At 37.0% G+C, this 57,671-nt stretch carries 65 protein-coding genes (1 of these 65 running past the window's edge); 12 read left to right on the top strand and 53 right to left on the bottom strand.

Annotated features, from left to right (window positions below; all coding sequences use genetic code 11):
- Positions 1-223 precede the first annotated feature (223 nt).
- Positions 224-1,021 (bottom strand): glutamate racemase, encoded by a 798-nt coding sequence (murI, locus tag Q1J40_RS03940; protein WP_301098752.1) that lies wholly within the window; start codon positions 1,019-1,021, stop codon positions 224-226.
- 44 nt (positions 1,022-1,065) lie between these two features.
- Entirely contained in the window at positions 1,066-1,575 is a 510-nt protein-coding gene (locus Q1J40_RS03945; RefSeq protein WP_301098753.1) for a chorismate--pyruvate lyase family protein, read from the bottom strand.
- A gap of 309 nt (positions 1,576-1,884) precedes the next feature.
- Here Q1J40_RS03945 and Q1J40_RS03950 point away from each other — a divergent pair, with 309 nt between their 5' ends.
- Positions 1,885-3,408 (top strand): sodium:solute symporter family protein, encoded by a 1,524-nt coding sequence (locus tag Q1J40_RS03950; protein ID WP_301098754.1) that lies wholly within the window; start codon positions 1,885-1,887, stop codon positions 3,406-3,408.
- Between the two features lie 31 nt (positions 3,409-3,439).
- Positions 3,440-5,083, top strand: a complete 1,644-nt coding sequence (locus Q1J40_RS03955) for an FAD-binding protein (RefSeq protein ID WP_301098755.1) — start codon at positions 3,440-3,442, stop codon at positions 5,081-5,083.
- Between the two features lie 54 nt (positions 5,084-5,137).
- Here Q1J40_RS03955 and recG read toward each other — a convergent pair whose 3' ends face one another.
- The 3 genes from recG to rpoZ all read right to left on the bottom strand — a co-directional run bounded on the left by recG (position 5,138) and on the right by rpoZ (position 9,836).
- Entirely contained in the window at positions 5,138-7,219 is a 2,082-nt protein-coding gene (gene recG, locus Q1J40_RS03960; RefSeq protein ID WP_301098756.1) for an ATP-dependent DNA helicase RecG, read from the bottom strand.
- A gap of 117 nt (positions 7,220-7,336) precedes the next feature.
- Positions 7,337-9,445: a bifunctional GTP diphosphokinase/guanosine-3',5'-bis pyrophosphate 3'-pyrophosphohydrolase gene (gene spoT, locus Q1J40_RS03965; protein WP_301098757.1), complete on the bottom strand. Its 2,109-nt coding sequence runs from the start codon at positions 9,443-9,445 to the stop codon at positions 7,337-7,339.
- A gap of 109 nt (positions 9,446-9,554) precedes the next feature.
- Positions 9,555-9,836: a DNA-directed RNA polymerase subunit omega gene (rpoZ, locus tag Q1J40_RS03970; RefSeq protein ID WP_301098758.1), complete on the bottom strand. Its 282-nt coding sequence runs from the start codon at positions 9,834-9,836 to the stop codon at positions 9,555-9,557.
- A gap of 229 nt (positions 9,837-10,065) precedes the next feature.
- On the opposite strand from rpoZ, the gene Q1J40_RS03975 reads away from it, so the two are divergent.
- Positions 10,066-11,292: a PQQ-dependent sugar dehydrogenase gene (locus tag Q1J40_RS03975; RefSeq protein ID WP_301098759.1), complete on the top strand. Its 1,227-nt coding sequence runs from the start codon at positions 10,066-10,068 to the stop codon at positions 11,290-11,292.
- A gap of 75 nt (positions 11,293-11,367) precedes the next feature.
- On the opposite strand, the gene asnA is transcribed toward Q1J40_RS03975, so the two are convergent.
- Positions 11,368-12,360, bottom strand: coding sequence for an aspartate--ammonia ligase (asnA, locus tag Q1J40_RS03980; RefSeq protein ID WP_301098760.1), 993 nt, complete (start codon positions 12,358-12,360; stop codon positions 11,368-11,370).
- A 170-nt stretch (positions 12,361-12,530) separates the two neighbouring features.
- Here asnA and asnC point away from each other — a divergent pair, with 170 nt between their 5' ends.
- Both asnC and udp read left to right on the top strand, forming a co-directional pair.
- Positions 12,531-13,004: a transcriptional regulator AsnC gene (asnC, locus tag Q1J40_RS03985; protein ID WP_301098761.1), complete on the top strand. Its 474-nt coding sequence runs from the start codon at positions 12,531-12,533 to the stop codon at positions 13,002-13,004.
- Positions 13,005-13,130: 126 nt separating this feature from the next.
- Positions 13,131-13,895, top strand: coding sequence for a uridine phosphorylase (gene udp, locus Q1J40_RS03990; protein WP_301098762.1), 765 nt, complete (start codon positions 13,131-13,133; stop codon positions 13,893-13,895).
- A gap of 118 nt (positions 13,896-14,013) precedes the next feature.
- Here udp and Q1J40_RS03995 read toward each other — a convergent pair whose 3' ends face one another.
- Complete coding sequence (locus Q1J40_RS03995; protein WP_301098763.1) at positions 14,014-15,183, bottom strand: FAD-dependent oxidoreductase; 1,170 nt, start codon at positions 15,181-15,183, stop codon at positions 14,014-14,016.
- A 157-nt stretch (positions 15,184-15,340) separates the two neighbouring features.
- On the opposite strand from Q1J40_RS03995, the gene Q1J40_RS04000 reads away from it, so the two are divergent.
- The gene (locus Q1J40_RS04000; RefSeq protein WP_301098764.1) at positions 15,341-16,867 is read left to right on the top strand and encodes a YifB family Mg chelatase-like AAA ATPase; all 1,527 of its coding nucleotides are present in this window, start codon (positions 15,341-15,343) and stop codon (positions 16,865-16,867) included.
- A gap of 7 nt (positions 16,868-16,874) precedes the next feature.
- On the opposite strand, the gene Q1J40_RS04005 is transcribed toward Q1J40_RS04000, so the two are convergent.
- From Q1J40_RS04005 to rsfS, 12 genes are all read right to left on the bottom strand, one after another.
- Positions 16,875-17,861: a DNA polymerase III subunit delta' gene (locus tag Q1J40_RS04005; protein ID WP_301098765.1), complete on the bottom strand. Its 987-nt coding sequence runs from the start codon at positions 17,859-17,861 to the stop codon at positions 16,875-16,877.
- Between the two features lie 3 nt (positions 17,862-17,864).
- A complete protein-coding gene (tmk, locus tag Q1J40_RS04010; RefSeq protein ID WP_301098766.1) occupies positions 17,865-18,494 on the bottom strand; it encodes a dTMP kinase in 630 nt (209 codons plus the stop codon).
- A 35-nt stretch (positions 18,495-18,529) separates the two neighbouring features.
- Positions 18,530-19,558, bottom strand: coding sequence for an endolytic transglycosylase MltG (gene mltG, locus Q1J40_RS04015; protein ID WP_301098767.1), 1,029 nt, complete (start codon positions 19,556-19,558; stop codon positions 18,530-18,532).
- A 135-nt stretch (positions 19,559-19,693) separates the two neighbouring features.
- Positions 19,694-20,656, bottom strand: a complete 963-nt coding sequence (gene lipA, locus Q1J40_RS04020; RefSeq protein WP_301098768.1) for a lipoyl synthase — start codon at positions 20,654-20,656, stop codon at positions 19,694-19,696.
- Positions 20,657-20,665: 9 nt separating this feature from the next.
- Positions 20,666-21,328: a lipoyl(octanoyl) transferase LipB gene (gene lipB / locus Q1J40_RS04025; protein ID WP_301098769.1), complete on the bottom strand. Its 663-nt coding sequence runs from the start codon at positions 21,326-21,328 to the stop codon at positions 20,666-20,668.
- A 66-nt stretch (positions 21,329-21,394) separates the two neighbouring features.
- Positions 21,395-21,691, bottom strand: a complete 297-nt coding sequence (ybeD, locus tag Q1J40_RS04030; protein ID WP_301098770.1) for a DUF493 family protein YbeD — start codon at positions 21,689-21,691, stop codon at positions 21,395-21,397.
- 132 nt (positions 21,692-21,823) lie between these two features.
- On the bottom strand, positions 21,824-22,996 hold the full coding sequence (locus tag Q1J40_RS04035; protein WP_301098771.1) for a serine hydrolase: 1,173 nt from the start codon (positions 22,994-22,996) through the stop codon (positions 21,824-21,826).
- 27 nt (positions 22,997-23,023) lie between these two features.
- Positions 23,024-23,830 (bottom strand): septal ring lytic transglycosylase RlpA family protein, encoded by an 807-nt coding sequence (locus Q1J40_RS04040; protein WP_301098772.1) that lies wholly within the window; start codon positions 23,828-23,830, stop codon positions 23,024-23,026.
- 48 nt (positions 23,831-23,878) lie between these two features.
- A complete protein-coding gene (rodA, locus tag Q1J40_RS04045) occupies positions 23,879-25,006 on the bottom strand; it encodes a rod shape-determining protein RodA (protein WP_301098773.1) in 1,128 nt (375 codons plus the stop codon).
- Positions 24,999-26,954: a penicillin-binding protein 2 gene (mrdA, locus tag Q1J40_RS04050; RefSeq protein ID WP_301098774.1), complete on the bottom strand. Its 1,956-nt coding sequence runs from the start codon at positions 26,952-26,954 to the stop codon at positions 24,999-25,001. Before mrdA ends, rodA begins: the two co-directional genes overlap by 8 nt.
- 7 nt (positions 26,955-26,961) lie before the next feature.
- On the bottom strand, positions 26,962-27,429 hold the full coding sequence (rlmH, locus tag Q1J40_RS04055) for a 23S rRNA (pseudouridine(1915)-N(3))-methyltransferase RlmH (RefSeq protein WP_301098775.1): 468 nt from the start codon (positions 27,427-27,429) through the stop codon (positions 26,962-26,964).
- The gene (gene rsfS, locus Q1J40_RS04060) at positions 27,430-27,744 is read right to left on the bottom strand and encodes a ribosome silencing factor (protein ID WP_301098821.1); all 315 of its coding nucleotides are present in this window, start codon (positions 27,742-27,744) and stop codon (positions 27,430-27,432) included. It abuts the gene before it with no gap.
- 442 nt (positions 27,745-28,186) lie between these two features.
- Between rsfS and rplJ the strand changes: the two genes are divergently transcribed.
- The 4 genes from rplJ to rpoC all read left to right on the top strand — a co-directional run bounded on the left by rplJ (position 28,187) and on the right by rpoC (position 37,862).
- Positions 28,187-28,678 carry a 50S ribosomal protein L10 gene (gene rplJ, locus Q1J40_RS04065; RefSeq protein ID WP_121123780.1) on the top strand — a complete coding sequence of 164 codons (492 nt, stop codon included), beginning with the start codon at positions 28,187-28,189 and terminating at the stop codon, positions 28,676-28,678.
- A 57-nt stretch (positions 28,679-28,735) separates the two neighbouring features.
- Positions 28,736-29,107: a 50S ribosomal protein L7/L12 gene (rplL, locus tag Q1J40_RS04070; protein ID WP_301098776.1), complete on the top strand. Its 372-nt coding sequence runs from the start codon at positions 28,736-28,738 to the stop codon at positions 29,105-29,107.
- 313 nt (positions 29,108-29,420) lie between these two features.
- A complete protein-coding gene (gene rpoB / locus Q1J40_RS04075; RefSeq protein WP_301098777.1) occupies positions 29,421-33,449 on the top strand; it encodes a DNA-directed RNA polymerase subunit beta in 4,029 nt (1,342 codons plus the stop codon).
- 147 nt (positions 33,450-33,596) lie between these two features.
- Positions 33,597-37,862, top strand: a complete 4,266-nt coding sequence (gene rpoC, locus Q1J40_RS04080; protein ID WP_301098778.1) for a DNA-directed RNA polymerase subunit beta' — start codon at positions 33,597-33,599, stop codon at positions 37,860-37,862.
- An 85-nt stretch (positions 37,863-37,947) separates the two neighbouring features.
- Here the strand turns inward: rpoC and tldD are convergent, their stop codons facing one another.
- The 5 genes from tldD to Q1J40_RS04105 form a co-directional block, all read right to left on the bottom strand.
- Positions 37,948-39,393, bottom strand: coding sequence for a metalloprotease TldD (gene tldD, locus Q1J40_RS04085; RefSeq protein WP_301098779.1), 1,446 nt, complete (start codon positions 39,391-39,393; stop codon positions 37,948-37,950).
- Between the two features lie 117 nt (positions 39,394-39,510).
- Positions 39,511-40,767: a diaminopimelate decarboxylase gene (gene lysA / locus Q1J40_RS04090; protein WP_301098780.1), complete on the bottom strand. Its 1,257-nt coding sequence runs from the start codon at positions 40,765-40,767 to the stop codon at positions 39,511-39,513.
- Positions 40,768-40,812: 45 nt separating this feature from the next.
- Positions 40,813-40,929: an LPS translocon maturation chaperone LptM gene (lptM, locus tag Q1J40_RS04095; RefSeq protein ID WP_301098781.1), complete on the bottom strand. Its 117-nt coding sequence runs from the start codon at positions 40,927-40,929 to the stop codon at positions 40,813-40,815.
- 97 nt (positions 40,930-41,026) lie between these two features.
- Entirely contained in the window at positions 41,027-41,209 is a 183-nt protein-coding gene (locus tag Q1J40_RS04100) for an anti-sigma factor family protein (protein WP_301098782.1), read from the bottom strand.
- Complete coding sequence (locus tag Q1J40_RS04105) at positions 41,209-41,793, bottom strand: sigma-70 family RNA polymerase sigma factor (RefSeq protein ID WP_301098783.1); 585 nt, start codon at positions 41,791-41,793, stop codon at positions 41,209-41,211. Before Q1J40_RS04105 ends, Q1J40_RS04100 begins: the two co-directional genes overlap by 1 nt.
- 93 nt (positions 41,794-41,886) lie before the next feature.
- Between Q1J40_RS04105 and msrP the strand changes: the two genes are divergently transcribed.
- Both msrP and msrQ read left to right on the top strand, forming a co-directional pair.
- Positions 41,887-42,840 carry a protein-methionine-sulfoxide reductase catalytic subunit MsrP gene (msrP, locus tag Q1J40_RS04110; RefSeq protein WP_301098784.1) on the top strand — a complete coding sequence of 318 codons (954 nt, stop codon included), beginning with the start codon at positions 41,887-41,889 and terminating at the stop codon, positions 42,838-42,840.
- On the top strand, positions 42,840-43,436 hold the full coding sequence (gene msrQ, locus Q1J40_RS04115; protein ID WP_301098785.1) for a protein-methionine-sulfoxide reductase heme-binding subunit MsrQ: 597 nt from the start codon (positions 42,840-42,842) through the stop codon (positions 43,434-43,436). Before msrP ends, msrQ begins: the two co-directional genes overlap by 1 nt.
- A gap of 69 nt (positions 43,437-43,505) precedes the next feature.
- Here the strand turns inward: msrQ and rplS are convergent, their stop codons facing one another.
- The 29 genes from rplS to rplB form a co-directional block, all read right to left on the bottom strand.
- Positions 43,506-43,856, bottom strand: coding sequence for a 50S ribosomal protein L19 (gene rplS / locus Q1J40_RS04120; protein WP_301098786.1), 351 nt, complete (start codon positions 43,854-43,856; stop codon positions 43,506-43,508).
- Positions 43,857-43,868: 12 nt separating this feature from the next.
- Positions 43,869-44,636 carry a tRNA (guanosine(37)-N1)-methyltransferase TrmD gene (gene trmD / locus Q1J40_RS04125; protein ID WP_301098787.1) on the bottom strand — a complete coding sequence of 256 codons (768 nt, stop codon included), beginning with the start codon at positions 44,634-44,636 and terminating at the stop codon, positions 43,869-43,871.
- A 50-nt stretch (positions 44,637-44,686) separates the two neighbouring features.
- Entirely contained in the window at positions 44,687-45,211 is a 525-nt protein-coding gene (gene rimM, locus Q1J40_RS04130; RefSeq protein ID WP_301098788.1) for a ribosome maturation factor RimM, read from the bottom strand.
- A 27-nt stretch (positions 45,212-45,238) separates the two neighbouring features.
- A complete protein-coding gene (gene rpsP / locus Q1J40_RS04135) occupies positions 45,239-45,487 on the bottom strand; it encodes a 30S ribosomal protein S16 (protein ID WP_301098789.1) in 249 nt (82 codons plus the stop codon).
- A gap of 170 nt (positions 45,488-45,657) precedes the next feature.
- Positions 45,658-46,242 (bottom strand): FMN-dependent NADH-azoreductase, encoded by a 585-nt coding sequence (locus tag Q1J40_RS04140; RefSeq protein ID WP_301098790.1) that lies wholly within the window; start codon positions 46,240-46,242, stop codon positions 45,658-45,660.
- A gap of 156 nt (positions 46,243-46,398) precedes the next feature.
- Positions 46,399-46,782 (bottom strand): 50S ribosomal protein L17, encoded by a 384-nt coding sequence (gene rplQ, locus Q1J40_RS04145; RefSeq protein ID WP_301098791.1) that lies wholly within the window; start codon positions 46,780-46,782, stop codon positions 46,399-46,401.
- A gap of 36 nt (positions 46,783-46,818) precedes the next feature.
- Positions 46,819-47,808, bottom strand: a complete 990-nt coding sequence (locus Q1J40_RS04150; RefSeq protein WP_301098792.1) for a DNA-directed RNA polymerase subunit alpha — start codon at positions 47,806-47,808, stop codon at positions 46,819-46,821.
- Positions 47,809-47,840: 32 nt separating this feature from the next.
- Entirely contained in the window at positions 47,841-48,461 is a 621-nt protein-coding gene (gene rpsD / locus Q1J40_RS04155; RefSeq protein ID WP_121123619.1) for a 30S ribosomal protein S4, read from the bottom strand.
- A gap of 28 nt (positions 48,462-48,489) precedes the next feature.
- Positions 48,490-48,879, bottom strand: a complete 390-nt coding sequence (rpsK, locus tag Q1J40_RS04160; RefSeq protein WP_301098793.1) for a 30S ribosomal protein S11 — start codon at positions 48,877-48,879, stop codon at positions 48,490-48,492.
- Positions 48,880-48,895: 16 nt separating this feature from the next.
- Positions 48,896-49,252 (bottom strand): 30S ribosomal protein S13, encoded by a 357-nt coding sequence (gene rpsM / locus Q1J40_RS04165; RefSeq protein ID WP_121123623.1) that lies wholly within the window; start codon positions 49,250-49,252, stop codon positions 48,896-48,898.
- Positions 49,253-49,392: 140 nt separating this feature from the next.
- Entirely contained in the window at positions 49,393-49,506 is a 114-nt protein-coding gene (gene rpmJ / locus Q1J40_RS04170; protein ID WP_301098794.1) for a 50S ribosomal protein L36, read from the bottom strand.
- A gap of 23 nt (positions 49,507-49,529) precedes the next feature.
- Positions 49,530-50,852, bottom strand: a complete 1,323-nt coding sequence (gene secY, locus Q1J40_RS04175; protein WP_301098795.1) for a preprotein translocase subunit SecY — start codon at positions 50,850-50,852, stop codon at positions 49,530-49,532.
- A 3-nt stretch (positions 50,853-50,855) separates the two neighbouring features.
- On the bottom strand, positions 50,856-51,290 hold the full coding sequence (gene rplO, locus Q1J40_RS04180; protein ID WP_301098796.1) for a 50S ribosomal protein L15: 435 nt from the start codon (positions 51,288-51,290) through the stop codon (positions 50,856-50,858).
- 4 nt (positions 51,291-51,294) lie between these two features.
- A complete protein-coding gene (gene rpmD / locus Q1J40_RS04185) occupies positions 51,295-51,474 on the bottom strand; it encodes a 50S ribosomal protein L30 (RefSeq protein WP_121123631.1) in 180 nt (59 codons plus the stop codon).
- 6 nt (positions 51,475-51,480) lie between these two features.
- A complete protein-coding gene (gene rpsE, locus Q1J40_RS04190) occupies positions 51,481-51,981 on the bottom strand; it encodes a 30S ribosomal protein S5 (protein ID WP_121123633.1) in 501 nt (166 codons plus the stop codon).
- A gap of 14 nt (positions 51,982-51,995) precedes the next feature.
- Positions 51,996-52,349 (bottom strand): 50S ribosomal protein L18, encoded by a 354-nt coding sequence (rplR, locus tag Q1J40_RS04195; protein ID WP_301098797.1) that lies wholly within the window; start codon positions 52,347-52,349, stop codon positions 51,996-51,998.
- A gap of 14 nt (positions 52,350-52,363) precedes the next feature.
- On the bottom strand, positions 52,364-52,897 hold the full coding sequence (gene rplF, locus Q1J40_RS04200; RefSeq protein ID WP_301098798.1) for a 50S ribosomal protein L6: 534 nt from the start codon (positions 52,895-52,897) through the stop codon (positions 52,364-52,366).
- 16 nt (positions 52,898-52,913) lie between these two features.
- Positions 52,914-53,306: a 30S ribosomal protein S8 gene (gene rpsH, locus Q1J40_RS04205; RefSeq protein WP_301098799.1), complete on the bottom strand. Its 393-nt coding sequence runs from the start codon at positions 53,304-53,306 to the stop codon at positions 52,914-52,916.
- A 35-nt stretch (positions 53,307-53,341) separates the two neighbouring features.
- Positions 53,342-53,647, bottom strand: coding sequence for a 30S ribosomal protein S14 (rpsN, locus tag Q1J40_RS04210; RefSeq protein ID WP_301098800.1), 306 nt, complete (start codon positions 53,645-53,647; stop codon positions 53,342-53,344).
- Positions 53,648-53,658: 11 nt separating this feature from the next.
- Positions 53,659-54,198: a 50S ribosomal protein L5 gene (gene rplE / locus Q1J40_RS04215; protein ID WP_301098801.1), complete on the bottom strand. Its 540-nt coding sequence runs from the start codon at positions 54,196-54,198 to the stop codon at positions 53,659-53,661.
- A gap of 17 nt (positions 54,199-54,215) precedes the next feature.
- Complete coding sequence (gene rplX / locus Q1J40_RS04220) at positions 54,216-54,527, bottom strand: 50S ribosomal protein L24 (RefSeq protein WP_301098802.1); 312 nt, start codon at positions 54,525-54,527, stop codon at positions 54,216-54,218.
- Between the two features lie 10 nt (positions 54,528-54,537).
- Complete coding sequence (gene rplN / locus Q1J40_RS04225) at positions 54,538-54,909, bottom strand: 50S ribosomal protein L14 (RefSeq protein WP_005711998.1); 372 nt, start codon at positions 54,907-54,909, stop codon at positions 54,538-54,540.
- Between the two features lie 147 nt (positions 54,910-55,056).
- Positions 55,057-55,314 (bottom strand): 30S ribosomal protein S17, encoded by a 258-nt coding sequence (gene rpsQ, locus Q1J40_RS04230; RefSeq protein ID WP_121123647.1) that lies wholly within the window; start codon positions 55,312-55,314, stop codon positions 55,057-55,059.
- On the bottom strand, positions 55,314-55,505 hold the full coding sequence (gene rpmC / locus Q1J40_RS04235) for a 50S ribosomal protein L29 (protein WP_005539356.1): 192 nt from the start codon (positions 55,503-55,505) through the stop codon (positions 55,314-55,316). Before rpmC ends, rpsQ begins: the two co-directional genes overlap by 1 nt.
- Positions 55,505-55,915, bottom strand: coding sequence for a 50S ribosomal protein L16 (gene rplP / locus Q1J40_RS04240; protein WP_121123648.1), 411 nt, complete (start codon positions 55,913-55,915; stop codon positions 55,505-55,507). The genes rpmC and rplP overlap by 1 nt, the downstream gene beginning before the upstream one ends.
- A gap of 12 nt (positions 55,916-55,927) precedes the next feature.
- A complete protein-coding gene (gene rpsC / locus Q1J40_RS04245; RefSeq protein WP_301098805.1) occupies positions 55,928-56,632 on the bottom strand; it encodes a 30S ribosomal protein S3 in 705 nt (234 codons plus the stop codon).
- Between the two features lie 18 nt (positions 56,633-56,650).
- A complete protein-coding gene (gene rplV, locus Q1J40_RS04250; RefSeq protein WP_121123652.1) occupies positions 56,651-56,983 on the bottom strand; it encodes a 50S ribosomal protein L22 in 333 nt (110 codons plus the stop codon).
- Between the two features lie 9 nt (positions 56,984-56,992).
- On the bottom strand, positions 56,993-57,268 hold the full coding sequence (gene rpsS / locus Q1J40_RS04255) for a 30S ribosomal protein S19 (protein ID WP_077559287.1): 276 nt from the start codon (positions 57,266-57,268) through the stop codon (positions 56,993-56,995).
- Between the two features lie 26 nt (positions 57,269-57,294).
- Positions 57,295-57,671 carry the end of a 50S ribosomal protein L2 gene (rplB, locus tag Q1J40_RS04260; protein WP_301098807.1) on the bottom strand. It continues 445 nt past the right edge of the window, so 377 of the gene's 822 nt are visible here — the last part of the coding sequence; its start codon lies off the right edge, out of view; the stop codon is at positions 57,295-57,297.

The following is a 57,671-nucleotide window of genomic DNA, read 5'->3' on the forward strand; positions in this document are numbered from 1 at the left end:
CTGATAGTTTGTTAAAGAGCAAAAAATAACGACGCACTGTATTTCTAACTTATTCACAACAGCGCGTCGTTGTGTGGTGCGTATTATAGAGAAAAATTACATCATGACAAGTACTTTTTGTAAAAAAATTTCGTTTTTGTGTTAAATGTCTCAAATTTGCTCACCAAGATGGAAAACAAAACAAAATATAGTTATAAAACAATCTATTTATCTCTATATCTAACTATATATTCAATACAGTCAAATTATCAAACTGCCAATTTTTCATAACTTCTTTTCTTTGTTCAAAATCTATGGTTTGTTTTGTACAAAATGCTTGATTCTTTTTATCTCTATTTTCATTATTTTGTTTTGAGCCATTGATAAGAAGTGCTAATACTCGTTTTGCAATTCCGTTTCCCGGATCAATAAAATATTTTACATGAGGAAGTAATTGCTTTAATTCTTCCTTCACTAAAGGGAAATGTGTGCATCCTAAAATAACCGTATCCAGCACTTCGTCATCTTGCCACTCTGAAATAATTTTTTGTAAACGTTGCATATCGACAAAACCTGTTTGTTGCTTTTCTTCTACTAACTCAACTAAGTCTGTCGTGCCAATTTTTTCAATTTGATGATGACTAGCATAAGTTTGAATAAGATCGGATACGTATTGACGATTTACAGTTCCCTTTGTTGCTAATAAACCTATCTTACCTGTTTGAGAAATTTCCGCAGCGGGTTTAATAGCAGGAACAGTACCTACTATAGGAATGGAAAATTTCTCCCGTAATCGAGGTAAAACAACAGTACTTGCTGTATTGCACGCTACCACTACCATATCAAGCGGTTGGATCTGTGTAATCTTTTGCACAATTAATTCTGCCCGATCAATTAGAAAATTCTCTGTTTTTTCAGAATAGGGAAAATAAGCATTATCAAAGCAATATAAGTAATGGGCATTAGGTAAGCTTTGTCGAATGGCATCATAGATGGTCAAGCCTCCCATGCCTGAATCATATATAAGAATAGTTGGTTTCATATTATCAATTGCAATAAGTTTTATTTGGCATGCTACTCTTTTCGTTAAGTAGGTTCAAATGGAAATTCAGCTAAGAAGAGTTCGCAAATTTCTAGAGGATAGTCTTTTAATAATAATAATGATCGTCTAGCGTATAGCTCTGTCTTTGAATCAAACGCCCACTCTAAATTTTGGCGAATTGGTTCTTGAGGAAATAACCATAACCCAATTGGGGTTTCTCCCAAGTTAGGGATAACTTGTGCCACATTGTCAATTGTTGCTTGAGGAAAAATAGTTTGGGCAAAAATCCATGGCGTGCTATCCCCTTTTAATAAAATCTCTCTGACCCAAGCGGTCTGTTCCTCTGGATATTTTGCAAAATTCTTTGACAAACTAACCGCTTGCCAATCTTCTTGAGTAATTTCAACAGAGATATTTGAACTTACCATCTGTAATTTTTGTGTCAATGATGCTGAATAGAAGAGCCAATCAGCTATATTAGATGGCACATCATTTTGATTTGTTTGCCAATCAGCATTTTTAAAAATATCACGGTATAAAGTCAGTTTGTTCATTTTTTATGAATAAATAACAACAAACTTTCTACTAGCTTGTTGGAATTATTATTAAGAAGAATATAGGTTTTCATTGTAATTGAAAATCTATCTCAATGTTACCTCTAAAAATTAGGAAAAGAATATTATGTTTAATTAACCACTTTTTGACTACCATCACAATATTGAGATTGTGAGTAATTGAAAAAATGATACAATTTATGGAGCAAAAACATCTAAATGATTTAAAAAAAAGAAATTACATTTCATTAATCGAATGAAAATAAACCTTTCATTCTTAATTTTAACATAATCAAATCGGAGAATCTTATGGCGTGGCATTGGAGTAACTGGGTTGTTTTAGCTGGGTATTTCTTATTCATTGTCGGTATAGGTGTATATTTTTCAAATAAAAATAACTCCTCTGAAGACTACTTTACTGCCAGTGGAAGAATACCATCTTGGGTAACAGCATGTAGTATATATGCAACAGCATTATCATCACTTTCTTTCATTGCGATCCCTGCTTCCGTCTTTCATAACGGAGCAATATTAGGGATGGCTCCTTTAGGTATTATCCTTATGGTAATTTGGGCTGCCTATGTATTTGTGCCATTTTTTAGAAAAATACAAGTGACTACAGCTTATGAGTACTTAGGTAAACGTTTTGATAATAATTTTAGATGGATAGGAAGTCTCTCTTTTATCATATTTCATCTAATTAGAATGGCTGTAGTATTATATCTTCCTACTTTAGCATTAAAAGAAGCACTACCAGACTTAAATCCAACCTTATTATTAGTTATCGTTGCTTTCTTATGTGTCGTTTATACCTCAATGGGAGGAATTGAAGCGGTAGTTTGGTCAGATGCAATGCAAACTATAGTCTTACTATTTGGTGCTCTTTTAATCATTGCTATTGGGTATTTCTCAGTACCGGAGGGCATATTACATGGCTTTAATGTTTTATCAGAAAACCATAAAACTATTCCCGAAGATGCTTGGGAAATATCTTTAAGTGGAATGACATTCTTTGGTATATTGATTGGAGGATTCTTAAATTCCATTTACTCTTATGTTGGATCACAAGATATCGTACAAAGATATAACACAACAAAAAATGAAAAAGAAGCTAAGAAAAGCTTACTCATTAACATACCATTATTATGTATGAGTATTTTCATTTTCTGCGGAATGGGAACGGCGCTATACCTATTCTTTAACGGTAGTGCAACACTTCCTGAAAATATAGATGGCAATGCTATCCTACCTTATTTTGTTGTCAATTATGTTCCTAGCGGAGTTTCTGGAATTATACTTGCGGCAATATTCGCCGCAGCGCAATCAACTGTATCATCAAGTTTGAACTCATTATCAACTTGTGTAACATCAGACATAATTGCCCCACTTAAAAAACAAATCACTGACAAAGAAAAACTTAGAATAGCTAAGCTCACAAGTTGGATTGCGGGTATTTTAAGTACTATTTTAGCTGTTCAATTTTTAAATACTGGACAAGGGGATATGTTCTTATATTTCCAAGCAATAACAGGGCTTCTAGGCGGACCAATCGCTGGACTATTCCTGATTGGAATCTTCTTTAAAAAGATTGATCATAGAGCAGCATGGGTTGGCTTTATCGTCTCAGTTATTATTGCTGTGTACTTAGGTGATCCCGCTTCTATTTTATCTAATTTGATTCCGGGATATGAAAAACCTCAAGTATTCGAGATTTTAATCTCTGGTATTATCATTGCTGGTTGTGTTATTCCTGCTTGGATCGCTTCATTTGTATTTGGCGAACCTAAGAAAGAACAAGTGGAAAATCTTACTTATTTCACAATAACCAAATAAATGCTGATTTTTCAAAAATATAGGGAAGAAAATGGAATTAACAATAGTTCAGAAAGATGCTGTTGATATTTTAGTAGTCGGCAGTGGAATAGCTGGATTAATCGCTACAGATCAAGCGGTCAGATTAGGATACAAAGTTTGCTTAACGACTACTGGCAAAATCTGTGGGGGAGCCAGTTTCTTCCCTATAAAAGGCACACTAGGAATACAAGTAACATCTAGAGAAGTCGCTGATAAAGAGAGATATAGAGAAGATATTTCCAATATGGGAGACCGTATGGAAAATCCCGAACTGATAAAGACTTATATAAATGAAATACGAAATAATATTAATCTATTAAAAAATATTGGTTTTAACCCTTGGTTACGAAAAGATAATAGACCTGCTTGTTTTGCAAAATATGCTCGAGATATTTATTTAATTAATAATTGGAAACAAGCAAAAGAACAATGTACAGAGCAGTTATCAGCGTATAAAAATTTAACACTTTTAGAAGAAAGTTCGCTGATAAGAATAGTAAAAAACAAAGACTGTGTTGTTGGTGCTATCTTTAAGATAAGAGATAAATATACGTTCATTCAAGCTAAAGCGATCATTTTAGCAACAGGTGGTGTTGCTGGAAATTATAAAAATAGCTTATATCCAACAACTGTGACAGGAATGGGACATATTGTGGCTCTAGATGCGGGAGCACAAGCCCAAAATATGGAATTTATACAATTTATCCCCGCATTTTTATCCCCTAAATACAATGTACTCTTTGGCGAACATACTCTTAAATATTGTGCTGGAATGTTTTCTTTAAATAAACAATTAGTCATCCCAGGAGTACAAGATAAAGATTGGAAAGCTTTATGGTTAGAAAGAAGTAGTTATGCCCCTTTTAGTTTTGATTTTGAAAGCCATAAAATAGACTTACAGATAAATTCTGAAGGAGTAAAACTAAAATTCAACAAAGAGCTTTATGACGATAAAGAAGAATTTTATGAGGTCTATTTGAACTGGCTTAAAAATGAAATGGGAATAGATCTCTTAAAAGATGATGTTGTCATTACTCATTTTGCCCATAGTTGCAATGGTGGGATAAAAATTGGAACAAGTGGCGAAACTGGAGTTGCTGGCTTGTATGCAATAGGTGAATTATCCTCAGCGATAGAAGGTGCTAACAGATTAGGTGGAAATTCTGTAGGGGGTGCATTAGTTTTTGGGAAAAGAGCTGTTGAACATATTCAGAAATATATAAAAGGCTTAAAGAATAATGATATAAATTTTGAAAAAATCGTAGCTGAATTTTATTCTTGGGTTGATGAGTTATTAAAAGCAGATGGTCAAAATAAACTATCTAGCTCTGAATTAGTTCAAACAATAAAGAAAATTGCTAATAATTCAATGGGGATAGAAAGAGATAAAGAAACGCTTACTCAAGCACTCAAGGATATTGAAAATCTCAGAAAGAATTACAGTATAAAAGATAATCTCAATGAAAAAGGTATAGAAACCTATTTGAGAATTGAAACTGTAAAATTATTATTAATCAGTATGCTAACAAGAAATGAAAGTAGAGGTGCTCATTACAGAAGGGATTTTCCTTATACTTCCGATCAACCATATAAAATCATATTAGCAAGACGAGATAATCAAACAATAGCCCAAAAAGAGTATGTTTTGAATTAAACCAACCTAACAATACTTGATGAGCCAGTATATATCAAGCATTTTTATTAATTATTACGCATTACTATACTCTGCATTATCACTAATCCAGCGATAAATAAGCTGTTCTGCTATATCTGGATATTTAGCTATTAACTGCTTTGCGTAAGATTGGACTAATGGGATCATTTTGCGATCACGCATTAAATTAGCAATTTTTAACTCCGCCATTCCTGTCTGTTTTGTCCCCAGAATTTCTCCCATCCCTCGAATTTGAAGATCCTTTTCTGCAATATAAAAGCCATCTTGACTATCACGTAATACTTGCAAACGCTTTGATGAAATTTTACCAAGTGGGGGCTTATACATTAATACACAGTGTGATGCCGTTGCGCCTCGTCCGACTCGTCCTCGTAATTGGTGTAACTGTGCTAGCCCTAATCGTTCTGAATTCTCGATAATCATTAAACTTGCATTAGGTACATCAACCCCGACCTCAATAACTGTCGTTGCTACAAGCAGATCAATATTCCCTTGTTTAAACTCCGCCATAATCGCTTGTTTTTCTTGTGCTTTCATTCTTCCATGCACTAAGCCAATCCGTAAATCTGACAAGGCTCGTTGTAAATCTTCAGCTATGGCTTCTGCGGCTTGGGCTTCCAATACTTCAGATTCATCAATTAAAGTACAAACCCAATAAGCTTGACGATGTTCATTTTTACAGGCTCGATACACTCGCTGCACAATTTCATCTCGACGTTCTTCCGAAATAGCGACTGTCGTAATCGGTGTTCGACCTGGTGGTAATTCATCAATAATAGACGTATCTAAATCGGCATAAACCGTCATTGCCAATGTTCTTGGAATCGGTGTAGCCGTCATAATGAGCTGATGAGGGTAAATATCCTCTTTTACCCCTTTTTCTCGTAAACTTAAACGTTGATGAACACCAAAGCGATGCTGTTCATCAATAATAACTAAAGCAAGCTGATTAAACTCAACTTGATCTTGGAACAAGGCATGCGTCCCAATTATCATCTGCACTTGCCCTGTTTGAATAGCTTCTAACTGTGCTTGTCTAGCCTTGCCTTTAACTTTGCCCGCAAGCCAACCTACCTCGACTCCAAAAGGTTTTAACCAATTGGCAAAATTATTAGCGTGTTGTTCCGCCAAAATTTCTGTCGGAGCCATTAATGCCACTTGTTTACCATTATCAATCGCTAATAATGCAGCCAATGCCGCCACTAATGTTTTTCCTGAACCAACATCGCCCTGCACTAATCGCATCATTGGAAAAGGTTTTGCTAAATCTTGTTCAATCTCTTGAGCAACTCGCCATTGTGCATTGGTCGGTTTAAAAGGTAGCGTGGATAAAAAGCGTTGCTTTAAATCAGTTTGATATCTCAATGGTTCAGCGTGATGTTGTTGAACCCCTTTTCTTACCTTCTGCATTGCTAGATTGTGAGCCAATAGTTCTTCAAAAATGAGTCGTTTTTGTGCAGGATGTTCACCATTTTCTAATTGCTCAATACTGGTATCTGGTGTTGGACGATGCAGAAATTGTAAGGCTTCTTTCAAGCTATATTTATGAGGATTGAATTCATCGGGCAGAAGTTCTGGTACCTGTACTTTGGACAGCACTCCTAATGCCTGATCAGTTAATTTTCTCAAAGAGGCTTGTTTCAGTCCTTCGGTAGTCGAATAAATAGGAGTTAAGGTTTCTGCCAATACAAGCGGTTGGTTCCCTCGAATAATTTGATATTCTGGATGATGAATTTCTGCCATGTAGCGACCACGTTTTATTTCACCAAAGGCTTTAACTCTTGCTCCTATCACTAAGCTATTTTTCATCCCTGCGTTAAAGTTAAAAAACTTAAGCATGATTTTGCTTGTACCGTCAGACAAGGTGGTAGAAAGAATTGGGCGTTTACCGAATTGTACTTCCGTAACTAATACCGTGCCTTCGATCGTTGCATAGGATTCTGGACGAAGATCGATAATAGGCGTGATCCTTGTACGATCTTCATACCGCATTGGTAAATGAAATAAAAGATCTTGTACGTTATTGATCCCGATTCGACCCAATCGTTCTGAAATAGCTGCACCGACACCTGATAAAGCCGTTAATGGAATACCGTCTAATAGTTGTGAATTCATAATAGTAAACTTTTCTAAGCAACTGACCGCTTCTTAACTGTATAAAAATACAATTGTATAGAAGAAAAAAGGGTGCCGCAATGACACCCTTATGTTTAATCGACTTATCGCAAAAAATTAACCGGATCTTACCGCTTGTACGACTCCATTAATATGGGATAATTTATGTAGAATTGATTCTAAGTGTGCTTTATCAACCACACTAATCACGAGTTTGAGTTGATAGATTCCTCCAGCTAAACGAGAACCATTAATATTTAAAATATTACTATTCATTTTTGCTAATGCATTAGCAATATCAACTAACGCAGCTTGTTGGTTCAACGTATCTATATAAATTGCAGATTCAAATTCAACCGCTTTTTCTTTGGTAATTTCCCAATTTACTGCCATATAATCACGCTTATCATTCAAATGATCTTTAACATTACGACAAGTAATATTATGAATAATTAGCCCTTTACCTGAGCTAATATGCGCAATAATTTCATCACCTGGTACAGGTAAACAACACTGAGCAAAACTGATTAAGCTACTTTCAATCCCTTTAATAGCTAGAGATTGGTTATTTTCTGGATTTCCATCTGTATCAATTTCTAGTTTCTCACCTGATAAACGTTGAGCAACAATCCCACTTACTTGATTACCTAATCCAATTTCAGCCAATAGGTCATCAAAAGTTTCTAGTTTTAATTCCTTTAATACTGATTGCTGAATAACAGGATCAATATGTGAAAAATCAGTAGCATTTAAGGAAAGCAATAATTGACGTTTTCCTAATGAAATAGCTGCATCTCGTTTTTGATTTTTCAAAGTATTGCGAATACTTGAACGAGCTTTTGCAGTAACTACAAAATTTAGCCATAATGCATTTAAACGCACAGAATCTGCCATTTGTATTTCTACCGTTTGCCCAGATTGTAATGGCTCTGAAAGAGGATAAGGTTGATGATCGACAATTGCACCGATACATCTATCGCCAATATCTGTATGTAATGCGTAAGCAAAATCAACAGGTGTCGCTTTAGCTGGTAACTGAATAATACGACCTTTTGGTGTAAAAACATAAATATCACTAGAAAATAAGTCTGATTTTACATTTTCGATAAATTCAACTGAATTACCTGCACTTTGTTGCATTTCAAGGATACTTTTTAACCATTTTTGAATACGAACTTGTACACTTGTACTAACATAATCTTGATAACGCCAATGTGCAGCAACCCCTAATTTTGCCATTTCATCCATTTCTTCAGTTCGAATAAGTACATCAATAGGTGCACCTTTGTATCCGATCATTGAAGTATGTAATGATTGATAACCATTTGTTTTCGGTACAGCTATATAATCTTTTACTTGTCCTGGACGAGGTTTATATAATGAGTGCATTAAACCTAAAGTTCGATAACAATTATCAATATTCTCCACTACAACCCTAAATGAATAAACATCAAGAATGGAATTAAAATACTGATCTTTCTCTCGCATCTTCTGATAAAGGTAGAAAAGTGGACGCTCCTTACCATAAATACGAGAGCTAATACCTACTTCATCTAAGCGACCTTTCATATCTGCCGTTATACGCTGAATTAGTGGTTGTAAATGACCCCGTGCAGCTGCAACTGCACGTTTGATCACTTTATAGCGGTAAGGATACATTGCTTCAAAGCAAAGATCTTCTAACTCTGATTTTAGCGACTCCATCCCTAAACGATGGGCTAATGGGGTATAAATTTCTAAAGTTTCTTTCGCAATACGTAAACGTTTATCTGGTCGTAATGCGCCTAATGTACGCATGTTATGTGTGCGATCCGCCAATTTAATCAACACCACACGAACATCTTTAGTCATCGCCAAAATCATTTTACGAAAATTTTCAACTTGAGCCTCTTGGCGAGTTCTAAATTTAAGCTTATCTAATTTTGACACTCCCTGAACAATTTCTGCTACACTGGTACCAAATTCTTCGGCCAATTGTTCTTCTGTATAAGGGGTATCTTCAATTACATCATGCAATAATGCAGCCATCACTGCTTCATGATCTAATTTCATATTCGCAATAATACTTGCTACAGCAACAGGATGTGTGATATAGGGTTCACCACTAGAACGGTATTGCCCCTGATGGCCATCTTTGGCTACCTCAAAAGCTCGTCTTACCAGCTCAATTTTGTCTGGCGGTAAATATTCTTTAATAATGGCATGAAGACTTTCAAAAAGATGCACACTATACCCCACTTAAAATGACCTAAATTTAGATACAAAAATGGACAATATAAAATGCAAAATAAGTCAATGATCTGACCGCTTGCAAATTAAATTGTCCAAATAAAAATTAAGAGTTTGCTTGAACATCTGCAAGAAAAGAGATTGCTTCACGCTCAGCAACTTCTTGATGGAAAGCATCAATACTTTCTTGCTGATCTAATACTTTATTATCGATAAGACCTTCTTCAATTTCACGTAAAGCAATCACAGTTGGTTTATCATCTTCTTCTGGTACTAATGCTTCACGAGTGTGAAGTTGTAATTGTCTTGCACGACGTGCTGCTGTTAAAATCAAATCAAAACGGTTACCAATTTTTTCTACAGCATCTTGAACTGTTACACGAGCCATTATTTACTCCACTTTATAAATTTTTAATTTCTAAAAGGGTGTAGATTATACAGATATTAATGCGATCTTACAATAAACTCAGCGCGACTCTTGGCAAATAGATATCTTAAGACGATCTGAATTAATTGAAATTAAAATGATCTACTTACTATAATCATTATTATTTTTATTGTACGTTTAACTTAAAATAGTATTATCTCGTATTCAATGTGCTAGGAAGGAATTTGTAATGAAAAGAAAAATATTAGCAATTCTGATAAGTTTTTATGTTTCGATAGCTTATTCTGCCGTTAAAAACCCGACTGTTAATATTGTGGATGAACACTTTAATGCTAAAGTATTAATTGATGATCTACATAGCCCTACTAATATGGTTTGGGGATATGATGGGAATATTTGGTTAATTGAAAAGCAAAGTAATCAATTATCCACAGTTAATCCAGAAACTGGCGAGCGTAGCTTTATTTATACTCCACCATTAATTTCTACAGAAGCCAAACGACCAATACTACTCAGTTTTGTATTCCATCCTGATTTTTTGAAAAATAAACAGTCTGATTATTTATATCTCTATCAAAGCTACAATGAAATAAATGAAGATCAAGGTGTAAATCAAACATGGGGTAAGATTTCACGTTTAACCTATGATAATTCAACCAAGCAATTCATTAATGAAATCACACTACTCGATAAAATTCCATCAAATGTAGATCGTCCAAGTGGAATATTACGCTTTGGCTCGGATCAAAAACTTTATCTAGCATTAGATGATAACAATGAGCCAAATCAACAATGCGAAAAGACTATGGCACAAAAGATCCCATCAGTTAATGATATTGTGACACAAGATTTCAGTGCTTATCAGGGGAAAGTATTACGTATCAACACTGATGGCACAATTCCCGAAGACAATCCAAGAATAGCAAATATAAAAAGCCATATTTTCGCTTATGGTTTTCACTTCCCTAAAGATATGATTTTTAGCGGAGATCACTTCTTTAGTGTCGATCAAGGAACTAAAATTAGTGATGAACTGAATATTATTGAAGCAGGGAAAAACTATGGCTGGCCAAATCTATTAGGCAATGCTGAAAATACAAATTGTGATGCAGGACTGATACTTGAAAATATGCCAAAACAAACACAACTTCCTATTAAAACTTTTTCAGATACTATTGAGCCAAGTGGATTAGCTTACTATCCGAAAAATGGAACTATCCCATTCCTACAAAATTCGATCCTGATTACTGGATATAAGACAGGTACTTTATATCAAATACCTCTTAACGAAGAGGTGAATCAAGCTAATGGAAATACCATAGCTTATGTTTATTCTAACAACCACTACCAATCTGTGTTAATTAGCCCTGATGGTAAAAATATCTATATCGCAACTGATAATACCAAAAATTCAGATAATCTTGGGGCAATTATTACTTTTACTCAAAAACCTTAAAGCAAAGCGGTAAGATCATTGCAAAATTTTGCAAGAATCTTACCGCTTGAAACTAAACGATCTTACAACTGACTATTATAAAATATTTTCATATTGTTCTAACATCGCTTTCGGCCATACGCTAGATTGTACTTCACCAATATGGCGTTTACGTAACAAGAACATTGCCATACGAGATTGGCCTATGCCACCACCAATAGACAATGGTAAACGACCTGCCAATAAATCTTTATGCCAATCCATTTCTAAGCGAGATTCATCACCTGTTAATGAAACTTGTAAACGTAGTGCTTTTTCATCAACACGGATACCCATTGATGATAATTCAAATGCTGTACCTAATTGTTCATTCCAAACTAAGATATCACCGTTTAAACCTTTATAACCTTTTTCAGATTCTGTTGTCCAGTCATCATAGTCTGGTGCACGTCCATCATGTGCTTTACCATCTGATAGCTCGCCACCAATACCAATTAAAAATACTGCACCATATTCTTTACAAATTGCATTTTCACGTTGTTTACTTGTCATATCTGGATAGCGTTTTACTAAATCTTCGCTGTGAACAAAAGTAATTTGTTTTGGTAACACAGAAGGAATATCAAAACGAGCTTCAACCGCTAATTCAGTTAGACGAATCGCACGATAAATAGATCTTACAGTTTCTTTTAAATATTCGAAATCTCGACGACCTTCTGGAATCACTTTTTCCCAGTCCCATTGATCCACATAAACTGAATGGGTTGGATCTAATGAATCTTCATCTGGGCGTAACGCTTTCATGTGTACAAACAAGCCCTCGCCCTCTTTGAAGTTGAAACGAGATAATGTATGACGTTTCCATTTTGCAAGAGAATGAACTACTTCATAGGTTGCATCTGGAATTTGTTTAACATGAACTTGAACTGCTTTTTCCACACCAGAAAGGTTATCTTGCATCCCATTACCTACTTCACTCAAGATTGGCCCTTGTACTTCAATAATATCTAACTGTTCTATCAAGTTTTGAGTAAACGTATTCTTAACAAAGCTAATTTCTTGTTGTTGTAAAATAAATGATTTTTTCATAAAAAATACCTTAAATAATTGTTTAATTCATTAAAAGTTAAATATAATTTAAATCATTTGGGAGAAAATTCAATAGATTATTAAATAAAAAGCATTTATGATAGATAATATATAAAAATATCTATTTATATTAAATATTATCTATTTTTTAATATTATTTGGAGGGTAATTTGCAGACTAATCACCAATTACGATTACAAATCGACCAACTCGATCAACAGATTTTGCGTGTATTAACTAGAGATGCTCGAACATCTTATGCAGAAATGGCTAAGAGATTTAATGTTAGTCCTGGAACAATACATGTCCGTGTCGAAAAAATGCGTCAAGCTGGGATCATAGAGGGAACAAAAATACGCATTAACGAACGCAAACTCGGATACGATGTATGTTGCTTTATTGGTATTATTTTAAAAAGTGCCAAAGATTATCAAGGAGTAATCGCAAAACTAAGAGAATTTGATCAAGTCGTAGAAGCTTATTATACAACAGGGAACTACTCTATTTTTATCAAGGTCATGACACACACTATAGAAGAACTTCACGAAGTACTTGCTACGAAAATTCAGCTTATTGATGAAATTCAATCAACGGAAACATTAATCTCTATGCAAAATCCTATTTTGAGAGATATCAATCCATAAGCAAACGTTTCCTTTTGATCTTGTTCACAAATTTATAGATTCATCAATAAAAAAGTCGCTAATTCTATGTATGGGTTGGTAGAATAGAGGTGCAACATATAATAATTAATATTAGAGGGATAAATTATGTCAGAAGTATTTCATTTAGGTTTAACTAAAGCTATGTTAAAAGGCGCAAAAGTTGCTATCGTTCCTGGAGATCCTGCTCGTAGTGAACGTATCGCCGCAAAAATGGATAATCCAGAATTTCTTACTTCTACACGTGAATTTACATCATGGCTAGGATATCTTGATGGCCAGCCTATCGTAGTATGTTCGACTGGTATTGGTGGACCTTCTGTATCAATTTGTGTAGAAGAATTGGCTCAATTAGGCGTACGTACCTTCTTACGTATTGGTACCACAGGCGCTATCCAACCACATATTAATGTTGGTGACGTACTTGTTACAACTGGTGCCGTGCGTTTAGATGGTGCAAGCTTACATTTTGCGCCTATGGAATATCCAGCAGTCGCAAACTTTGAAGCAACAAATGCACTATATGCATCTGCATTAGAACATGATGTAAAACCTTATGTTGGTATCACAGCTTCATCTGATACATTCTATCCAGGTCAAGAACGTTATGACACGTATTCAGGTAAAGTATATCGTCACTTCCAAGGATCATTAAAACAATGGCAAGAATTGAATGTCATGAACTTTGAGATGGAATCAGCCACACTATTTACTATGTGCGGAGCATTGGGACTCCGTGCAGGTATGGTATCTGGTGTAATTGTGAATCGCACACAACAAGAAATTCCTAATGAAGAGACTATTAAAGACACTGAAGAAAAAGCAATTTCAGTTGTAGTCAAGGCAGCAGGAAAACTTGCTTTAGATTACTAACTAAGTAAGCGGACAGATTTAGTAAAAAATTTGCAATTCTGTCCGTTTTTTATCTCTAAAAAATCAACTACTTATGTCAATTTAATTAGTCTACCCAAAATAAAAATAAGCCTACAGCCTACAAACCAATTGCATATTTCAATGCTTTCTTTTTGAATGGTGTTGCTTTTTCTGCTATTACTAATGCTATATTTCTAGCCACTTTTACAGGCAATAAATCTGTTTTGAAAGCTTTATAGAAAACATCCATACCCGTTTGCATCACTAAATTATCAGGTTTACGTTTTCGTTCATACTGTTTTAGGACTTTTTCATCTGCAAAGTTTTCGCCTTTTTTGACCGCTTGTTCAATCACTTCTAATAAGGCTTTCACATCTCTAAAGCCTAAATTTACCCCTTGCCCTGCCAAAGGATTAATTGTATGAGCAGCATCACCTACTAATACAATTCCTTGTTTTACATAGCTTTGAGCGTGTTGTCGAGTAAGAGGGAAACTTCCATGAGCTGTAACTTCAACCTGCCCCAATCGGCTTGGGAAATTATGATTAATTTCGTTAGAAAGTTGTGCGTTATCCATTTGTTTTAACTCAGCAATACGTTGTGGCGAGTCATACCATACCACACAGCCATTTTGCCCTGTTAAAGGTAAAAAGGCACGCGGACCACTTGGAAAAAATTGTTGCCATGTCGCACTTTGTTGAGGTAATTCTGTTTTCACAACCGCTAACAAACAGTGTTGACGATATTGCCAGCTAGTTAACCCAATACCAGACCAGCTACGCACAAGAGAATTAGCCCCATCACAAGCTAATAATACTGAAGCGGAATAGCTTTGTTTATCATCAAGGGTTACTGTCCAAATACCATCTTCTCGATTTGCAGAAATTTTGTCAAAACCGACCGCTTGTTGACAGTTAGGGTAATCTTGTAGTGCTTGCCATAATCCAATTTGAATGAGGTTATTTTCCACCATATAACCTAATTTATCTAAACCAAGATCTTGTGCATGAAAAGCAGTATTAAAGCCATCAATTTCCCACGTTTCTAATCCATCGTAAGGGCATACTCGCATTGATTCAATATTCTGCCATGCTCCTAATTTCTCAAGTAAATCGACAGAAGCAGCACTAATTGCAGAAATTCTGACATCATAAGGCGCATCTGGTGAAAATGTCGGTAAAGGATTTTTTTCTAATAATACGACATTTAAGCCTAATTTAGCTAAACCTAATGCAGAGGCTGCTCCTACCATGCCACCTCCAACAACAATAATATCTTGCTGATTCATTATTATTCCTTTTATTCTTATTTTGGTATCAAGTGTACTACAAGCGGTTAGTTATGCCTTGATTTTTGTAAAACTTTTGTGAAATAGATCGAAGAATCTTACTTCGCCATTATGAAAGACAGAGAGTAGTACGTACACTGTTCCAAAAGGAGAACAGATGTCATTAGCCATTATCTACAGTCGAGCATCAATAGGGATCGAAGCCCCGTTGGTGACTATTGAAGTACATATGAGCATAGGTAGCCCCGGGCTATATTTGGTTGGGTTGCCTGAAAAAAGTGTTAAAGAAGCTCAAGACAGAGTACGAAGCGCATTACTCAATGCTAATTTTGAATACCCTGCACGGCGGATTACCATTAACCTAGCCCCTGCGGATTTACCCAAAGAGGGAGGACGATTTGATTTGCCGATAGCGATTGGTATTCTAGCAGCATCGGGACAAATTGATTCAGATAAATTACGTCAATTTGAATTTCTTGGGGAATTATCACTGACAGGCCATTTACGAGGTGTTCACGGTGTCATTCCTGCGGTGTTATCGGCAGTTAAAGACAAACGAGAATTAATTTTTCCGCAACAAAACACGTCAGAGGCGGCTTTAGTTTCCGATACACAAAGCTATTGTGCCAAGTCTTTATTACAAGTGGTCAATTTTCTGAATAATCGAGATCACCTACCGATTGCCCAGCAACTTCCGCAAAAAAATGAAACAATCTCACCGCTTGTTCAACGAGATTTAACCGATATTATCGGACAACAACACGCTAAACGCACATTGATGATTGCAGCCACTGGACAACATAATCTACTTTTCCTTGGACCTCCCGGAACAGGAAAAACAATGCTTGCCAGTCGTTTGGCAGATCTACTTCCCGAAATGGAAGATAAGGAAGCTATTGAAACAGCATCCATTACCAGCTTAATGCAAAATGAATTGAACGTTCAAAACTGGAAAAAACGTCCTTTCAGAGCGCCTCATCACAGTGCCTCAATGGTTGCATTAGTGGGTGGGGGTTCGATTCCAAAACCCGGTGAAATAAGCTTAGCTAATAACGGCGTACTTTTTCTCGATGAGTTACCTGAGTTTGAGCGGAAAGTATTAGATGCATTACGACAACCTTTAGAATCAGGCGAAATCATTATTTCTAGGGCGAATGCTAAAGTACAATTTCCCGCACGTTTTCAATTAATTGCAGCTATGAATCCTAGCCCGACAGGGCATTATCAAGGCACACATAATCGTGCCTCTCCACAGCAAGTCATGCGATATTTGAATCGACTTTCAGGGCCTTTTCTTGATCGGTTTGATCTCTCGATTGAAGTACCATTACTGCCTAAAGGTGCGTTACAAAACAACAATGAACAACGAGGGGAAACAACAGCACAAGTTCGCCAACGTGTTGTCAAAGCAAGGGAAATCCAGCTTAATCGTCGAGGAAAAATCAACGCACAATTAACCACTAAAGAAATTGAGCAAGACTGTAAATTAGATCAGAAAGATGCGTTATTTTTAGAAAATGCATTATTGAAATTAGGACTTTCTGTACGAGCCTATCATCGTATTTTAAAAGTATCCCGTACCATTGCTGATTTAGCCGATTCCGCCAATATTGAGCAACCGCATATTGCCGAAGCATTGGGCTATCGTGCAATGGATAGGTTATTACAACGATTGAATGGTTAAGATATCGTTACTCAAAAACCTCTAACACAAGACGAGTAAGCCCATTGGCTAGCATTAATTCTGCATTTACTGCATTGATTTCCAGTAAATCACGTTGGATTTGTTGGATTATATGATGTCCTTTTAGTAATCCTTGTGCCGATAATCCTTGGCTAAATAGAACAATCCCTTTAAATAGGTCTGAATTAACCCAACCTGTTGAAATATTGAGTTTAGCTTTAAGTGCGTCCGTAAAGAATGAATCAATCCATTCTAGTTGCTGCAAAATGGCAGGAATTTCTTTATCAAAGGCGCTGAGAAGTAACCACACATCTTTGTGTTTATAGAAAGTCCAAAAGGTTCTTAAAAACTCTTTTCGGGTTGATAAGCGGTCAGTTTCTAAAAAAGTTTTGCAAATTAGCGGACGATTATGACAAAGACGCAATGCGGTTTCTAATTCTTCTGCTGAAAGATTAGGGAAATGGGTTGAAAGCCATTGATAAGCAGACTGAAACTCTGGTACCTGTAATAGCCACGTTTGGCAGCGACTTTGAATCGTTGCTAACATTGCCGACTGTAAAGGAGCTTTTAATAGGAAATAAACATTATCGTGAGGTTCTTCTAATGTTTTTAACAATGCATTAGCCGCCGATTCCGTTAATCGCTCTGCTCCTGCAATATAAATAACAGAATTTCCGCCTTGTTGCGAAAATTGTTGCAGTTGGTTGGTTAAATCACGGATCTGATCAACACTAATATCCTTTCCATCAATAGACTCAATTTGATGAAAATCAGGATGATTATTGCTTTCCCACAACAAACAACTTTTACATTGTCCACAAGGTTGATTTCCTTGTTTATTTTGGCATAACAACCAATGAGCAAAATCATAAATTAAGGTAGATGTTCCCAAACCGATATCTGTTTTGAATAATAAGGCGTGATGTCCTCGCCCGTTCAAAAAAGACTGGGTTAGATTTTGATAGATTTCATTATGCCAAGGATATAAATTCATACTCTATACTTTTGCAAAAGAGAGAAAGTTTTCGACCGCTTGTTGTATACCTGCTGATACCTTTTCGATAGGCTGTTCAGCATTGATCACAACGGCTTTAGGATTATTGTGCGTAAGAGCTAAATAACGCTCACGAGTACGATGGAAAAAGTCGATATGTTGTTGTTCGATCCGATCCAATGCTCCACGCCCTTTTGCTCGCTCTAATCCAATTGCAGGATCAAGGTCAAGATAAAGCGTAAAGTCAGGCTCAAAATCACCTAGGATTTTCTCACCAATATGTTCGACTAAATCGGCCAAATTTCTACCGCCACCTTGATATGCTTGGCTAGACATATTGTGTCTATCGCCAATCACCCAAGTTCCTTCAGCTAAAGCAGGTTGAATAACGGTTTCAACTAATTGAGTTCGAGCAGCGAAGATCATCAATACTTCTGCTTTATCGGTAGTATGTTCGCCATCAATACCCTCTTTCCAAAGATTGCGTAACGCCTCTGCAATTTTTGTACCACCCGGCTCTCTGGTGTTGATAAAGGAAATGTGATTAGCAGATAACACTTCACTTATAACACGCACAGCATTACTTTTGCCCGCACCTTCTAATCCTTCAACAACAATAAATTTTCCTTTCATTTGCTCTTTTCTCGCACTTGTTCTTATAACCAGAATTATTTTTTTTCTGTTCTACGTTGTCTTTCGATTTGTATCCAGTTACGCACCGCACGCTCATGTTCTGCATTAGTTTTACTGAATTTATGCCCTCCCGTTCCGTCTGCTACAAAATAAAAATAGGGTGTAGTATCTGGTTGTGACACTGCTTGAATTGCCGCTTTACTTGGCATTGCAATTGGTGTAGGCGGTAAACCATCAATTACATAGGTATTATACGGAGTTGCTTCAAGTAAATCTTTCTTATGTATATTACCATTGTAACGATTACCCATTCCATAAATAACTGTCGGGTCTGTTTGTAATTTCCATTTTGCACGCAAGCGGTTAATAAACACTGAAGCAACTTGTGGGCGTTCACTCGCAATCCCTGTTTCTTTCTCAACAATAGAGGCGAGAATGAGCATTTCATAAGGCGTTGTAAGCGGTAAACTCTCCGCTCTATTTTGCCACGCTTCGTCTAAGTTTTGTTGCTGTTTTTTATAGGCACGTTTAAGGATATCAATATCATCTGTGTGAGGTACATAGCTATAAGTATCTGGAGCAAACCACCCCTCAAGTTTTTGATAAGGAATACCCAATAACTTTGCGATTTCTTCTTCAGATTTCCCCGCCAAAGTTTGATTCAAATATTTAGCTTTCGCTAATTGCTCCCGCCAATTTTTGAAATCTTTTCCTTCAATAAATTGCACATTAAGCTGAACTTCTTTTCCATCATTAAGATGTTGCAATAGCCCTTCAACTGTTTCAATTCCATCAAGTGAGTAAACACCTGCTTTAAAATGACTTAATTCTGGATGTAACCGAATTAAATAAGGAAGAAGTTTTGTATTTTGCGTAATCCCTTGTTCTTCAAGCAATTTCGCTAATTTTTGACTAGATGTCCCTCTTTCAATAACTAAAAGTTGTTCTGGGTTTGCGGTAATTTTTCTATGGGCTAAAGCCTCTAACTGTTGATAGGCATATACTCCCCCACCAATAATAATAACCACAAGAAATGTGAATAAAATAAAAAATTTTTTTAGCATAAGTAGCGATATTGTATTAATAAAATCCTGCCGAACATTACTATAACTTTCTATGAAAATCTATGATTTATTAGTAGAGTTTATGCAGAAAAGAAAGAAAAAAATAAAGCTCCATAGAGCTTTATTTTTGTGAAATTATTTAACTAACTGGCCACTTGCCTGAAGATCAGCATGATAAGAGGAGCGAACAAAAGGTCCACAAGCGGCGTGTTCAAAGCCCATATCATTTGCTTTTTCACGGAACATATCAAATTCTGTTGGATGAACATAACGAGCTACTGGTAAATGGTGGCGACTTGGTTGTAAATATTGCCCTAAAGTAAGCATTGTTACACCGTTCGCTCTTAAATCACGCATCACATCTAAAATTTCTTCGTTTGTTTCGCCTAATCCAACCATAATACCAGATTTAGTTGGAATATCTGGAAATTCAGCTTTAAATGCTTTTAGCAATTTAAGCGACCATTCATAGTTGGCACCTGGACGAATATCATGATATAAACGTGGAACGTTCTCTAAATTATGATTAAACACATCTGGTGGATTTTCTTTTAAAATTTCAATCGCTTGTTCAATACGACCTCGGAAATCTGGTACAAGGATCTCAATTTTGATTCCTGGATTGACCGCTCGAATTTCTTTTACACAAGCAGCAAAGTGAGCAGCACCACGATCAGGTAAATCATCACGATCAACAGAGGTGATTACCACATATTTTAATTTCATATCTTGGATTGTTTCTGCTAATTTTTTTGGTTCGTCTTGATCTAATGGAAGAGGCTTGCCGTGTGCAACATCACAGAAAGGACAACGGCGTGTACAAATTGCCCCCATAATCATAAATGTTGCAGTACCATGGTTAAAGCATTCATGTAAGTTTGGGCAAGATGCCTCTTCACATACGGAATGTAATCCATGGCGACGCATACCTGTTTTGATACTTTGAACACGATCTAAATTTTTAGGTAATTTTATCTTCATCCATGATGGTTTTTTCAATAATTCTTGGTCAGGATCGATATTTTTTACGGGAATAATAGAGGTTTTTGCAGCATCACGATATTTGACACCTCTTTCCATTTTAAATGGTGTACCCATTTCGTACTCCTATTTGTTAATAATATGTTGCTCATTATACCCGAGAATATCGGTAAAGTAATGAACCAATTTAGGTGCAATGCTCTCACAAGTTGCTTGTTCTTGAGGAATAAAATCTGCCATTTGACACATCTCTAACCCAGCATACCCACAAGGGTTAATATTATGGAATGGAGTTAAATCCATATTGATATTAAGCGCTAATCCATGGAAAGAACGTCCTTTACGAATTTTTAGCCCTAAAGAGCAAATTTTCTTTTTATCGACATACACGCCCGGTGCTTCCGGTTTTGGATAAGATTCAATATTGTAATCAGCAAGAGTTTTAACAACACATTGTTCTAATGCGGTAACTAATTGACGTACACTTAATTCATTCCCATTAGCTTTATGGCGTTTAATATCGATCAGTACATACATTACCTGTTGCCCAATTCCGTGATAGGTAATTTGTCCACCTCTATCCGAGTGTACTACTGGAATATCCGTTTGATAAAGTAAATGCTCAGGTTTACCTGCTGAACCCTGTGTAAATACAGAAGGGTGTTGAACTAACCAAATCTCATCAGGCGTTGTTTCTGTTCTTGCGTCTGTAAAATCTTGCATTTTATGCCATATTTCTTGGTAATCTTGGATACCAAGTTGGCGAATGATAAGTGTTTGAGATGTCATGTTTATTTACCACATTAGGGAAGGACGCATAGACACGTCCTTGATTAATTTGGAAATAAGAAGGGATTATAACACCATTCTTACTCCTTCAATTTTTGCCAAATTTGTATAAAGTGTTTCTACTTGTTCAATATTATCAGGTTGTAATGTAATTGATACAGAGTGATAAGATCCTTTTCCACTTTCTTTAAGGGTTGGTGAATAATCCCCCTTAACCACTTTTTGCACCTCATTTACTACATCTTCCATTAGTCCATCTCGCTTAATACCAACAACTTTGAAAGTAAAAGAACATGGAAAAGATAAGAGTTCTCTTAGTGATGCAGCTGGAACTTGAGATAAATTTACTGTTCTATTATTCATATTTTCCTCATAAATATAACGAGCAGTAATTATTTTAAATAATGATTACTGCCCTAGTGCTTATAGCGATAAGATATGGGGATTATTTTTAAAATTACAAGTTTGTTAATCCCATCGCAAAAGGGTAGTTACTTAATTAAATAATCCTTTAACAGTCAATACAATCCAATCCCACGCTTTACCAAAAATACCTGCTTCTGCGACATCTTGCATCACTTGTAAATCAATGCTGGCAATAGGTTTATCATTTAATTGATAAATAATTTTACCGACAACTTGCCCTTTAGTTAGAGGTGCTTCAAGATTCTTCTTATATAACTCGTAACGAGCTTTTAACTCTCCAGTTTTACCTTTTGGTACAGTAATATAACTATCTTTAAGTGTACCTAAAGGAACTTTATTAGCATCTCCATAATAAATTGTTTGTTCAGAAACATTTTGACCTGCTGAAATTGGTTTTACAGTTTCAAAATTTGCAAAACCCCATTGTAAAAGTTTCTTGCTTTCTATTTCTCTTCCTTTAAGCGTTTCAACCCCCATGACAACAGAGATAAGTCGAGTATTAGTATTATAAGCAGAAGCAACTAAGTTATAGCCTGCTTTATCGGTATGACCTGTCTTCATACCATCTACATTCATGGTTTTATCCCAAAGTAAGCCATTACGGTTTGGTTGCTTAATTTTATTAAATGTAAAATCCTTTTCTGAATAGATTTTGTATTCATTAGGTAAATCACGAATAATATGACTACCAATAATAGCCATATCCCTTGCTGATGAATATTGATTAGGATTATCCAAACCATGAACTGTCTCAAAATTAGTATTTTTTAAACCGAATTGTTGTACATATTTATTCATCGTATTAATAAAAGCTTGCTGTGAACCAGAAATATATTCAGCAAGTGCAACTGAAGCATCATTACCTGATACAACAATAATACCTCGGTTAAGATCTTCAACAGATACTTGTTGGTTTAAATTAAGAAACATTTTAGATGATCCCGGAAAATTTTTACCCCATGCGCTATCAGTGATAGTAACAAGATCATTATTATTAATTTGACCTGCTTTTAACGCTGATCCAATGACATAACTCGTCATCATTTTAGTTAAACTAGCTGGGTATTGACGCTGATCTGGGTTTAAACTTGCCAACACTGCACCTGAATTATAATCCATTAAAATATAGGTTTGAGCATTAATTTGAGGAACAGCAATATCAAATGATGTTTCTGCATAACTACTCACTGAAAAAATGAGAGTTGATAAAATTGTTGATTTAATTAATTGAGTTTTAAACATAACTTTTCCCATATTTATTGTAATGATTTATTGAATATCAGCTTTAATTGCCAAGTAGCTACCTTTACCTTTTATTTTTAAAGGAAGTCTTTCTCTTTTAGCCAAATTCATCAAAGTATAAACGCCTTTTCCTGAAATATAACCTTGGCGATCAACCTGTAATGCCTCTATTTTCACTCGTGCTGTTCCTGTATTTAACATTCCAATCTCACGAGCAGCGGCAACAGAAAGATCGATCACTCGCCCATTACTAAATGGACCTCTATCATTAATTCTAACAATGATTTTTCTACCATTTCTTAAATTAGTCACTAAAGCATAAGATCCTAAAGCTAGCGTTTTATGAGCTGCAGTGAACGTATTTTTATCATAAATTTCACCACTTGCCGTCTTCTTACCATGAAATTGTGTACCGTAGTAGCTTGCAACACCTGTTTGACTAAATTGACGAGATGTCTCCTTATTAATTGTCGTATGAGTTTTCCCTTTGATAGTGTAACTGGAAATTTGGTTATTTACTTTAACATAAGTAAGTTTCTCTCCCTTAATACCATAAAGTTTTTTTGTTTCATTGCTTACTATTTTTTTAGCTTTTTTCTTTTCTTTAGTAATTTTTTTTGTATGCACGTTCTTTGAGATCTTTTTTGCTAAAGTCTTTTTTTGTGCTTTTGTATTTTTCTTAGTCTTTGTTACTTGCCTAGCCGTACTTTTTTTCTTAGTCGCTGAAACTTTTTTTGTAACTATCTGGGATGTTTTTTCTGTTTTTGCTTGAACAGAATGAACACTAAATAAAATTAACGTCGATAATAATAGTGTAATTATTTTACGAAACATCGTTATTTCTCCTATCTCGCTACTGAATAATACTTACAGTAGTATTGATTATTTTAGTTGATTATATGGATTATCTTTATCTTTTTGATCTCGATGAACATAAACTGACATCATTAATCCAAACGCAGCCATCAGAGTAACATATGAAGTGCCACCATAACTTACTAACGGTAATGGAACACCAACAACGGGTAAAATACCACTTACCATGCCGATATTTACGAAGACATAAACGAAGAAAAGCAAGGCTGTTCCTCCAGATATAATGCGTCCAAAAGTAGAAGTTGCTTTTGCTCCAACTGTTAAGCCTCGAGCAATAATAAATAAGTAAAGACTGAGTAAAATTAACACACCAATTAAGCCATGTTCTTCTCCCAGTACTGCAAAAATAAAATCAGTATGAGGCTCAGGTAAAAACTCTAATTGAGATTGAGTTCCTTCCATCCATCCTTTACCCTCTATACCACCGGAGCCAATCGCAATTTTTGATTGAATAATATGGTAACCTGCTCCCAAAGGATCTTTCTCAGGATCAATTAACATTAATACCCTTGTTTTTTGGTAGTCATGCATAAGGTAGAACCACATAATTGGAATAAATCCAGCTAAAAAGACCACTCCAGCTATAATAAGTTTCCAACTTAATCCTGCCAAAAATAAAACAAAGAGTCCTGCTGCACAAATTAAAATAGCCGTTCCCAAATCAGGCTGAGTCGCAACCAATAATGTAGGAAGTACAATAATTGATAATGCAACGACAGTATCCTTAAAATTAGGTGGTAGTGCTCTATTTCCTAAATAAGTGGCAACCATTAATGGTACAGATAATTTTGCGATTTCAGAAGGTTGAAAACGAATAAATCCCAAATTTAACCATCTTTGCGCCCCTTTACTGATTTCTCCAGTTACATCAACTAAAACTAATAAAAAAATACACAATATATATAGATATGGGGAAATTTTTTGATAAAAATTAGGTGGAAATAATGCCATTAATATCATTAACCCTAACCCCAAAGAAACTTGGATTAAGCGGTTTACAAACATTGATTCATTTGCACCACTTGCACTATAAAGAACCAGTAGCCCATATCCTGTAATCGCAAGTAATCCAAGTAACAGCAATAAATCTAATGAAAATATCTTCCAACATCGAGATAAAAATGATTTATTCATGAACTTCTCCACCATTATTCCTTGCAAGCGGTGAGTTTACTAGATTATTTTGTAAACCCTCTGTTTTTTTATCTAACGGATGTTGTAATACATAATCAATTATCTTACGAGCAATAGGTGCCGCCATACTTGAGCCTCCCCCTGCATTTTCTAGAATAATTGATACAACAACTTGAGGTTTATCATAAGGAGCAAAAGAGGTAAACCAAGCATGATCTTGTAAACTCTTTTTTACAGAGTTTTTATCATAATTTTTACCTTTTAAACTAAATACTTGTGCTGTACCTGACTTTCCTGCTGCACGGTAAGCTGCACCTCTAAAAGCTTTTCTTGCAGTCCCATTTGGTGCATTAATTACATTGTACATTCCCGTCTTTGCAATATTCCAATACTGCAGAGGAGCTTTGATATCTTCATACAATAATGGATCTTTATATGGATGAATCTCGCTAGACATGATTTGACTCATTAAATGAGGTGTATTGACTTGCCCATTATTAATCAAAATCGCTGTTGCTTTTGCTAATTGTAAAGGTGTAGCAATCCAATACCCTTGTCCAATTCCAATAGAAATAGTGTCACCTGGTATCCAGTCTTTTTTATAGCGACTTTTTTTCCACTCTCTTGATGGCATAACACCTGTTGATTCTTCATTAATATCAATACCTGTTTTCAGACCAAACCCGAAGCGTTTCATCCAGTAAGAAATCTTGTCAATTCCCATATCGTAAGCAACTTGATAAAAGAAAGTGTCAGATGACTCTGTAATCGCTTTGATAATATCAGTTCGACCATGTCCACTTTTTTTCCAATCTCGGAATTTTTGTGCTGTACCAGGTAACACCCAATATCCCGGATCAAAAACAGTCGTAGCAGATGTAATCTTACCTTCCGTTAGAGCTGCTACTGTCATAAATGGTTTAATTGTTGAAGCGGGAGGATACGTCCCTTGAGTCGCTCGACTGTATAATGGACGATCTTCATTATCCAGTAAGGCTTTATAGTCTTTACTTGAAATACCATCAACAAATAAATTATTGTCATAGCTTGGGTTGGTTACCATTGCTAAAATACTGCTATCCTTTGGATCAAGCACTACGATAGCACCTTTATGACTACCAATTAAACTTGCTACATATTGTTGAAGATCAACATCTAGTGTTAGACGTACACTACTTCCTGCAATAGCTGGCTGATCACGTAATTTTCTAATTACCTTCCCGCGATTATTAATTTCAACCTCTTCAAAACCTGTTGTACCATGTAGTTGCTCTTCATAAAATTTTTCTATACCTAATTTACCAATATCATTAGAACCTGCATAATCACCATATCTTCCTTCATTTTCCAGACGCTTTTTATCCCTATCATTGATTTTAGCCACATAGCCTAGAATATGTGTCAAAATATTGCCATAAGGATAAGTTCGTTTAAAATATGGATGAACATCTAATCCAGGGAAACGATATTGTAGGACAGAAAATCTAGCAATCTGTTCTTCAGATAGATTGGGTTTCAATAGAACAGGCGTATAACGAGAAGATCGAAGTTTTTCTTTCTTATAATTTTCAATATCATCATCATTCAGCCCCACTAATAATTTTAATTCATTAAAGGTATCCTCTAAATTTTCAACTTTTTCTGGCACAATATACAATCCAAAAAAAGTTATATTTTCAGCCAATACCTTTCCATTTCTATCATAAATTAAACCCCGAGTGGGTGGGACAGGTAACAGTTTTATACGGTTTCCATTAGAACGTGTTTGGTAAGATTCATAATCTCTAACCTGTAAATTATACAAATTGGTAAGCAATACTCCTGTTAACCCCAATACTCCCAAAAAAGCAATAATGGCTCGCCTTATGAATAAATTTGCTTCGGCTCGACCATTACGAACTTTTTCATAATTTTTTGCTGGTGTTAATTTCCCAAATTTACTAAACATACAAAAACTATTCTCGATGATAAGGATGATTTGTTGTTAATGACCAAGCTCTATATAAGCTTTCCGCCACAACTATCCTAACAAGAGGATGAGGTAAGGTAAGTGGCGATAAAGACCAACTTTGCTCTGCTGCCACTTTACATTCAGGCGATAACCCTTCAGGTCCTCCGATTAACAAACACACATCTCGCCCATCGCTTTTCCACGCTTCAAATTGTTGTGCCAATTGTGGGGTTGTAGAGGCTTTTCCAGGAATATCAAGCGTAACAATTAACCCTCGCCCAGCGGCAGCGAGCATTGCTTTACCCTCTTGTTCCAAAATTCGTTTAATATCAGCATTTTTCCCACGCTTACCAGAAGGAATTTCAATTAACTCTAATGGAATATCTTTAGGGAAACGACGCTGATAAGATTCAAAACCTTTGATTACCCAATCTGGCATCTTGGTTCCGACTGCGATTAGTTTGATTTTCATTTATGCCCAAAGTTTCTCAAGTTGATACATTTCTCGACTTTCATTTTGTAAAATATGTACAATGGCTTGCCCAAAATCAATCACAATCCAATCAGCAACTGCTTTTCCTTCTTGAGCAAAAATATCAATACCTACTTTTTTACTTTCTTCAATTAGATTATTTGCTGTAGAAGCTACGTGACGACTTGATGTTCCTGTACAAATTATCATTGTATCGGTAATACTTGATTTTCCTTTAACATCAATTGCTTGAATATCTTGTGCTTTTAAAGCTTCTAAGGTTGAAGTTAGAAAGTCTGTGAGATTAATTTCCATCATAAATAATTTTATTTCGCTATAAATAATAAAAGGGGAAGATTGTAACATAAAATTTCCCTTAGTTTGTTAATGAAAAAGACAAACATCGTATCCTGTAAATAACTACATATAACCTTATCTACATAAAAAACAATAAAATCAGTTTACATTTCATATATAAATAGGTAAAATTCACTTTTGCAGATAATTTTTATTAGATTTCTGTAAATTTTGATGGTGCTTGCCTATCAAGCCCCGTCCAAGACCGTAGGTGAACTAATTCATTATCATTTATAATAAAATTAGTTCTTAATCTAGCAAACCTACGTAGATGGTGAACAGACAGAATACTCTGCTTCTGGACACCTTAGGCTCAAAAACGGTTGTGTAAAGCGGTCGCTTTTTTGAGATTTTTTGTAAATTCCACGTTTTTTGTGGAGTGTATCAGGAGCTAAAACCAATGGCATTAAATCTTCAAGACAAACAAGCAATTGTTGCTGAAGTAAATGAAGCTGCTAAAGGTGCCCTTTCTGCTGTTGTTGCGGATTCCCGTGGTGTAACAGTAGATAAAATGACTGAGTTACGTAAAACTGCTCGAGAAGCAGGCGTTTCATTGCGCGTTGTTCGTAATACTTTATTACGTCGTGCAGTTGAAGGCACTGAATATGAGTGTTTAAAAGATACGTTCACTGGTCCAACTCTTATTGCATTCTCTAACGAGCATCCAGGTGCGGCAGCACGTTTGCTTAAAGACTTTGCAAAAGCAAATAAAGAGTTTGAAATTAAAGGTGCTGCCTTTGAAGGTAAATTGCAAGATATCGAATTCTTAGCAACATTACCAACTTACGAAGAAGCAATTGCACGTTTAATGGGTACAATGAAAGAAGCTGCGGCAGGCAAACTTGTTCGCACTCTTGCGGCATTACGCGACAAATTACAAGAAGCTGCATAATTTATTTTAAAGCACTTCTTAAATCGTTTAACTTATTTATTTTAGGAATTGATTGTTATGTCATTAACTAACGAACAACTTATCGAAGCTATCGCTTCTAAATCAGTATCAGAAATCGTTGAATTAATCGCTGCGATGGAAGAAAAATTTGGTGTTTCAGCAGCAGCTGCTGCAGTTGCAGTAGCAGCTGGTGGTGCAGCAGAAGCAGCAGAAGAAAAAACAGAATTTGATGTTGTATTAACAAATGCTGGCGGTAACAAAGTCGCTGTAATCAAAGCAGTACGTACTGCAACAGGATTAGGCTTAAAAGAAGCTAAAGACTTAGTAGAATCAGCACCTGCAACATTAAAAGAAGGTGTATCTAAAGGCGAAGCTGAAGAACTTAAGAAAGCTTTAGAAGAAGCTGGTGCGCAAGTAGAAATCAAATAATTTTTGATTCACTTGTGAGTCCTTCTTTAAGGCAAAATGGCTGGTGGTTATTCCATCAGCCATTTTGTGCTTAAAAGAAATAGGTAGATTTTGTCGTTTTAGTCTATTCTAATTTTTACACTAATCTTCTGATTTTATTAAGATTAGTGATATATCCCCCCGAACTTACCGCTTTAAGTAGTGATTTTTGACTTATTGTTTGGTGATCGGAAAAACGACACCTCGTACACATTTATAATGCCACTTCCTGCCTGTCTTAAAGGCGGTTTGTGAAACTCAACAACCAAAAAGAAAAATCAGAGGCTATCTAAAAATGGCATACTCATATTCCGAGAAAAAGCGTATTCGTAAGAGCTTTGGCAAACGCTCACAGGTTCTTAATGTACCTTATCTATTAACAATTCAGCTTGACTCTTTTGATAAATTTATTCAAAGAGACCCTGAAGGACAACAAGGTTTAGAAGCGGCATTCCGTTCAGTTTTCCCGATTGTAAGTAACAATGGTTCAACTGAATTACAATACGTTTCCTATGAACTTGGTGAACCATCATTCGATGTTCGTGAATGTCAAATTCGTGGTACAACTTATGCTGCACCACTTCGTGTTAAATTGCGTTTAGTAACCTTCGACCGTGAAGCAGCGGCAGGTACTGTAAAAGATATTAAAGAACAAAGTGTCTATATGGGAGAAATCCCACTGATGACTGATAACGGAACTTTCGTTATCAATGGTACAGAGCGTGTTATTGTTTCACAATTACATCGTAGTCCTGGTGTGTTCTTTGATTCAGATAAAGGTAAAACACACGCATCAGGTAAAGTTCTTTATAATGCAAGAATTATTCCTTATCGTGGTTCTTGGTTAGATTTTGAATTCGATCCAAAAGATAATCTTTATGCGCGTATCGACCGTCGTCGTAAATTACCTGCAACTATTATTTTACGTGCATTAGGTTACACAACAGAAGAAATCTTAGATTTATTCTTCGACAAAATTCATTTTGAAGTTAAAGATAATCAATTATTGATGACCCTTGTACCAGAACGTTTACGTGGTGAAATTGCAGGGTTCGATATTGAAGCAAATGGTAAAGTTTACGTAGAAAGTGGTCGTCGTATTACTGCCCGTCATATTAGAGCATTAGAAAAAGATAATATTACCCAAATTGTTGTCCCAACAGAATATATCGTAGGCCGTGTTACTGCTAAAGACTATATTGATCTTGAAACAGGTGAGATAGTTTGCCCTGCGAATATGGAAATTTCATTAGAAATGTTGGCAAACCTTGTTAAAGCAGGCTATAACGAAATCGAAGTATTATTTACTAATGATTTAGACTACGGTCCTTATATTTCTGAAACATTACGTGTTGATCCAACTCACGATCGTTTAAGTGCGTTAGTTGAAATTTACCGTATGATGCGCCCAGGCGAACCACCAACAAAAGAGGCGGCAGAAGGCTTATTTGACAATATGTTCTTCTCAACTGACCGCTATGATCTTTCTGCGGTAGGTCGTATGAAGTTCAATCGTTCACTTGATATTCCTGAAGGCGTAGGTACAGGGATTTTAAGCAACGATGACATCGTCGGCGTAATGAAAAAATTAATTGAGATCCGTAATGGTCGTGGTGAAGTTGATGATATCGATCACTTAGGAAACCGTCGTATTCGTTCTGTAGGTGAAATGGCAGAAAACCAATTCCGTATTGGTTTAGTGCGTGTTGAACGTGCTGTTCGTGAGCGTCTTTCATTAGGTGATTTAGATGGCGTAACTCCACAAGATTTAATCAATGCGAAACCAATTTCAGCAGCAGTGAAAGAGTTCTTTGGTTCATCACAACTTTCACAATTTATGGACCAAAATAACCCACTTTCAGAAGTTACGCACAAACGTCGTATTTCTGCATTAGGTCCGGGTGGTTTAACTCGTGAACGTGCAGGCTTTGAGGTTCGAGATGTTCACGCAACTCACTATGGTCGTGTATGTCCAATCGAAACACCTGAAGGTCCAAACATCGGTTTGATCAACTCACTTTCTGTGTATGCTCGTACTAATGACTACGGTTTCTTAGAAACTCCATATCGTAAAGTGGTTGATGGTCAAGTAACTGAAGAAATCGAATACTTATCAGCAATTGAAGAAGGTAACTATGTTATCGCTCAGGCTAACTCAAACTTAGATGACGATTTCCGCTTTACTGATACTTATGTAACTTGTCGTGGTGAACACGGTGAATCTGGTTTATATCGTCCAGAAGAAATTCACTATATGGACGTTTCTACACAACAAGTCGTTTCTGTTGCGGCAGCGTTGATTCCGTTCCTTGAACACGATGATGCGAACCGTGCCTTAATGGGTGCGAACATGCAACGTCAAGCAGTACCAACACTACGTGCGGATAAACCATTAGTCGGTACAGGTATCGAAAAAGCAGTAGCACTTGACTCTGGTGTAGCGGTTGTTGCGAAACGTGGTGGTACAATTCAATATGTGGATGCGTCACGTATCGTTGTTAAAGTCAATGAAGACGAAACTATCGCTGGTGAAGCGGGTATCGATATTTATAACTTAATTAAATACACTCGTTCAAACCAAAATACTTGTATCAACCAATTACCTTGTGTGAAATTAGGTGAACCAGTTGAACGTGGCGAAATCTTAGCAGATGGCCCTTCAACAGATTTAGGTGAATTAGCATTAGGTCAAAACATTCGTGTAGCATTCATGCCTTGGAATGGTTATAACTTCGAAGACTCAATGTTAGTATCTGAACGTGTTGTACAAGAAGATCGTTTCACTACTATTCACATCCAAGAATTATCTTGTGTGGCTCGTGATACTAAACTTGGTGCGGAAGAAATCACAGCGGATATTCCAAACGTAGGTGAATCAGCATTAAGTAAATTAGATGAGTCTGGTATCGTTTATATCGGTGCAGAAGTGAAAGGTGGCGACATCTTAGTAGGTAAAGTTACTCCTAAAGGTGAAACACAATTAACTCCAGAAGAAAAATTACTTCGTGCAATCTTCGGTGAAAAAGCGTCTGATGTTAAAGATTCTTCTTTACGTGTACCAAATGGTACATCAGGTACGATTATCGACGTTCAAGTTTTCACTCGTGACGGCGTTGAAAAAGATAAACGTGCAAAAGAAATTGAAGAAATGCAACTCCGTGATGCGAAGAAAGATCTTGTTGAAGAGTTAGAAATCTTAGAAGCAGGCTTATTCACACGTGTTCGTAACCTATTGATCGAAGGTGGTGTTGCTGAATCAACATTAGATAACTTACCTCGTGAAAAATGGTTAGAACAAACTTTAGATAACGAAGCAAAACAAAATCAATTAGAGCAACTTGCTGAACAACATGAAGAGTTACGTAAAGAGTTTGAACATAAACTAGAAGTTAAACGTAACAAGATCATCCAAGGCGATGATCTTGCACCGGGTGTATTAAAAGTTGTTAAAGTATATCTTGCAGTGAAACGTCAAATCCAGCCGGGTGATAAAATGGCGGGACGTCACGGTAACAAAGGGGTTATCTCAAAAATCAACCCTGTTGAAGATATGCCATACGATGAAAACGGTCAGCCAGTTGAGATCGTATTGAATCCACTAGGGGTTCCATCTCGTATGAACATCGGTCAGATCTTAGAAACTCACTTAGGCTTAGCAGCTCGTGGTATCGGTGATCAAATCAACCAGATGATCAAACAACAACAATCTATCGCTAAATTACGTGAATATATCCAAAAAGCGTATGACTTAGGCCACGGCGCTCAAAGCGTAGATTTAAATACATTCTCTGATGAAGAAGTATTACGTTTAGCAGAAAACCTCCGTAAAGGTTTACCACTTGCTACACCTGTATTTGATGGTGCTCACGAAGATGAAATCAAAGGATTATTAGAATTAGGTGGTTTACCAACTTCTGGTCAAATTACTTTATATGATGGTCGTACAGGTGAAAAATTTGAGCGTCCAGTAACCGTTGGTTATATGTATATGCTCAAATTGAACCACTTAGTTGATGACAAAATGCACGCACGTTCAACTGGTTCTTATAGTCTTGTTACACAACAACCATTGGGTGGTAAAGCTCAATTCGGTGGTCAGCGTTTCGGTGAGATGGAGGTATGGGCATTAGAAGCATACGGTGCTGCTTATACTCTACAAGAAATGCTAACTGTGAAATCTGATGATGTGAACGGTCGTACGAAGATGTATAAAAATATCGTCGATGGTACACACTATATGGAACCGGGTATGCCAGAATCTTTCAACGTTATTACGAAAGAAATTCGTGCATTAGGTATCGATATGGAGTTGGATGAAGCATAAATACGTTAAATTCCCTCGGAATTGAAACGTATCGCAAGCGGTCAGATTTGCAAAATATTTTACAAAACTCACCGCTTGCAAAGCCAGATTTTCTCGTTTAGAGCCACAAGGCTTTAAGCAAACTTTAACCTCACTAGGGGCAAAAAAGTGAAAGACTTAGTTAAGTTTTTAAAAGCACAATCAAAATCAAATGACGATTTCGATGTAATTAAGATTGGTTTAGCATCGCCAGATAAGATCCGTTCGTGGTCTTTCGGTGAAGTGAAAAAACCAGAAACAATCAACTACCGTACATTCAAACCAGAACGTGATGGTCTTTTCTGTGCCAGAATCTTTGGACCAGTAAAAGATTACGAATGTCTTTGCGGTAAATATAAACGCTTAAAACACCGTGGTGTTATTTGTGAAAAATGTGGTGTTGAAGTTACACAAACTAAAGTACGTCGTGAACGTATGGGACACATTGAATTAGCTTGTCCAGTGGCACACATTTGGTTCTTAAAATCATTACCATCTCGTATCGGTTTGATTTTAGATATGCCATTACGTGATATTGAACGTGTACTTTATTTCGAATCTTATGTTGTTATCGAACCAGGTATGACTGATCTTGAGAAAAATCAGTTATTAACCGAAGAACAATTTATGGAAGCGGAAGAGCGTTGGGGCGATGAATTTGAAGCAAAAATGGGTGCAGAAGCAATCCAAGTATTGCTCAAAGAATTAGATTTAGATCACCAATGTGAAATGTTACGTGAAGAATTACAAACAACAAATTCTGAAACTAAACGTAAAAAAATCACAAAACGCTTAAAATTACTTGAAGCATTTATGCAATCTGGTAACAAACCAGAATGGATGATCTTAACTGTATTACCAGTACTTCCACCAGATCTTCGTCCATTAGTACCACTCGATGGTGGACGTTTTGCGACTTCAGATCTAAATGATTTATACCGTCGTGTAATCAACCGTAATAACCGTTTAAAACGTTTATTAGACTTAATTGCACCAGATATTATCGTACGTAACGAAAAACGTATGTTACAAGAATCTGTGGATGCATTATTAGATAATGGTCGTCGTGGTCGTGCAATTACAGGTTCAAACAAACGTCCATTAAAATCTTTGGCAGATATGATCAAAGGTAAACAAGGTCGTTTCCGTCAAAACTTATTAGGTAAACGTGTTGACTATTCAGGTCGTTCTGTAATCACAGTAGGTCCATACTTACGTCTACACCAATGTGGTTTACCGAAAAAAATGGCATTGGAATTATTCCGTCCATTTATTTATTCAAAATTAGAAAACCGTGGCATTGCATCAACAATCAAAGCTGCGAAGAAAATGGTTGAGCGTGAAGATCCAATCGTATGGGATATTCTTGCTGAAGTTATTCGTGAACACCCGATTCTTCTTAACCGTGCACCAACACTTCACCGTTTGGGTATCCAAGCGTTTGAACCATTGTTGATTGAAGGTAAAGCGATCCAGTTACACCCTCTTGTTTGTGCGGCATTTAACGCGGACTTCGATGGTGACCAAATGGCGGTTCACGTTCCATTAACTCTTGAAGCTCAGTTAGAAGCTCGTGCGTTGATGATGTCAACCAATAACGTACTTTCACCAGCAAACGGTGATCCAATTATCGTTCCATCACAAGACGTTGTTTTAGGCTTGTACTATATGACACGTGAAAAAGTGAATGCGAAAGGTGAAGGAATGTATTTCTTAGACCCACGTGAAGCTGAAAAAGCTTATCGTACTGGCCAAGCAGAATTACACGCTCGTGTTAAAGTGCGTATTACTGAATACACTAAAGATGAAAATGGTGAATTTATTGCATCAACACATTTAGTTGATACGACAGTAGGTCGTGCAATTTTATGGATGATCGCACCTAAAGGCATGCCATTTAAATTGTTCAACCAAACGTTAGGTAAAAAAGCAATTTCAAAATTAATCAATGAAAGCTACCGTCGTTTAGGTTTGAAAGAATCAGTTATGTTTGCTGACCAAATTATGTATACCGGTTTTGCATACGCAGCACGTTCAGGTTCTTCTGTTGGTATTGATGATATGGTTATTCCAGATCAAAAATACAGTATCATTTCAGCAGCAGAAGCTGAAGTAGCAGAAATCCAAGAGCAATTTAACTCAGGCCTTGTAACTGCGGGTGAGCGTTATAATAAAGTGATCGATATTTGGGCTGCGGCGAATGAGCGTGTTGCTAAAGCGATGATGGAAAACCTTTCACAAGAAGAAGTAATCAACCGTGAAGGTAACCCAGAAAAACAAGCATCATTCAACAGTATCTTTATGATGGCAGACTCTGGAGCGCGTGGTTCTGCAGCACAGATTCGTCAGTTAGCAGGTATGCGTGGATTGATGGCACGTCCAGATGGCTCAATCATCGAAACACCAATTACTGCGAACTTCCGTGAAGGTCTAAACGTTCTTCAGTACTTTATTTCAACCCACGGTGCACGTAAAGGTTTGGCAGATACAGCGTTAAAAACAGCGAACTCAGGTTACTTAACTCGTCGTTTAGTTGATGTGGCACAAGACTTAGTTATCGTTGAAGATGACTGTGGTACACATGAAGGTATCGTAATGACAGCCCTTATTGAAGGTGGGGATGTTAAAGAAGCATTACGTGATCGTGTGTTAGGTCGTGTGGTGGCAGAAGATGTGTTAAAACCAGGCACAGAAGAAGTCTTAATTCCACGTAACACACTGATTGATGAAAAATGGTGTGACATCATTGATGCAGAATCAGTTGACCAAATCAAAGTTCGTTCAGTTGTAACTTGTAACACAGACTTTGGTGTGTGTGCGAAATGTTACGGACGTGACCTTGCTCGTGGACACTTAATCAACCAAGGTGAAGCAGTTGGGGTTATCGCAGCACAATCTATCGGGGAACCAGGTACACAGTTAACCATGCGTACGTTCCATATCGGTGGTGCGGCATCTGCGGCAGCCAAAGAATCAAGCGTACAAGTTAAAAATACGGGTACATTAAAACTTGCTAATGCGAAATCAGTTACCAATAAAGACGGTAAGATCGTATTAACTTCACGTAATACTGAATTAACTATCATTGATGCATTCGGTCGTACCAAAGAAAACTATAAAGTACCTTACGGTGCGGTATTATCGAAAGGCGACGGCGAAGAAGTGACTGCTGGTGAAGTGGTAGCTAACTGGGATCCGCATACAATGCCTATCGTTTCTGAAGTGAGTGGTTTCATTCAATTCAGTGATGTTGTTGATGGTTTAACTGTAACTCGTCAAACTGATGATCTTACTGGTTTATCATCAATCGTAGTACAAGATGTCGGTGAACGTTCAACAGCAGGTAAAGATTTACGTCCAGCATTAAAATTAGTGGATGAAAAAGGTAATGACATTTTAATCAATGACACACCAGTACAATACTTCCTACCAGGTAAAGCAATCGTAACATTAAGCGATGGTGCAGAAATCGGTATTGGGGAAGCATTAGCACGTATTCCACAAGAATCAACAGCAACTAAAGATATTACCGGGGGTCTTCCTCGTGTTGCTGACTTATTTGAAGCTCGTAAACCGAAAGAGCCAGCAATTCTTGCAGAAATTTCAGGTATCGTTTCATTTGGTAAAGAAACCAAAGGAAAACGTCGCTTGTTAATTACTCCAGAAGGAGGTGAAGCATACGAAGAAATGATTCCAAAATGGCGTCAACTCAATGTATTTGAAGGCGAAAAGGTTCAACGTGGTGATATTATTTCAGATGGTGCAGAAACACCTCATGATATCTTACGTTTACGTGGCGTACACGCAGTAACAGATTACATCGTTAATGAAGTACAAGAAGTTTACCGCTTACAAGGGGTAAAAATTAACGATAAACATATCGAAGTTATCGTACGTCAAATGTTACGTAAAGCGATCATTACTCAAGCTTACGATTCTGAATTCTTAGAAGGTGAACAAGTTGAAGTGGCTCGCGTGAAGATTGTGAACCGCCAACGTGAAGCTGAAGGTAAACCGTTAGTTGAATTTGAACGTGAATTGCTCGGTATCACTAAAGCATCACTTGCAACAGAATCATTTATTTCTGCAGCATCGTTCCAAGAAACAACTCGCGTATTAACCGAAGCTGCGGTAGCAGGTAAACGTGATGAGTTACGTGGATTGAAAGAAAATGTAATCGTAGGTCGTTTAATCCCTGCGGGTACAGGTTTTGCTTACCATCAAAATCGTAACAAGAAACGTGTGGCTCCTGAAGTAGTTGAAGCACCAGTAGATCCAGTATCTGCATTTGCAACTGCTGAAGAAATCGAAGCGGAAACACAAAATCTTGTTGCTGATGAAGCAACTCAAAGCTTAGCTGCATTATTAAATGCCGGCTTAGATGCTGATGAGTAATGAATAATTTCTGATATAGAAATTAGATGATAAAAATGGGGCTTATGCCCCATTTTTTATTTATAGGCTGTAATAAATTAAAAAACTACCCTCTTCCACCCACGGTAATTTTATCAAGTTTTACTGTAGGTTGTCCTACTCCAACTGGTACACTTTGTCCTTCTTTTCCACAAGTTCCAATACCGAGATCAAGTTCCATTTTTTTACCAACCATAGAGACTTGTTGCATTGCTTCAATACCACTACCGATTAATGTTGCACCTGTTACTGGCTTGGTTATTTTGCCTTTTTCAATCAAATAGGCTTCTGCTGTTGAGAAAACGAATTTACCAGAAGTAATATCAACTTGTCCTCCACTAAAATGTGGTGCATATAAGCCAAAATCTACTGACTCAATCATTGCCTCAAATTCATCATTACCTTCTTGTAAGTAAGTATTTGTCATTCTTGGCATTGGTAAGTGCGCATAAGATTCTCGACGTCCATTCCCTGTTGGAGCAACCCCCATTAAACGTGCATTGAGCTTGTCTTGCATATAGCCTTTCAAAATACCATTTTCAATTAAGGTATTTTTTTGAGAAGCCACACCTTCATCGTCCACAGTAATAGAACCACGTAAATTAGCTAAAGTGCCATCATCAACAATAGTACAAAGTGGAGAAGTGACTTGTTGCCCAATTTTACCTGTAAACAGTGAAGATTCTTTACGATTGAAATCACCCTCTAAACCGTGACCAACGGCTTCGTGCAGTAAAATTCCTGGCCATCCTGCACCAAGCACAATCGGCATTGTGCCTGCAGGCGCAGCCACTGCTCCTAAATTAACAAGGGCTTGGCGTACGGCTTCTTTTGCTAAATGTATTGCTCGACTATCGCCTGAGATGTGAGGTGCTAAAAACCAATCTAAACCAAATCGACCACCCGCTCCCGCACTACCACGTTCACGTTTTCCATCTTTTTCTACTAATACAGAAATAGATAAACGAACTAACGGGCGAATATCCGCCGCTAAAGTACCATCGGTCGCACTCACTAAAATTTCTTCGTAGATTGCTGATAAATTAGCATTAACTTGAATCACTCGTGGATCTTCCGCTCTCGCCACTTTATCGACCAAATGAAGTAACTCAACTTTTTGTTCACGGCTTAAAGTATCTAGTGGATTAACTGATGCATAACGTTGAATTGCTTTCGTTTCGACAAAAGGATGAATAGCTAATTTACCAGAATCTTGGGTAATACTACGGGCTGCTATTGCACATTGCTCCAGTTGAGCAAGTGAAATCTGATCCGCATAAGCAAAACCTGTCTTTTCGCCTGAAACTGCACGAACACCCACTCCACGATCGATATAAAATCCACCTTCTTTGATAATGCTATCTTCTAACGACCAACTTTCATCTTGGCTGAATTGAAAATAAAGATCAGCATAATCAATATTACGCATTGAAAAATGATCAAGAGTATTGGATAAATCCGATAATTGTAATCCACTTGGTAAAAGTAAACTACTTGAAACTTTATTTAACATATTGATTCTCTTAAAAATAAAACTGCTCAAAAGAGCAGTTACAAGCGGTAAGATGACTCTCTTTTTTTGCAAAAAATTAGGATAAACTCACCGCTTACGATATAAATATAATTTTGATTACGATTTGGGTAATAGTCGTTCTAATCGCCATAAATCAGAAAAATCAGCACGTACTTTAATTAAATGTACTTGGTTTCCATCCACTAAAATTTCCACTGCTTGTGGGCGAGAATTATAGGTGGAGGACATTGTCGACCCATAAGCACCCGCAGAACGTACTGCGATTAAATCGCCTTGGGCAATAGCTAATTGGCGTTGCTTACCTAAAAAATCAGAGGTTTCGCAAATAGGGCCAACTACATCATAGATATTTTCTTCCCTTACAAGCGCTCGGTTTACTTCGATAATTTGCATATAAGCTTCGTATAAAGCAGGACGAATCATATCGTTCATCCCTGTATCGACTATGGCAAAATTACGATCTTCATTTTGTTTTAAGTATTCAACTTTAGTGACCAAAATGCCAGCATTAGCGGTAATGGCTCGACCTGGTTCTAAAATAATTTCGAGTTGTGGATAATCCTTAAATTTATTTAGTAATGCTGAAACATACTCGCTTGGATGAGGTGGTTGCTCTGTATGATAAGGCACACCTAATCCGCCACCTAAATCTAGGTGATGCAAAGTAATTCCATCTTGTTGCAGCTGCTCCATTAAGACTAATAGGCGATCTGTCGCATCCAAAAATGGTTGTAATTCGGTTAGCTGAGAACCTATGTGGCAATCCATTCCAACAATTTGAATGTGTGGTAACAGTTTTGCAAGCTGATAAACTTCTCTCGCTTGATTCACACTAATTCCGAATTTATTTTCTTTTAATCCCGTTGAGATATAAGGGTGAGTTTTAGCATCTACATCAGGGTTCACTCGCAATGAAATCGGGGCAGTTTTGCCAAGTTTTTCTGCAACTTGATTAATCTGTTCTAATTCAGGAATTGATTCCACATTAAAGCAACGAATGCCCACCTCTAAAGCCCGTTCAATTTCTGTATAAGATTTTGCAACACCAGAAAATACGATTTTACTTGGTTGGCCACCTGCTACTAACACTCGCTCAAGTTCGCCTTGTGAAACAATATCAAAGCCAGAACCTAATTGAGCCATTAGATTTAAAATAGCGATATTCGAATTCGATTTGACCGCAAAGCAAATTAAATGAGGATGATCTCCAAAAGCCTTATCAAAGGCATGCCAATGACGTTCTAATGTTGCTTTAGAATAGATATAAGCAGGGGTTCCAAATTCAGATACGATATCCTCTACAGGCACACCCTCGACTAATAATTGCTGATTTGTATAATTAAAATAATCCATAATTAATCCGAGAGAAAATGCAAAAGATTAAAAAAATCTAACCGCTTATTGCGATTCATTTTGAGTTTCTGATGGTTGTTCTGGGAAATAAAGCGGACCTTTTACACCACAAGCAGTGAGCATAAAACTAGTTAAAATAGCCACTAAGAAAAATTTTTTCATATTATCTCCAGTTTACTTTTTTAGTGATTGTACAGAAGAAGATTAGAGTGAGCAAAAGAAAAGTTATATAAAAGCATACTAGATAGAATGAGAATTCTTATTCATCTTCTTTTTGTTTAAATTGTTGCATCAAATAACGAATCTGAGCATTATTTTTCTTGAATGATCGGCAATAAGGGCAAAATAAAGTATGAATAGTGATTGCATATCGCTGTCTCAATACCAATTTTTGTTCATTACTTAATGAAACTAATTGAGTAATTTCTTTACATTTTTTCATTATTTTCCCTCAAACCAATTTTTTGATAAGCACGATTGTAATTGTAATCTTGCTCGATAAAGAATTACATGTAGATTAGATGTAGAAATGTCACATTCTTGACAAATTTCTTTACTATCCATCTCTAAGTATTCTCTCATCATAAAAATTCGTCCTTGATGAGTCGGTAATACCATTAGACAAGTTTCAAACACAGTCCAAAATTGTTTTTTATAGACACTACTTTGAATATTTTTCCATTCGTTTGGTTCATGATAACTTAGATTCCAATGATCTTTTTCATCAAAAAAAGCATTTGTATCATCATCTTGATCTATATCTGATACGGTTATTGTACGACTTTTATAACGGATCAAATCAATAATTTTATTTTTCAAAATAGTAAAAATCCATGTCTTAAACGCTGCACCTCCTTTAAAACTATTGATATTTTTATAAGCACTTAAAAATGCCTCTTGTACAACATCTTCAGCAAGATCAACATCTTTAAGTTGTAAAATAGCAAACTTAAGCATTTGGCTTCGAATATCTTCCAATTTTTCTGCCGAAATATTACTCAAACTATTTGTGTTTTCTGTTTGCATATATAACTTGTCTTTTTTTAAAAAAAATCTGTAAGATTTTTTATATTTGGCCGTCTAATGTAATGATAATACCCTAAAAAAAGGATAAGAACGATGAGAAAATTAACTGAAAATGATGTAACACCTGAAAATATTTTTTACCAAAGACGTAAAATTATTACAGCTCTAGGATTAGGTGCCGTATCGCTTGCTTTCCCCAAAACAACCTTTGCCACAGAAGAAAAAGTATTAGCAAATCTTAATTTTAAAAAAGATAAATCAAGTGATCTTATCCTAACTCCAGAAAATAAAGTTACTGGCTATAATAATTTCTATGAATTTGGGGTAGAAAAAGGATCGCCTGCACAATACGCAAAAGATTTTAAGGTCGATCCTTGGCAATTAGAAATAGGAGGAGAAGTTGAAAATCCATTTACTTTAGATTATGACCAACTTTTTACCCAATTCCCCCTTGAAGAAAGAATATATCGTTTCCGTTGTGTTGAAGCTTGGGCGATGGTTATTCCATGGATTGGTTTCGAACTCAATAAATTAATCGCTAAAGCAAAGCCTACTAGCCGTGCAAAATATGTGGTATTTCATACCTTACACGATCCGGAACAAATGCCGGGACAGAAAAATCATTTCTTTGGTGGAGGAATTGAATACCCTTACGTTGAAGGGCTTACTATCGCAGAGGCAATGAATCCATTAACGCTTATGTCCGTAGGGCTTTATGGTAAAGCATTACCGCCACAAAATGGCGCCCCAATTCGACTTGTTGTACCGTGGAAATATGGATTTAAAAGTATTAAATCTATTGTAAAAATTACTTTATCAGAAACTCGACCTCGTACTACTTGGGAAAAACTCGCTCCTCAAGAATATGGTTTTTATGCCAATGTGAATCCTAATGTCGATCATCCTCGTTGGTCACAAGCATCAGAACGAGTTATTGGTGCAGGTGGATTATTAAGTGTAAAACGTCAGCCGACTTTAATGTTTAATGGCTATGAACAAGAAGTTGCTCACCTTTATAAAGATTTAGATTTGAAGGTAAATTATTAATGCTGACGAAACTAAGAATATTCATCCATTTGGGTTGTATATTGCCTTTAATATGGCTCATTAGCGTATTATGGATAGGAGATGAAACTACCTTTGGCGCAGATCCCATAAAAGAAATAGAACATTTTTTAGGTTATACCGCCATTATTATTTTTTGTATTATGTTCCTCTTGGGGATCATACTACAAATTCTTAAAAAGAATCAGTATCAAATTTTACGAAGACCTTTAGGTCTATGGGCTTTTGCTTGGGCAGTATTGCATGTCGCCAGTTATTTATTTTTAGAACTAGGATTGGATATATCACTATTTTTTAGTGAAGTAATTAGTCGTCCTTATTTAATATTGGGTACAATCGCGTTTGCTATTCTATTTATTATGTCAGTAACTTCTTTACCTTATATTAAAAAATTACTAGCTCAATATTGGTTTAAAGTTCATCAACTTGCATATATAGCTATTGGTGCTGCAGGTATTCATTACTATTTATCTGTTAAGGGAGTAACTTTAGCCCCAATCTTAATTGGTATAACAATTGCATTTATTGTTTTATGGAAATATTTTGGTAATAAAATAATTTACTATAATAAAAAATAATTATTTTTAGCTATAAATTAAGAAAGGCTTGGAAAATTCCAAGCCTTTAACATATTACCTAAATGCAAATTAATTGCCGAGACGCTCTTTAATACGTGCAGATTTACCTGAACGCTCACGTAAGTAGTAAAGTTTAGCTTTACGTACCGCACCTTTACGTTTAACAGCAATACTGTCAATAACAGGTGAGTGAGTTTGGAATACACGCTCAACGCCTACGCCGTTTGAAACTTTACGTAAGGTAAATGCTGAGTGCAAGCCACGGTTACGAATTGCAATAACCACGCCTTCGAACGCTTGCAAACGTCTTTTACTACCTTCTACTACCCATACCTTAACTTCTAATGTGTCACCTGGACGGAAACTTGGTATGTTCTGTTTTAACTGTTCTTGTTCAAGTTGTTTGATGATATTACTCATTTTAAAAACCTTCTATATCCTAGAATTAACTGATTTGTGTCGTTTTTTAACTTTTTCTAACAACACCCGTTGTTCGTCAGTCAGAGCTAGGCTATCCAATAGCTCAGGGCGTCTTAACCATGTTCTCTCAAGCGATTGTTCTAATCGCCATTGACGAATATTCTCATGATGTCCAGACATCAGTACCGATGGTACAGGTATTCCATCTAACACTTCTGGGCGAGTATAGTGAGGACAATCTAATAACCCTTCCGCAAAAGAATCCTCTAATGCAGAAGCTTGCTTACCTAATACTCCAGGAATAAATCTTGCAACTGCATCAATTAATGTCATTGCAGGCAATTCCCCACCCGTTAAAACATAATCCCCAATTGACCACTCCTCATCAACTTCAGATTGAATTAATCTTTCATCAATGCCTTCGTAACGTCCACATACCAAAATCAGTTTCTGATTTGTAGCAAGTTCTTGTACGCCACCTTGATCCAATTTACGACCTTGTGGAGAAAGATAAATAACCTTTGCTTCCACACCATCTTCTTTACAAGCGGTCAGTTTAGCTTCATGAATTGCATCACGAAGAGGCTGAACCATCATTAACATGCCTGGGCCACCACCATAAGGGCGATCATCAACTGTCTTATGCTTATCATGAGTGAAATCTCTTGGATTCCAACATGACACTTGTAATAGATTATGCTTTACTGCTCTACCTGTAACCCCGAATTCGGTAATTGCTTTAAACATCTCGGGGAAGAGTGAAATGATACCAATCCACATACTCTATTTTCTCTGAAATGCTACATCTAAAGCTAACCGCATACCTGAGGTTAGAAACCAGCGTCCCAATCCACTTCAATAATTTTAGTGGTGAGATCTACTCTTTTAACTACTTGTTCGTATAAGAACGGAATTAATCGTTCCTGTTTACCAAAAGCATCTTTACTACTTGCTTGCACAACCAATACATCATTTGATCCTGTTTCCATCAATTCAGTTACTTTTCCCATATTATAGCCATCTAAAGTAACTACTTCGCACCCAATTAAATCGTGCCAATAATAATCACCTTCTTCTAGCTCAGGAAAACAGCTTAAATCAACGCCAATTTCCATATTGGTTAATAGCTGAGCTGACTCACGGTCATCCGTTCCTACTAACTTAACAATCAAATCATTATTGTGATAACGCCAAGTTTCTAGTTTAATTTCTCGCCATTGCCCTTTTACATTCAAAAACCATGGCTGATAATCAAAAATACTTTCAGAATATTCTGTTGATGAATAAAGACGCAACCAGCCTCGGATTCCATAGGTCGATCCTAATTTTCCAACGACTTCAAATTGCTTACTCATAATTATTCACCCACAATAAAATAAAGATTAAGCTGCTTGACGCGCTTCTTTAACTAAGGTAGCAACACGTACTGAAAGTGAAGCACCTTTAGCAACCCACTCATCAACTTTAGAAACATCTAAACGTAAACGTTCTGCTTTACCTGTTGCAATTGGGTTGAAAAAACCGATACGCTCAATGAAGCGACCATCACGTGGTGAACGACTATCTGCTACCACGATTTGATAAAATGGGCGTTTTTTAGCTCCGCCACGAGTTAAACGAATGGTTACCATAACCTTCCTCTAATTTTGATAGTAAAAATAAAACTCTCGTTCGAGGTGAGAGTACGAAACTTGAACTCATAAAAAATAGAGAACAAGCGGTCGGATTATACTTATTTTAAATAAAAAAACAAGGAACATAAGTTCCTTGTCAATATATAAAAACTATTTTCTAACAAAAATTATAAAGCTGCTACAATACTATCTAATTCTTGTTTTGCTGCTTCAATTGATTTTGGAGCTTGATCTGCCATAGCTAAACCTGGAGCGTAAACAAATTGAACATCAGTGATACCAATAAAGCCTAAGAAAGTTTGTACAAATGGTTTAACTAAATCTGTTGGACCATCTTTATGCATACCACCACTTGTTAAAATAACAACTGCTTTTTTGCCTTTTACCAACCCTTCTGGGCCTTCAGCTGTATATTGGAACGTAACACCAGCACGAGCAATAAAATCAAAATAGCTCTTTAATTGTGCAGGAACATTGAAGTTATACATAGGAGCATTGATAACTACAACATCAGTGCCTTTTAATTCAGCAACTAAACTATCTGATAATGCTAATAATGATTTTTGTTCTTCTGATTGTGCTTCACCACGAGTTGCAGCAGCTGCATCACCAGTAAAATATGGTAATGGTTGAGCAACTAGATCACGAGTTGTCACATCGCCATTTAATTTAGATACAAAATAATCACTTAATTGATTAGATTGTGAATAACCTGCAAGGATGCTTGATTTTAATACTAATACTTTTTTCATACGAAACCTCTTATTAATTAACAATAAATTACAATTGCAGTGTATTATTTATCAAAAAAGAAATAAATAGAAATATTGTAAAAATAGTTTTTACTATTAATAAATAATAAAGCCCGAAATTATTTCCGGGCTTTATTACTTATTTACACTACACTATTACTCTTTAGTTGCTTCAGCATCTGCTGAGCGCTCAACTAGCTCAATATAAGCCATTGGAGCATTATCTCCTGAACGGAAACCACATTTCAAAATACGGGTATATCCCCCAGTACGTTGAGAAAAACGTGGGCCTAATTCATTAAATAATTTAGCAACTGTATCTACGTTGCGTGTACGAGCAAAAGCTAAACGACGATTAGCTACGCTATCAACTTTTGCTAAAGTAATTAACGGCTCAACTACACGACGTAACTCTTTCGCTTTAGGCAAAGTCGTTTTGATAATCTCATGATTAACCAAAGAACTTGCCATATTACGAAACATCGCTTGGCGATGACTACTGTTACGGTTTAATTGACGTCCACTCTTACGATGGCGCATAACCTTATTCCTTCTTAGAAAATCTAATACCTAAAATTATTCTTCAGCAATACTTGCTGGAGGCCAATTTTCAAGGCGCATACCCAGTGATAAGCCACGAGAAGCTAAAACATCTTTAATTTCAGTAAGTGACTTCTTACCTAAATTAGGTGTTTTTAATAATTCAACTTCTGTACGCTGTACTAAATCACCGATATAGTGAATTGTCTCTGCTTTCAAACAGTTAGCAGAACGAACTGTCAGCTCTAAATCATCGACTGGACGGAGAAGAATAGGATCAAACTCCGGTTTTTCTTCTTTTACTTCAGGCTGACGAACATCACGCAAATCAACGAATGCGGCAAGTTGTTCCGCTAAAATCGTTGCAGCACGACGGATGGCATCCTCTGGATCTAATGTTCCGTTGGTTTCCATATCAATAATAAGCTTATCTAAGTCTGTACGTTGTTCGACACGAGCAGCTTCTACATTGTAAGCAATGCGATCCACTGGACTAAAACGTGCATCAACTAATAAGCGACCAATTGGACGATCATCGTCTTGTAAATGTACACGAGCAGAAGCTGGTACATATCCACGACCACGTTGCACTCGAATTCTCATACTAATCGTTGCATTTTTATCTGTCAAATGACAAATAACATGATCAGGATTCACAATTTCAACATCACCATCGTGCGTAATGTCTGCTGCAGTCACAGGGCCAATTCCAGATTTAGTTAGAGTCAAAATAATATCATCTTTATTTTGCACCTTTACCGCTAGACCTTTAAGGTTTAACAATACCTCAAGAATATCTTCTTGTACGCCTTCTTTACTGCTGTATTCATGTAATACACCATCAATTTCTACTTCTGTAACTGCATAACCAGGCATAGACGAAAGTAAAATGCGACGAAGTGCGTTACCTAATGTGTGGCCAAAACCACGCTCTAACGGTTCTAAGGTCACTTTTGCGTGAGTAGAACTAATTTGTTCAATGTTCACTAAGTGTGGCTTTAAAAATTCTGTCACAGAACCCTGCATTTTATCCTCTCTTTGCTTTTAAGCACTACTTATTATTTAGAATAGAGCTCAACGATCAGATGTTCATTAATATCTGCTGATAGATCAGAACGTTCAGGCGTACGTTTAAATACACCTTCCATCTTTGTAGCATCAACTTCTAACCAAGTTGGTTTTTCACGCTGAGTCGCTAATTCTAATGATGCTTTGATACGTGCTTGTTTTTTTGATTTCTCACGAACAGCAACTACATCATCAACAGAAACTTGGTAAGAAGGAATATTTACTACTCGACCATTTACCACGATAGATTTGTGACTAACTAACTGACGAGCTTCTGCTCTAGTTGCTGCAAATCCCATACGATAAACAACATTGTCTAAACGTCCTTCTAACAAGACTAATAAGTTCTCACCGGTATTGCCTTTTAAACGGTTAGCTTCTTTATAGTAATTACGGAATTGACGTTCCAAAATACCATACATACGGCGAACTTTTTGTTTTTCACGAAGCTGACTACCATAATCAGACAAACGTGGTTTACGAGCACCATGTTGACCAGGTGCTGTATCAATTTTACATTTTGACTCGATCGCTCGAACGCCTGATTTAAGGAATAAATCAGTACCCTCACGACGGCTTAGCTTGAGCTTTGGACCCAAATATCTTGCCATTTTCTTTCTCCAATTATTCTAACGTCAATTATACGCGACGTTTTTTCGGTGGACGACAACCGTTATGAGGAATCGGAGTCACATCAGTAATATTCGTGATACGAAAACCCGCCGCACTTAAAGCACGGATTGTTGATTCACGACCTGGACCCGGTCCCTTAACCATAACCTCTAAATTCTTTAAACCAAACTCTTTAACAACTTCAGCACAACGCTCTGCTGCAACTTGAGCTGCAAATGGGGTTGATTTACGAGAACCACGGAAACCTGAACCGCCAGCTGTAGCCCAAGCTAAAGCATTTCCTTGACGGTCAGTAATGGTTACGATTGTATTATTGAAAGATGCATGGATATGCGCAATGCCATCTACGATCTGTTTTTTTACACGCTTACGCGCACGAACTGGTGTTTTAGCCATTATTTATCTACTCCGATTATTTCTTGATCGGTTTGCGTGGACCCTTACGAGTACGCGCATTAGTCTTAGTACGTTGACCACGTACTGGTAAACTACGACGATGACGCAAACCACGGTAACAACCTAGGTCTAATAGACGCTTGATACTCAAAGTTACTTCACGACGTAAATCACCTTCGACAGTAAATTTACCAACTTCTTCACGCAGTTTTTCAATCTGCTCTTCAGACAATTCTCTGATCTTTACATCTTCAGCAATACCCGCAGAAGCACAAATTGCTTGAGCACGAGTTTTACCGATACCATAAATAGCAGTTAATGCGATTACAGTGTGTTTTTGATCAGGAATGTTAATGCCTGCAATACGGGCCACTATGCACTCCTATTTTACTTAATGTTTATTGATATACTGATCTTGAAAAGCCCGTTTCAGGATACTCAAACAGTATATCAGGACGAAATGAGCTGAGCAGTATAACTACTCAGCTGGTTCTTTGCAAGAAAGAATATCAATTAACCTTGACGTTGTTTATGTTTAGCATCGCTACAAATTACACGAACGACACCTTGACGCTTCACAACTTTACAGTTACGACATAATTTCTTAACTGAAGCACGAACTTTCATTGCTTATCCTTTTTATGAAATGGCTATTGCCCTAAGCCTTTTAGATTGGCTTTCTTCAACACAGAATCATATTGTAAAGACATTAAATGACTCTGAACTTGTGCGATGAAATCCATAATAACTACCACTACAATCAATAGTGAAGTTCCACCTAATTGAAACGGAACCTTCCATAGAGATGTAATGATATACGGAACCAAACAAACAAAAGTAATATACAACGCACCAATTAATGTTAAACGTGTCATCACTTTATCGATATAACGAGATGTCTGTTCACCTGGTCTATAACCTGGTACAAACGCACCTGATTTCTTTAAATTATCCGCTGTATCACGTGGATTATATTGCATTCCTGTATAGAAAAATGCAAAGAAAATAACAGCTACAGCAAACAGCACAATATACAATGGCTGACCTGGTTGCAATAATTGTGATAAATCAAATAACCATTCAAAACCTTCACTTTGCCCAAACCATTGAGTAATACTCGCTGGAAATAATATTACACTCGATGCAAAAATCGCGGGAATAACCCCAGCCATATTCACTTTCAGAGGTAAATGTGAAGATCTTGCAGGAGCCATCATTCTGCCTTGCTGACGACTAGCATAATTCACAACAATTCTTCTTTGCCCACGCTCAACAAACACAACAAAATATGTCACCGCAAAGGCTATTACTGCAATTAATAACAAGACAAGTAAAGAAATTTCTCCTTGACGAGCTTGTTCAATAGTTTGCCCAATAACAGATGGTAAGCCTGCGACAATCCCTGCAAAGATTATGAGGGATATACCATTTCCAATTCCTCTCTCAGTAATCTGCTCTCCAAGCCACATAAGGAACATGGTTCCAGTAACAAGACTAATTACAGAAGTCACATAGAATAGAAAACTAGGATCAGGTACCAACCCTTGAATCATATTTGGTAAGGCCAAAGAAATACCTATTGACTGAATAAAAGCCAACAGTAAAGTGGCATATCGAGTATATTTGCTAATTTTACGTCTTCCAGCTTCACCTTCTTTCTTCAATTCAATCAATGCTGGATGAATTGCTGTCAATAATTGCAAAATAATGGAAGCCGATATATAAGGCATTATACCTAACGCAAATATAGAAGCCCTACTCAAAGCACCACCGGAAAACATATTAAACATGTCAATGATGGTACCTTGTTGTTGATTTACTAGCTCGGATAATACAGAAGCATCAATACCAGGAACAGGAATGAAAGAACCGATACGAAACACTACTAAAGCACCTAGAACAAACAACAATCTAGATTTTAATTCGCCAGTTCCTTTTTTAGTATTACCTTGAAATCCTGGTTGTTTAGCCATTTATTATTCCTCGATAGAACCACCAGCAGCTTCAATTGCTACTTTTGCACCTTTGGTTACTCGTAACCCTTTTACTACTAAAGCTTTCTCAATTTTGCCAGATAAAATAACTTTTGCTGCCAAAATATCTTTAGTAATAATGTTAGCTGCTTTAAGTGTTTCTAAAGTTACAACGTTACCCTCTACTCTCTCTAACTCATTCAAACGAACTTCTGCTGAATGTAATGATTTAAGAGAAGTAAAGCCAAATTTTGGTAAACGACGATATAAAGGCATTTGACCACCCTCGAAACCGCGACGAACTCCGCCACCAGTACGAGATTTTTGACCTTTATGACCACGCCCACCAGTTTTACCTAAACCAGAACCAATACCACGGCCAAGACGCTTTTCACTATGCTTAGCGCCATCAGCTGGGGATAGAGAATTTAAACGCATTCTATTACTCCTCAACCTTAACCATATATGAAACCTGATTAATCATACCACGCACTGCTGGTGTATCAATCAATTCTACAGTATGGCGAATATGGCGTAGACCTAGTCCTTTTAATGTAGCTTTATGTTTCGGTAAACGAGCGATAGAACTACGAACTTGTGTTACTTTAATTGTTTTTGCCATATTCAATTACCCCAAAATATCATCAACGGTTTTACCGCGCTTAGCAGCAACCATTTCTGGTGATTTCATATTTGCAAGAGCATCTATAGTTGCACGAACAACATTTATTGGATTAGTTGAGCCATACGCTTTTGATAAAACGTTACGCACTCCTGCAACTTCCAATACTGAACGCATAGCACCACCAGCGATGATACCTGTACCTTCACTAGCTGGTTGCATAAATACTCTAGAACCAGTATGAGAACCTTTAACTGGGTGTTGTAATGTACCTTCATTTAAAGCTACATTAATCATATTGCGACGAGCTTTCTCCATCGCTTTCTGGATTGCTGCTGGAACCTCACGAGCTTTACCATATCCAAAACCAACACGACCATTACCATCGCCTACCACTGTTAAAGCGGTAAAGCTCATAATACGACCACCTTTTACGGTTTTAGAAACACGGTTAACCGCGATTAGCTTTTCCTGCAGTTCACCAGCTTGTTTTTCGATGTTTGACATCTCAAATTCCTCTATTAGAACTGAAGACCAGCTTCACGAGCAGCATCTGCCAATGATTGAACTCGACCATGGTATTTAAAACCAGAACGATCAAATGCAACCGTTTCAATACCTTTAGCTAAAGCACGCTCAGCAACTAATTTACCAACTGCTGCTGCTGCATCTTTATTACCAGTATATTTAACTTGCTCTTTAATTACTTTTTCAACAGTTGAAGCTGCTACTAGTACTTCTGAGCTATTAGGTGCAATAACCTGCGCATAAATATGACGAGGTGTGCGATGCACAACCAAACGGGTTGCACCTTGCTCTCTCATTAAATGACGTGCACGGCTTGCACGACGGATACGAGCTACTTTCTTATCCATAGTGTTACCTTACTTTACTTTTTCTTCGCTTCTTTTGTACGTACAACTTCATCTGAATAACGTACACCTTTACCTTTATAAGGCTCTGGACGGCGATATGCACGAATATCTGCTGCAACCTGACCAATTAACTGCTTGTCTGCACTCTTAAGAACAACTTCTGTCTGAGATGGACATTCAGCAGTTACACCAGCTGGCAACGTATGTTCTATAGGGTGAGAGAAACCTAAATTTAAGGCAACAACATTACCCTTAATTTGCGCTCTATAACCAACCCCGACCAATTGCAATTTTTTAGTAAAACCTTCAGTAACACCAATAACCATTGCATTTACAAGTGCGCGAGCAGTCCCTGCTTGTGCATCTGAATTTGCTACACCAATTCTTGGTGAAAAAGTTAATGCATTATCTTCATATTTCACTTCAACTGCACGGTGAATTTCACGTAATAATTCACCATTTTTTCCTTTAACTGTTAATAGCTGACCGTTGAGTTTAACTTCAACACCGGCAGGAACATTAACAGGTGCTTTTGCAACACGAGACATTTTTCCTACCCCTTAATTACGCTACATAACATATAATTTCACCACCAAGACCAGCTTGACGAGCTGCTCGGTCGGTCATTACACCTTTTGATGTAGAAACAACAGCAATACCTAAACCACCCATAACTTTTGGCAATTCGTCTTTACGTTTATAAATACGAAGACCAGGGCGACTCACTCTCTGAATACTTTCTACAACAGGTTTATTTTGGAAATACTTTAATGTAATTTCCAACTCAGGTTTTGAACCTTCAACAATTTTGAAGCCTTCAACATAACCTTCTTCAGCTAAAACGTTTGCAATAGCAACTTTTAACTTAGAAGAAGGCATACTGATTGCAACTTTATTCGCTGCTTGACCATTACGAATACGGGTCAGCATATCTGCGATTGGATCTTGCATGCTCATGTATTTACTCCCATGATTCCAAATTAAAAGAGGTATTACCAACTTGCCTTTTTAAGCCCAGGGATTTCTCCACGCATTGCTGCTTCACGGACTTTAATACGGCTTAGGCCAAACTTACGAAGTACACCATGTGGACGACCAGTTTGGGCACAACGGTTACGCTGACGGCTAGGACTTGAATCGCGAGGTAAAGACTGTAATTTTAATACAGCATCCCAACGCTCTTCATCCGAAGAATTAGTACTAGAAATAATTTTCTTTAATTCTTCACGCTTTTCGTAAAACTTATCAGCTAACTTTGCACGTTTTACATCACGTGCAATCATTGATTGTTTTGCCATGATAACCTACCTTATTTACGGAATGGGAAATTGAAAGCCGCTAATAAAGCTAAACCTTCTTCATCATTTTTCGCTGTTGTAGTAATAGTAATATCTAAACCACGTACACGATCTACCTTATCGTAGTCGATTTCAGGGAAAATGATTTGTTCACGAACACCCATACTGTAATTGCCTCGGCCATCAAAAGATTTTGTGTTCAAGCCACGAAAATCTCGAGTACGAGGAACAGCGATAGTAATCAATCTTTCAAAGAACTCCCACATGCGTTCACCACGCAGAGTTACTTTACATCCGATAGGATATCCTTGACGGATTTTAAAGCCAGCAACAGATTTGCGAGCTTTTGTAATTAAAGGTTTTTGACCGCTAATTGCTGCTAGATCTGCTACTGCATTATCTAGTAGTTTTTTATCGGTCAATGCTTCACCCACACCCATATTAAGGGTTATCTTTTCGATTCGTGGGACTTGCATGACAGACGAGTAGTTGAATTTATTTTTCAATTCATTAACTACTTGCTCTCTGTAGTAATCATGCAGTTTCGCCATCGCATTACTCCAGTTAATTAAATTGTTTTATCGTTAGATTTAAAGAAACGAACTTTTTTTCCATCTTCAAATCTAAAACCCACTCGGTCAGCTTTATTTGTTTCAGGGTTAAAAATAGCAACATTTGATACTTCAATTGCAGCTTCTTGTTTAACTAAACCACCTGGTTTTCCTAATGCAGGAACCGGTTTTTCATGTTTAGTAACAATATTGATGCCTTCAACAAATACCTTACCATTTGGTAACACTTTAGTTACCTTACCACGCTTACCTTTATCTTTACCGGTAAGAACAATAACTTCATCGTTTTGACGAATTTTCGCAGCCATTACATTCTCCTTACAGTACTTCTGGAGCTAAAGAAATGATCTTCATAAACTTCTCAGAACGAAGTTCACGAGTCACAGGTCCAAAAATACGAGTACCGATTGGTTGCTCTGTATTATTATTCAAAATAACACAAGCGTTGCCATCGAAACGAATAACCGCGCCATCTGGGCGACGAACACCCTTCTTGGTGCGCACAACAACTGCTTTTAACACATCACCTTTTTTAACTTTACCACGAGGAATTGCTTCTTTCACAGTAACTTTGATGATATCGCCAATTGCAGCGTAACGACGGTGCGATCCACCTAGAACCTTGATACACATTACGCTACGAGCCCCTGAATTATCAGCAACATCCAGCATAGTCTGTTCTTGGATCATATTAGTGCTCCGTTAAATAAAAAAACACCCTTTCGGGACGAATCTATCCTAAAATGGACAGGTGTCATATTATACACACCGTTCAACTAAAGGACAACAAAAAAAGTAAACGGTATAAAACCGTTTACTTTTCATACCAGTTACTGATTAAGCAACTACTGCTTTCTCAACAACACGAACTAAAGTCCATGATTTAGTTTTAGAGAGTGGGCGACACTCTTTAATTTCAACTACATCACCTAATTTAGCATCGTTATTTTCATCATGTACATGTAATTTTGTTGTACGACGAATAAACTTACCATAAATTGGATGTTTAACCGTACGTTCAATAGCAATAACAAATGATTTATCCATTTTATCGCTAATTACTTTACCTTGTACTTTACGAATTTTATCAGTCATTACTCACCCGCTTTTTCTGTTAACACAGTTTTGATTTGTGCAATACTGCGACGCACTTGTTTTAACTGATGGGTTTGTTGAAGCTGACCGGTGGCTGCTTGCATACGCAACTTGAATTGCTCACCTAACAAGTTAACCAATTCAGCATTCAGCTCTTCAACACTTTTTGTACGTAGTTCTTGAGCTTTCATTACATCACCGTCTTAGTTACAAATGTGGTTTTAAACGGAAGTTTAGCTGCAGCTAATGCGAAAGCATTACGTGCAACCTCTTCAGAAACACCATCCATTTCATATAGAACTTTACCCGGTTGGATTAAGGCTACCCAGTATTCTACATTACCTTTACCTTTACCCATACGGACTTCCAATGGTTTTTCAGTAATTGGTTTATCTGGGAATACACGAATCCAGATTTTACCTTGACGTTTTACCGCACGGCTCATCGCACGACGAGCTGCTTCAATTTGGCGAGCAGTTAAACGACCACGACCAATTGCTTTTAAACCGAATGAACCGAAGCTCACTTCTGTACCACCCGCGAGACCACGGTTGCGTCCTTTGTGAACTTTACGGAATTTTGTACGTTTTGGTTGTAACATTCAGTGATCTCCTTATTTACGACCTTTGCGAGCAGGCTTTTTAGGCTGTGTCGCTGGTTCTTTCTCAGATTCAATCACTGCAGCCATTCCACCAAGAATCTCACCTTTGAAGATCCATACTTTAATACCGATTACTCCGTATGTAGTATTAGCTTCAGCAGTATTATAATCGATGTCAGCACGAAGTGTATGCAAAGGTACTCGACCTTCACGATACCATTCTGAACGTGCAATTTCTGCACCACCTAAACGACCGCTAACTTCAACTTTGATACCTTTAGCACCTAAACGCATTGCATTTTGTACCGCACGTTTCATTGCACGACGGAACATAACACGTCTTTCAAGTTGAGAAGCAATGCTATCTGCAACTAATTTTGCATCTAGCTCTGGTTTTTTCACTTCTGCGATGTTGATTTGTGCTGGAACACCTGCAATTTTAGAAACTGCATTTCTTAATTTTTCAACATCTTCGCCTTTTTTACCGATAACGATACCAGGACGAGCAGTATGAATTGTTACACGAATACTTTTTGCTGGACGTTCAATAGTGATACGTGACACAGAAGCGTTCGCTAACTCTTTATTTAAAAATTTACGTACTTTGAAATCACCATCTAGATTAGATGCAAAATCTTGTGTATTCGCGAACCAAGTAGAGCTCCAAGGCTTAACAATACCAAGGCGAATACCATGTGGATTTACTTTTTGACCCATTTGTTATTCTCCTACTGATTAACGATCTGACACAACCACAGTAATGTGGCTTGTACGTTTTAAAATACGATCGGCACGACCTTTAGCACGTGGCATTACACGCTTCATGCTTGGACCCTCATCAACGAAGATCTTTGCAACTTTAAGGTCATCGACATCTGCACCATCATTGTGCTCTGCATTTGCAATAGCTGATTCTAACACTTTCTTAACTAAAGATGCTGCTTTTTTGTTTGTGAAAGTTAAAATTTCTAGTGCTTGTGCAACTTTTTTACCGCGAATTAAATCAGCAACTAAGCGAGCTTTTTGGGCAGAAGTGCGAGCGTAACGATGTTTTGCAATAGTTTCCATCTTTTACCTCTATCTCTTAGCTTTCTTATCTGCGGCATGACCGCGGTATGTACGAGTCGGTGCAAATTCACCTAATTTATGACCGATCATTTCATCAGAAACATAAACTGGAACATGCTGACGACCATTATGGACTGCGATGGTCAATCCGATCATTGACGGAATGATCATTGAACGACGGGACCAAGTTTTAATTGGCTTTTTATCCCCGCTTTCCACCGCCTTCTCTACCTTCTTCAACAAGTGTAGGTCAAGGAATGGACCCTTCTTGAGAGAACGTGGCATGGCTTACCTCTTAATTAATTAAAAATTTATTTACCACGACGACGTACAATAAATTTATCTGTACGTTTGTTATGGCGAGTTTTCTTACCTTTGGTTTGAACACCCCAAGGAGTAACAGGGTGTTTACCGAAGTTACGACCTTCACCACCACCGTGTGGGTGATCTACTGGGTTCATTGCAGTACCACGAACTGTTGGACGAATACCTCTCCAACGGTTTGCACCTGCTTTACCAAGAACGCGAAGCATATGTTCTGAATTACCTACTTCACCAATGGTAGCAGAACATTCAGCTAATACTTTACGCATTTCACCTGAGCGAAGACGTAAAGTTACATAATTACCTTCACGAGCAATAATTTGTACATATGCACCTGCAGAACGAGCGATTTGACCGCCTTTTC

The sequence above is a fragment of the Otariodibacter sp. genome, assembly GCF_029256985.1.
Classification (GTDB): Bacteria; Pseudomonadota; Gammaproteobacteria; order Enterobacterales; family Pasteurellaceae; genus Otariodibacter.

Coding starts and splice junctions, on each gene's coding strand:
- rsfS (WP_301098821.1), bottom strand. CDS start 27,744: ATGGAAATTAATCTCACAGACTTTCTAACTTCAACCTTAGAAGCTTTA.
- mrdA (WP_301098774.1), bottom strand. CDS start 26,954: ATGTTTAGTAAATTTGGGAAATTAACACCAGCAAAAAATTATGAAAAA.
- Q1J40_RS04040 (WP_301098772.1), bottom strand. CDS start 23,830: ATGTTTCGTAAAATAATTACACTATTATTATCGACGTTAATTTTATTT.
- rplV (WP_121123652.1), bottom strand. CDS start 56,983: ATGGAAACTATTGCAAAACATCGTTACGCTCGCACTTCTGCCCAAAAA.
- tldD (WP_301098779.1), bottom strand. CDS start 39,393: ATGTTAAATAAAGTTTCAAGTAGTTTACTTTTACCAAGTGGATTACAA.
- rpsD (WP_121123619.1), bottom strand. CDS start 48,461: ATGGCAAGATATTTGGGTCCAAAGCTCAAGCTAAGCCGTCGTGAGGGT.
- lipB (WP_301098769.1), bottom strand. CDS start 21,328: ATGACATCTCAAACACTTATCATTCGCCAACTTGGTATCCAAGATTAC.
- rpmJ (WP_301098794.1), bottom strand. CDS start 49,506: ATGAAAGTTCGTGCTTCAGTTAAGAAATTATGTCGTAACTGTAAAGTT.
- rpmC (WP_005539356.1), bottom strand. CDS start 55,505: ATGAAAGCTCAAGAACTACGTACAAAAAGTGTTGAAGAGCTGAATGCT.
- trmD (WP_301098787.1), bottom strand. CDS start 44,636: ATGTGGATTGGTATCATTTCACTCTTCCCCGAGATGTTTAAAGCAATT.
- rplN (WP_005711998.1), bottom strand. CDS start 54,909: ATGATCCAAGAACAGACTATGCTGGATGTTGCTGATAATTCAGGGGCT.
- rpsN (WP_301098800.1), bottom strand. CDS start 53,647: ATGGCAAAACAATCAATGATTGCACGTGATGTAAAACGTGCAAAGTTA.
- rpsQ (WP_121123647.1), bottom strand. CDS start 55,314: ATGACTGATAAAATTCGTAAAGTACAAGGTAAAGTAATTAGCGATAAA.
- msrP (WP_301098784.1), top strand. CDS start 41,887: ATGAGAAAATTAACTGAAAATGATGTAACACCTGAAAATATTTTTTAC.
- Q1J40_RS04100 (WP_301098782.1), bottom strand. CDS start 41,209: ATGAAAAAATGTAAAGAAATTACTCAATTAGTTTCATTAAGTAATGAA.
- rplQ (WP_301098791.1), bottom strand. CDS start 46,782: ATGCGCCATCGTAAGAGTGGACGTCAATTAAACCGTAACAGTAGTCAT.
- Q1J40_RS04000 (WP_301098764.1), top strand. CDS start 15,341: ATGTCATTAGCCATTATCTACAGTCGAGCATCAATAGGGATCGAAGCC.
- msrQ (WP_301098785.1), top strand. CDS start 42,840: ATGCTGACGAAACTAAGAATATTCATCCATTTGGGTTGTATATTGCCT.
- lysA (WP_301098780.1), bottom strand. CDS start 40,767: ATGGATTATTTTAATTATACAAATCAGCAATTATTAGTCGAGGGTGTG.
- rplE (WP_301098801.1), bottom strand. CDS start 54,198: ATGGCGAAACTGCATGATTACTACAGAGAGCAAGTAGTTAATGAATTG.
- secY (WP_301098795.1), bottom strand. CDS start 50,852: ATGGCTAAACAACCAGGATTTCAAGGTAATACTAAAAAAGGAACTGGC.
- rpsK (WP_301098793.1), bottom strand. CDS start 48,879: ATGGCTAAAACACCAGTTCGTGCGCGTAAGCGTGTAAAAAAACAGATC.
- rplF (WP_301098798.1), bottom strand. CDS start 52,897: ATGTCTCGTGTTGCAAAAGCACCTGTTAATGTTCCTGCCGGTGTTGAA.
- Q1J40_RS03945 (WP_301098753.1), bottom strand. CDS start 1,575: ATGAACAAACTGACTTTATACCGTGATATTTTTAAAAATGCTGATTGG.
- rpsP (WP_301098789.1), bottom strand. CDS start 45,487: ATGGTAACCATTCGTTTAACTCGTGGCGGAGCTAAAAAACGCCCATTT.
- Q1J40_RS03955 (WP_301098755.1), top strand. CDS start 3,440: ATGGAATTAACAATAGTTCAGAAAGATGCTGTTGATATTTTAGTAGTC.
- rodA (WP_301098773.1), bottom strand. CDS start 25,006: ATGAATAAATCATTTTTATCTCGATGTTGGAAGATATTTTCATTAGAT.
- rpsH (WP_301098799.1), bottom strand. CDS start 53,306: ATGAGCATGCAAGATCCAATCGCAGATATGCTGACCCGTATTCGTAAT.
- rplX (WP_301098802.1), bottom strand. CDS start 54,527: ATGGCTGCGAAAATTCGTCAAAACGATGAAGTTATTGTTCTTACCGGT.
- murI (WP_301098752.1), bottom strand. CDS start 1,021: ATGAAACCAACTATTCTTATATATGATTCAGGCATGGGAGGCTTGACC.
- lipA (WP_301098768.1), bottom strand. CDS start 20,656: ATGGGTACACCATTTAAAATGGAAAGAGGTGTCAAATATCGTGATGCT.
- recG (WP_301098756.1), bottom strand. CDS start 7,219: ATGAATTCACAACTATTAGACGGTATTCCATTAACGGCTTTATCAGGT.
- Q1J40_RS04035 (WP_301098771.1), bottom strand. CDS start 22,996: ATGTTTAAAACTCAATTAATTAAATCAACAATTTTATCAACTCTCATT.
- rplS (WP_301098786.1), bottom strand. CDS start 43,856: ATGAGTAATATCATCAAACAACTTGAACAAGAACAGTTAAAACAGAAC.
- Q1J40_RS04105 (WP_301098783.1), bottom strand. CDS start 41,793: ATGCAAACAGAAAACACAAATAGTTTGAGTAATATTTCGGCAGAAAAA.
- rlmH (WP_301098775.1), bottom strand. CDS start 27,429: ATGAAAATCAAACTAATCGCAGTCGGAACCAAGATGCCAGATTGGGTA.
- lptM (WP_301098781.1), bottom strand. CDS start 40,929: ATGAAAAAATTTTTCTTAGTGGCTATTTTAACTAGTTTTATGCTCACT.
- Q1J40_RS03975 (WP_301098759.1), top strand. CDS start 10,066: ATGAAAAGAAAAATATTAGCAATTCTGATAAGTTTTTATGTTTCGATA.
- rplP (WP_121123648.1), bottom strand. CDS start 55,915: ATGTTACAACCAAAACGTACAAAATTCCGTAAAGTTCACAAAGGACGC.
- rplJ (WP_121123780.1), top strand. CDS start 28,187: ATGGCATTAAATCTTCAAGACAAACAAGCAATTGTTGCTGAAGTAAAT.
- rpoB (WP_301098777.1), top strand. CDS start 29,421: ATGGCATACTCATATTCCGAGAAAAAGCGTATTCGTAAGAGCTTTGGC.
- rpsE (WP_121123633.1), bottom strand. CDS start 51,981: ATGTCAAACATCGAAAAACAAGCTGGTGAACTGCAGGAAAAGCTAATC.
- tmk (WP_301098766.1), bottom strand. CDS start 18,494: ATGAAAGGAAAATTTATTGTTGTTGAAGGATTAGAAGGTGCGGGCAAA.
- Q1J40_RS03995 (WP_301098763.1), bottom strand. CDS start 15,183: ATGAATCAGCAAGATATTATTGTTGTTGGAGGTGGCATGGTAGGAGCA.
- rpoZ (WP_301098758.1), bottom strand. CDS start 9,836: ATGGCTCGTGTAACAGTTCAAGATGCTGTAGAAAAAATTGGTAACCGT.
- udp (WP_301098762.1), top strand. CDS start 13,131: ATGTCAGAAGTATTTCATTTAGGTTTAACTAAAGCTATGTTAAAAGGC.
- Q1J40_RS04005 (WP_301098765.1), bottom strand. CDS start 17,861: ATGAATTTATATCCTTGGCATAATGAAATCTATCAAAATCTAACCCAG.
- asnA (WP_301098760.1), bottom strand. CDS start 12,360: ATGAAAAAATCATTTATTTTACAACAACAAGAAATTAGCTTTGTTAAG.
- rpsC (WP_301098805.1), bottom strand. CDS start 56,632: ATGGGTCAAAAAGTAAATCCACATGGTATTCGCCTTGGTATTGTTAAG.
- rpsS (WP_077559287.1), bottom strand. CDS start 57,268: ATGCCACGTTCTCTCAAGAAGGGTCCATTCCTTGACCTACACTTGTTG.
- rimM (WP_301098788.1), bottom strand. CDS start 45,211: ATGAGTAAGCAATTTGAAGTCGTTGGAAAATTAGGATCGACCTATGGA.
- rplL (WP_301098776.1), top strand. CDS start 28,736: ATGTCATTAACTAACGAACAACTTATCGAAGCTATCGCTTCTAAATCA.
- rplO (WP_301098796.1), bottom strand. CDS start 51,290: ATGCGTTTAAATTCTCTATCCCCAGCTGATGGCGCTAAGCATAGTGAA.
- ybeD (WP_301098770.1), bottom strand. CDS start 21,691: ATGAATAATAGAACAGTAAATTTATCTCAAGTTCCAGCTGCATCACTA.
- mltG (WP_301098767.1), bottom strand. CDS start 19,558: ATGCTAAAAAAATTTTTTATTTTATTCACATTTCTTGTGGTTATTATT.
- Q1J40_RS04140 (WP_301098790.1), bottom strand. CDS start 46,242: ATGAAAAAAGTATTAGTATTAAAATCAAGCATCCTTGCAGGTTATTCA.
- rpmD (WP_121123631.1), bottom strand. CDS start 51,474: ATGGCAAAAACAATTAAAGTAACACAAGTTCGTAGTTCTATCGCTCGT.
- rplR (WP_301098797.1), bottom strand. CDS start 52,349: ATGGATAAGAAAGTAGCTCGTATCCGTCGTGCAAGCCGTGCACGTCAT.
- Q1J40_RS04150 (WP_301098792.1), bottom strand. CDS start 47,808: ATGCAGGGTTCTGTGACAGAATTTTTAAAGCCACACTTAGTGAACATT.
- Q1J40_RS03950 (WP_301098754.1), top strand. CDS start 1,885: ATGGCGTGGCATTGGAGTAACTGGGTTGTTTTAGCTGGGTATTTCTTA.